Genomic DNA, 57,671 nt, shown 5'->3' with positions numbered 1-57,671 from the left:
CTTCTCAATTTTCATCACCTTTACCCCTTTCCCTTCACCAGGCGCCACTCCAAATGGATACACAGGGCTTTTCCATTGGGTGCGGAGGTTAATCGGTGTTAGGATGACGCGGTCACGTCGAAAAGGGCCATCTCCATTGGTATTTCTCGTTGTTGTGGAGTTAGCAATGTTATTGGAGATCACATCCATTCGGAGTCTTTGTGCAGAAAGACCTGTGGCAGAAATATTAATCGAATCAAACATACCCATCGTTTACTCCTTAATTGGTTCTCATCACAATGTTAAGCAAACGGTTGTTTTGGTTTAACCGATCAATCATGATATTATAACTCATTTGGTTTTGGTTGGACTCAACTACTTCCTTTTCGATGTCCACATTGTTTCCATCTGGCCTCATCGTGGTGAGGTAATCCAAATTGGTTTTTGGTTTGGCATCGCGGTAGTCGAGAGGTTTAAAAAATTCTATATGACGGTCGTTTGTGATTTTCGTTGGAACTGCTTTGTCTTTTTCAATTTTTTCAGATTCAATCGCACGTTTTAACATGGATTCAAACACAACTTCGGATCGTTTGAAATTAGGAACATCCGCATTGGCAATGTTATCGGAGATCACCTTTCGTCTTTGTGTCGCCGCGCCAAGCCCTCGTTCCAATAGGTCTTGAGTTTTCATGAAATGTGTTGCTTCAAACATATTTCTCTTCCTCTCTACTTTCCCTTTCGGACGGTTTTCCTTCCTCCTAAAGACATTTATGTCACGTTTCGATGATTTTTTTTGGGGCGGCCCCGATGATTTCTAAGAACCGAATTGAATCGTTTGCAGGGTCGGGCTCTCCCTGCAATCCTCCCGAAAGTTACCCTTGTAAAATTAAATCCTTACACTGATACCCGGGAGGGATTTCCGTTCGATCCCTGCCGCAGGCTTGGGGAGGGGAATCAAATATGATTTTATTTAAGAGACAACTAACCCTGATTCCGCTTTGATTTTCCCTTTCCTTTCTCTTTCACTCTGCTTTTTTTCCCTCTCAGCTACCACTTGTTCGAAGTACTCTTCGTAATAAGGAAAGTTGGTTCCCATCACTCGGTCCCATACATTGAAATACAATGAGTAATTTCCATGGAACTTTTGGTGGTGGAGGTTGTGGTGAGTGGAACTATTGATCCATTTTGTGATCGGGTGTGAGGCCCAACCTTTGGGAAAAAATTCATACCCAAGGTGCCACCAAATGTTGAGGATCATCGCATAAAAAGTGTGGAACAGAACTACATAAAAATGAACCGGCACAAACATCACAAAAGGGACAATATAAATTGCTTCTAAAAATGCTTCTGTTGCTTGGAACCTGTAAGCAGCCAAAGGAGATGGGTTCACAGATTGGTGGTGTTCCGAATGCACATGTGGGTATACTTTTTTCAAATGAGCAAATCTGTGCATCCAATAGAACCATGTCTCATGCCAAACCGTGATGAAGAAAAAACTGATAAAAAGATAACTGATTTCCCATACACCTGAAACCGATCCAAAGTACACTCCACTTGGAACTATTTTTGCTTTCATCAGTGTGATGTTTGTCACAGCCACCATGGTGAAGACAATGAGAGTGACAGCAGATTGGCGAAACTCTTTCCAAACTTTTTCTGCTTTTGGGTAAAGTTTTTGGATTCGATACGTTTCAAAAAAATCCTTTCGCCAAACATAGAATAGTAGAAAAGCCAATCCTGCAATGGGATAATAACGAATAAAATTTAAAATGCCCTGCATAAACCCAATTTTGGTTACACAATCAAGAACCAATTCACACTGAACGGGACCACCAAACATACTTTTCTCCTGACCTACTTTAGACTAAGACTAGCATACACTGTATTCTCCATGGAATCGACCGAATCGGTCAATTCGGAATGAAAAATGCTTCCGAATCGGTCCGTTCGTTTTTATTTTTTTAGATTCTTACGGTATTCACTCGGACTTTGCCCAATCTCACGTTTGAAGGCATCATAGAATGTTGATTTGGAAGGGAATCCTACTTCATATGCAATTGTGAGAATGTTCTTTTCTGGATGGTTTGCAAATAACGATTTTGCTTCGTTGATCCGGTAATGATTGACTAAGTGGAAAAAACTTTTTTTCACATAAGAATTTAGAAATTCGGAAAGTTGGTGTTCAGACAGACTCATATGTTTTGCCAATTTTTCCAAATTTATCGTTTCATCTAAATATACTTTTTTTGTTTCCATGAGGAAATTCAAACGATTGTGAAGGTCTTCTAAGTTAAAAGATCCCAATTGGGATGTTTGGTATTTTTTTTCTTCAATGACAATCCTTTGAACCTCACCCCAAAGTTCAGGACTTTTTTGTCGCAATAGGTAAATACTGATGATTAGGCAAGATAAGAAAAAAGACACGATTTCCAATCCATGTTTTGCATGGAAAAATAAAGTATAGACTCCAATTGCACTCACCAAAGCACCAAACCCAACAACGAGTCCCACCAAACGGAGATGAGCTGATTTTTTGAATGATTCCCAACGAACGTAATGAACCATATGGGAAAAAACATAGTAAGTAGAATAAAAAATAGGTAACACAGCAAGTAGGATGATCAGTTGGAATTTAAGAGGTACTCCATTTTGCAAATAAGAATTGTGAATTGTAATTTTAGTTTCAGCAGAAGAAAGGTAAAATGGAAACATCAGTATAAAAACAAAAATTGCAGGAGTCAATTCCCATAAGGAAAATCGGTTTTTATCTGGGTTCTCATTCCAAAGTTCCGAAAAATATTGTTTTAATAAGGAACCTATACTTGCAGTGAACGGTAAATGAACCAAATAAAAATGTGGATAGATTTGATACAGTTCGGTGCTTGCTAAATAGGTATGAGTTTGGAAAAAGGCGACAAATAAAAATAACAATCCTTGGACTTTGGTCTGCCGACTCGCATTTGTCCTAAGGAATTCGCCAATGGCAAATAGGAAGGATAAACCTGCTGAAAATGCAATCAGTTGGATCATAAAATTGCCCATAAATATAGAATGATCTAAAGAATGCTTTAGAATGTAAAATAAAATCACTTGCCTAGTGTTCGTTCCGAATTAGTTTTACGTTTGAAACGTGGAATCTAACCAAAGACAATCTTTATTTTTGTGGGAAGGAAATACCTTAGAAATTCACTTACCCGAAATCTTTAATACAAAAGAAGTTTCAAAAGATTGGGTTACTTTTTTAGACAGTATCACCAAAAACACTCCCAGAAATATCTCAATATTTGCTCAAAAATTAAAGGAATCTGACTCATCTGGGATATCATTTTTAAAATTAGTAAGAACAGAATGTGAATCTAAAAAAATTCAGTTCACCTTGCATGGGTTAGATGAAAAATTTCAATACCGACTCAACATCACGAATGATGATAGTAAAAAATACCAGGAACAATTTGCAATTGCCCTTCGCAAATCAGAACAAATTGGAAAACTTACCATCGATTCCTTATTGGAATTCAAATATTTAATCACATTTACTGGTGAACTTACTGTTTCCTTTTGGCGTTCTTTTTTACACCCGTCCAAAATCCGATGGAAAGATAGTTTCCGTGTAGCGGAATCCATGGGAGTCAATGCGTTTCCCATCATCGCAATGATTGGATTTTTATTGGGACTCATCATGTCTTTCCAATCTGCCATTCCGATGAGAAAATTTGGAGCTGAGATCTTTGTGGCAAACTTAGTGGGATTGTCTTTATTCCGTGAACTAGGCCCCCTCATGACCGCATTTATTCTATCGGGAAGGTCTGGATCTGCTTTTGCTGCAGAACTTGGAACAATGAAAGTATCAGAAGAGATTGATGCATTGACAACAATGGGTCTTCCCCCCGTACAATTTCTCATCATCCCACGTCTTGTTGCCTCTCTCATCGTCACACCTCTTCTTACCATTGTCTTTAATTTATTTGGTCTCATTGGTGGAGCAGTTGTGCTTGTGAGTTTTGGATTCCCTCTCATTACGTTTGTAAACCAAGTGAACATTGCTGTTGGGCTTTCCGATATTTTAGGAGGACTCTTAAAATCTTATTTTTTTGGAATGATCATCGCTTCCATCGGTTGTTACCGAGGGTTAAAAACAGCATCAGGAGCTGGAGCTGTCGGTGAATCCACCACATCAGCAGTGGTAGGTTCGATCATATTAGTTTCCATCTTAGATGGAATTTTTTCCGTCTTATATTTTTACTTACGCATATGAAAGAGAAACCAATCATTCGTGTCGAACACCTAACAACTGGATATGGCCACTCTGTGATCATGGAAGATATTTCTTTTGATGTTTATAAAGGGGAAATCTTTGGGATACTAGGTGGATCTGGTTGTGGAAAATCAACTGTGCTTAAGAACATGATTGGTTTAACCAAACCTTTTAGTGGAAGGATTTGGATCGATGAGGATGACATCGTTCTTGCAGAAGGCAAACAAAAAGTCGCAATCTGGAACCGAATCGGTGTGATGTACCAACAAAGTGCATTGTTTGGTTCCATGTCTCTATTAGAAAATGTGCGACTGCCATTGGAAGAATTTACAAACTTACCATTACCCATCATGAATGAGATTGTCATGACTAAATTGAAAATGGTAGGTTTGTTTCCATTTGCTCATTTGAGTCCGTCTGAATTATCAGGGGGAATGAAAAAACGAGCTGCCATTGCGAGGGCTATGGCGATGGATCCTGAAATTATTTTTTTAGACGAACCAAGTGCTGGCCTTGATCCCATTACCAGTGTCGAACTGGATTATTTAATCATCCGTTTGTCGAGATCCTTAGGAGTTACTTTTGTGATCGTTACACATGAATTACCATCAGTGTTTACAATGGCTGATCGTGTGATTGTGTTAGATAAATCTAAAAAAGGAATTATCGCCGAAGGAAAACCGAAAGACTTAAAAGAAAAATCAAAAGATCCTTTTGTAAGACAATTTTTCAATCGAATCCCACAGGAGAGTGCTCCCTTATGAACCAATCCAATAAAATCTATTTTAAAGTTGGAATTTTTGTTTTAGTTAGTTTTTTTACTCTAATCCTTTTTCTCATTGTATTCACTGCTGGGAATATTTTCCAAAGGTCAGTCAGTTTAGAAACTTACTTTGATGAGTCGGTCCAAGGTTTAGATATAGGATCTCCTGTGAAACACAGGGGTGTAAAGGTAGGAACCGTCCAAGAAATTACATTTGTACAAAATGAATATGCAGACAAACTAAACGAAGATACAGCTCTTCGTTATGGAAGGTATGTTCTCATTAAAATGTCAGTTCCTGATTTTGTGAAAGGTGTATATGGGAACGATTTAAAAAAGACTGTAGAGAGAATGATCCAAAGTGGCCTTCGTGTGCGACTCGCATCACAAGGGTTAACGGGCACTGCGTACTTAGAAGTCGATTATTTGAATCCTGAAAAAAATCCCCCTTTATCCATTGAGTGGGAACCAAAAACAGTTTATATTCCATCAGCTCCGAGCACCATCTCAAGATTTACAGCTTCTGTTGATAAGTTCTTTGATAAGGTAGAAAAAGCAGACGTAGACAAAATTCTAATGGGTGTTGGTGATTTGATCAAAAATTTAAACCAAACGATTTTGGATGCAAGGCTTGGTGACCTTTCCCGGGAAGCAACTTCCTTACTTGTGGACTTACGGAAAACAAATGGAGAAGTAAAAGCGCTTATTGCAAGCCCTGAAACTCAAAATCTTCCTAAAAAATTAGACCAATCTGTTTCACAATTACAAACAACACTTAAGCGTTTGGATACGTTACTTGCAGCAAACCAAGGTGATATTTCTACTTCCATTGAAAATTTACGAATTGCTTCAGAAGACTTAAAAGAAGTGACTTCAAATGCGAAAAAATACCCTTCCCAATTTTTATTTGGAGATGCTCCAAACAAGTCTAAACTTTGGAAATGATTTTCATGAAATTTTTGATCCGCATATTTACCGTTAGTTTATTTAGTATTCTATTTACCCAATGTTTTGGTGTGAGTAAAACGTTTCCAGAAAAAAGATTTTTTCTAATTGAGACAAATGATACAAAACAGTTGTTTTCTCCGCCCAAACCTAGAACATTTTTCGTGCGAAAAGTTTTTATCTCTCAAAGATTTGAAGGAAAAGAGTTTGTTTACCGTAGAGACAATGCCGTTTATGAATCTGATTTTTATAATGGATTTTTTATTCCTCCTTCGCATAACTTCAAAGAGGAATTTTCGAAATCTCTGATACGTTCAGGAAATTTTGAATGGGATGCAAATTTACACACAAGACTGAATGTAACTCATTACATTGAACTTAATTTATCTCAATTGTACGGAGATTTCCGTTCCAAAGAACCAAAGGCCGTTGTGGAATTTGAAGTTGTTGTTTATGAAGATATGAATAGTATTTCATCACCAGTGTTTCGAAAAACATACAAACAAAATATCACAATTGAAAAAAAGGATGCAGAAGCACTTGTCATTGGATGGAATTCAGCACTTAATAATGCATTCACAGAATTGAATATAGATTTGAGTAAACAATTAAGATAATTTCCATGTTCGTTATTGAGTTGGTATCCCATTCAATAACGAACGCGATCTTTGGGGATAAACGCAAAATTAAATTTTAGGCAAAATAGAAAATCCTAGGAAAGGTACTTGCTTTCATTTCTTCTTTCTTATCGATAGGTACATCGTTAAGGTAAGTTTATGAGACTGATTGAATCCATTGTTCCTTTTTATTTTTTACTCATGATCATCGAGATTGTTTATACTCGAATCAAAAAAAAGGATTTCTATTATTTCGAAGACTCACTTGCTGATTTGAGTTTAGGTGTTTTAAGTCGAATCTTTGATGGGTTGGTATTACTCGGTCTTGTGTTCGTTTATGATAAACTCTACCATTTATCCTTCGGTGTAGAGACACTTTCCAAATTCTATTTAGCGCCATCTTCCATTTTGCATTGGTTGGTTTTATTTGTACTATTGGATTTTTTGTTTTATCTTGCACACCGATATAGCCATGAGATTAAAATTTTGTGGGCATCTCACGTAGTTCACCATTCCAGTGAAGAGTTCAATTTGTCTGTAGCACTTAGGCAGTCCTTTATTAGAAATATCGGGATTGGTATGTTTTATTTGCCTCTTGCTCTCTTAGGTTTTCCTGTTGAATCCTATTTGATCATTGATGCACTCAATCGCACTTACCAATTTTGGGTTCATACTCGTGCGATTCATAAATTACCATATTGGTTTGAGGCAATATTTGTCACACCATCGCATCACAGGGTACACCATGCCATGAATCCAGAATACATTGATAAAAATTACGGTGGAGTTTTTATTATCTGGGATAAAATTTTTGGAACCTATTGTGAAGAGACGTTTGAGCCAAGATATGGACTCACAACACAATTACATAGTTATGATCCCATTAATGCCAATTTGCATGTATTAAAAGATTTATTCTCCGATCTGATCCATACTAAAAATAAATGGCAAGGGATTGTTTCCTTTTTTTCCTATCCATCTGTTCGCCCAGATGATTTGCAGACAGTGATGGACCGAGGTGTCAGAGATCCCAAACTGTGGTTGTCACACCATTATTTAGAATTAACAAACAAAGTGCATAACCCAGTGTATCACAAACCATCAGGGACTATCTTGTATCGAGTGTTTTTGTTTTTCCAATTCGTATTCCCTACGACTCTCACATTGTATTTCTTAAAACGTATGCAATTGTACAGTCTTTTGGAAGTATCATCTGTATTTGTTTTGTTAGTTTTTTCGTTCTATTCTCTTGGAAAATTATTAGAAGGGAAAAAAGAATGGCTTTCGGTTGAAATACCTAAGTATTTCTCTTGGCTATTTCTGCTCTTATATTTTTTTAAATCTTAGAAGCACAAAACTATGAAGTATTTACATACGATGATTCGTGTCCAAAATCTGGAGAAAGCTCTCCATTTTTTTGTGGATATATTGGGCCTGAAAGTTTCACGCCAGAAGGACTACCCAGAAGGTAAATTCACTCTTGTGTTTTTGTCTACAGGAGAAAAAGACAGTTCTGAAATCGAACTCACTTATAATTGGGACCAAACAGAACCATATTCAGTTGGTAGGAATTTTGGGCATCTAGCATATGAAGTAGAGAACATTTACGAAACATGTGAAAAAATCCAATCGATGGGAGTTATTATAAACAGACCACCTAGGGATGGTCGTATGGCATTTGTTAGATCGCCTGATCTCATTTCGATTGAGTTATTACAAAAAGGAAATTCCTTACCACCGAAAGAACCATGGGTTTCCATGCCAAATACGGGAGAGTGGTAAGGTTTGGGTAAAAAACCCAAAATTGCAATTATTGGCGCAGGTGCTTCTGGTTGTTTTGTCGCCAATCAATTGTTTGATGCTTTTTCTGGAGATGTTTCCATACAAATTTTTGAGAGGAGTAAAGAACCTCTCGCCAAACTTCGTGTATCTGGTGGTGGCAGGTGTAATGTAACACACCAGTTGTTTGAACCCGAACAATTGTCACTCCGTTATCCGCGTGGCCAAAAAGAATTACGATGGGCATTTGAAAGGTTCCAACCAAAGGACACTATCGATTGGTTTGCCAAAAGGGGTGTGACTCTGAAAGCAGAAGCCGATGGTAGGATGTTCCCAACTACAGATAAGTCAGAAACCATCATCGATTGTTTTTTAAATGAATTAAAAAAAAATAGAATTCCAATTCACTTCGAACAAGGATTAGTTGGGATTTATAAAACGGAAAAAGATTCCGAATCATTTCGATTATTATGGGAAGGTGGTAAAGAGGAATTTTTTGATGCCGTTGTCCTTGCAACAGGTTCAAATCGAAAAGTTTGGAGTATGATTGAAAAACTGGGGCATTCCATTGTAAACCCAGTGCCTTCTTTATTCACGCTCACTTTAGAAAATACAGATTTGATGGAATTAACTGGGTTGGTTGTACCCAATACAGAAATTAAAATTTTACCAAAAGGAAAACCTCAAAAAGGACCAATCCTCATTACCCATTGGGGTCTGAGTGGTCCATGTGCACTTCGGCTCTCGGCTTGGGAAGCAAGGACTTTATTTGAAGCCAATTACCATGTTGAATTATCTGTAAATTGGGTTGGTGGTGAATCCACTCAATTTGTTGAAGATTTGTTTTTGAAAAAAAAAGAAACAGTACCAAGTGATAAAATTGCGCAAGATCCTAGTTGGAAATTACCTTCTCGATTTTTTGATTGGATCTTAAAAGAATCCGGAATTCAGGCAAACAAACGTTATTCGGATTTGAGCAAATCAGAGATTAGAAATGTAACTTTAAACTTAACACAAAAAAAATTACAAATGGTTGCAAAAGGTGTTTTTAAAGAAGAGTTTGTGACAGCAGGTGGAGTGAACCGAAAAGAAATCCAATTCCAAACGATGGAAAGTAAAGTTTGTAAAGGATTGTATTTTGTGGGTGAAGTGATTGATGTGGATGGAATCACTGGTGGATTTAATTTTCAAAATGCTTGGACGACAAGTGTGATTGCCGCCCAAGGAATTCGTAAATCATTTGTTATTTGATTTTGTGAATCTGGATAAAATCAACTGTCTGTGCCACCGAACCTGGGGCACCTGACAAAATCACTACCGTATCTCCCGATTTTAGTTTTCCTTCTGATTTTAAAGTTTTACTCATAAAGGAAATCATATCAGGGAATTTATCCATCATTGGCATCACATAGGATTCAACACCCCAAAACAATTGCATCTTTCTTGCTGTCCCTAAGAAGGGAGTGAAAGAATAAATCGGATTGAGTGGGCGAAATTCAGATGATAATAAAGAGGAATAACCTGACCTAGTAAAATTGATAATGGCTTTCGCATGTATGGACCTGGAAATTGATTCTGCCGCACTTCCAAGAGCCGTACGTTCTACTTCAAATTCGGAACGGTCCATACTCCTTAAGTGTGACAAATAAATTTCAGATTCTTCTGCAGCTTGGATGATGCTTGTCATCGTTTTTACTGTTTCAACGGGATACTTTCCAGAAGCAGTTTCACCAGATAACATAACTGCATCGGTTCCATCCATCACAGCGTTTGCCACATCACTTGCTTCGGCCCTTGTTGGTCTTGGATTGTCGATCATTGTCTCTAACATTTGTGTGGCGGTGATCACTGGTTTCCCTCTTTGATTGAGTTTTGTGATCATTTCCTTTTGGATGATAGGTACATATTGAGTGTCAAGTTCTACACCTAAATCACCTCTTGCTATCATGATCCCATCACAATGGTCGATGATTTCTTCGATATTTTGAATGGCTTCAGGTCTTTCTATTTTTGCGATCAGTCCTGCGTAACTGTCTTTCATGAATTGACGTGCCATTTCCAAATCACTTGCGCGTCTAACAAATGATAGGGCAATATAGTCAACACCCAGTGAAAGTGCAAATTGTAAGTCTTCAATGTCTTTTTCAGAAAGAGCAGGTGCAGAAATGGGTGTACCTGGTAAATTGATTCCTTTATTGTCTTTTAAGACTCCTCCAATTACCGTTTCCAAGATGGCTCGTTCTTTTGTTTTCGATTTTACGACAAACGCAAGTTTCCCATCATCAATGAGAATTTTATGTCCAACATCGATATCGTTTAGAATGTATTGGTAGGTACATCCGATTTCCTCTTTGGTTCCTATAAAATCTGCTTTGTTATTAATGGCAATTTGGTCACCCGATTTTAATTCGATTGGTCCTGTGCCCAATTTACCTGTGCGTATTTTTGGCCCCTGTAAATCTGCTAAAATGCCAATTGATTTTCCCGATTCTTGCTCACATTCACGGATCAATTCGAAAATCTCTTTGTGGTAATCGTGAGTGGAATGGGAAAAGTTCATCCGAGCAAGGTCCATACCTGCATAAATTAAATTGAGAATGGTTTCCCGATTCGCAGAGGCAGGTCCAATGGTACATATAATTTTTGTGCGTTTTTGAGGGATTTTATCGTCTACGGGCATAGACCCAAAGCTTGGCTTTTTTGATTTTTCCTGCAAGTAAATTGTATGGATTGAATTGACTTGTGTCATTTTTCGCAGAAATATCAATTTAATGGCATCAAATGCACTCGCTCTCATTTACCATTCTTCGTACAACCTCGAATTACCTGGTCATGTTTTCCCTGCACATAAATACTCACATCTTTATAACCGTGTGAAAAGGGATCCTGTTTTTGCATCATGGGATATCCTCTTACCAAAAAAAGCAGATGATGCTGATTTAGAGTTAGTTCACACCAAAGAATACCTCGATGATCTATTTAGTTACGAACATACAACACGTACGATGTATTCTGAATTACCGTTAAATCGAAGTATTGTGGAAAGTTTTATGTATGGAGTGGGAGGGACAATGTATGCGAGTGTTCTTTCCGACAAACATCAGTTTGCTTTCAATATGGGAGGCGGATACCATCATAGTTTTCCAGATAGAGCTGAAGGGTTTTGTTATTTGAACGATGTTGCGATTGCCATTCGAAAACAAAAGGAATCCAAACCGAATCTAAATGCATTGATTATTGACTTAGATTTACACCAAGGGAATGGTAATTCGTATATTTTTCAATATGATGACAAAGTTTTCACATTTTCGATGCACCAAGGCAATCTTTACCCTAAGAAAGAAATATCTAACTTAGATGTGAATTTAGAAGCAAATATAAAAGACGATGAATATCTTTCCATTCTCAATACTTCCTTAAATCAAATCCGAAAGGATTTTGATGCAAATATCATTTATTATGTTGCAGGAGCTGATCCATATGAGGATGATTCTCTTGGAGAACTAAAAGTATCCATGAAAGGTTTAAAAGAAAGAGACTTGATGGTTAAAAAATTTGCCGAATCACTTAACATCCCTTGTGTTGTGACTTTAGCTGGTGGTTATGCAAGAGACTTTCGTGATACTGTTGAAATTCATTTTAATACAATCGCTGCATTTGGTGAAAAATAATGGGAGTTTTTTCTTCTACAGACAAAAAGAAAAACCAATCTGATTGGTTAAATTTAGATGATTTGTCTTTAGTAGATGTATCTAAAGAACTTAATACTTCCTTAAATATGGAACCCAAACTTTTTAATCGTTTCACTCACTATGAAGTGGAACAGTTGTTAGTAAGTTCTGGGATGATTTCTGCTGTCGAAAAACGTGGCTTTCTCAATCCCATCATTGAACTCGAAATTCTCAATGACTTTGACAATCGTATTTATATCAAAACAGAATCAAAAAAGATTCTAGTTCACACACGTCTCAAAGTTTCACAGTTCCAATTAAAAGGTGATGACGAACAGTTCCCAATGATCTATATAGATTGGTTACTCACTCAAAACTTAAATTTTGAACCTGGTGATATTAAAAAGGAATTGTACTTTGGACAGGAATACCCAGGACTCAATGTTCTGAATGAGTTTACAGATTTTATTCGTGTCCTTTCTAAACGACTTGGGACATCGGGTGCTTTTAATGTTCCTGAATATTTTCATGATGCTGTTTTGTTTTCTCGAAAATTTCGTTTCATCGATCCTGAAAAAGAGGGTACATTTCGTGCGCTCGTTAAAAATTTTCGAGGCACAAATCTTCGCAGTTTATCCTCCCAGATCCATCAAAACAGAGTTCAATATGAAAATGGTGAACCTTACGAATGGAAATATGGGGAAATGATTTCCTGTACGGACCCGTATCTTGAAAAAAAAGTTTTTCATGAATCCTATTTCCGTCGTGTGGATGAGGTAAAAGAAAAACTAAAATTCCGATTGGTCTCAAAATAGGGGGACCAAATTCCGATAATCATGGTAGATGTCCGAGTATTCTTTCAAACCTGAAATTCTCATCATAGATGATGATACCGAAATCTGTGAAACATTAGAATTAATTGTAAATGGTTTGGGTTACTTTGTTCGGTATTTCACAAATCCTTTACAAGGATTGGAATACTTTGAAAGGGAAAAAAATCCAATCGTATTCTTAGATGTCAATATGCCACAAACGTCTGGTTTGGAAGTATTACCTAAAATCAAAGCAATCGATTCCAAAACCCAAGTGTTAATGATGACAGGTGAACATGACATACAAACTGTTGTTTCCTCTTTGTATCACCGAGCATCTGATTTTATTTTAAAACCATTTCATACTAAATCAATTGAAGCAGCAATTTCAAGGGCATTCGAGTATTATAATTTTTTAAAAGATAAAGAATCAATGGACGAATCGATCAAACGTGATCTTAGGCTTGCAGCAAAAATTCAGTCCAAAACAATGAATTTACCTTTATTAAAACGTAAAATTTATTCTGAAATCAAACCTGTTAGTTTTGTATCTGGAGATTTTTTTCAAGTCATACCACTAGATGAAAACAGAACTTTAATCCTAATGGGAGACATTGAAGGTCATGGTGTGACATCTGGACTCATTGCGATCCTTATGACAACCATACATAAAGAACTCGCTCGAACGACAACGATTGCTCCCTCACAATTATTGTCTCGTTTGAATCGTGAATTGTGTAATGAAATTGGAACTCATAGTATGACAGCAATTAGTATTGTGGTCAATCATATTGAAAAAAGTATTACGTATGCAAGAGGTGGACATCCTTTCCCTATTGTTTTTCAAAAAGAAAGTCGAGCTCCTATGATCTTACAAGACCAATCAGGGCAGATACTAGGGATTTTAAAGGAAATGGAATTTGCGGAAAACAAAATCCAGGTTGAAGTAGGAGATATTTTATTTTTGTATTCGGATGGACTCCTTGCATCAAGCACTCACCCTCTTGTGCAGACACTTGTGCAACTGCCAGGTGGTGAAAACCGAATTGATGCAATGAAATCAGAAATTTCGAATTATATTCAATATTTGGAAACTTCTTCTAAAGCTTCGGATGACATATCTTATTTGCTTCTAGAGATTTGAGATACAATACATTCGTTTTGGTTGCTTCAGTTAGGAAATTATTTAATTTCTCTTTCGATTGAAATGTCCCTTTTAAAAAACCTTCTCTCCAATTTAATCTATGAACTTTCATCGATTGTACGAGGGATTCTTTTTCCTTAAAATCACATAACTGATTCGTAATGTATTCTCCCTTGAAAAATAAAAAATCTCCTTTTGCAAAAAACTTTTTCTCTTCCTTGGGTAAACCTTGGATGAAAGATTGATTTTCAATTGAATACTTTGTGATCGCTTTTTTTGTGATTTGCCAAACTAATTCATCTTTGGGATTCGTTTTTGAAAGTTCAAAAGCAGATACCATCACTAAAGTGACACAAAGTAAAAGCAGAGGAACCCACTCCACAGGTACTTCTTTTTCTGAGTTCCAATATAAAAATGCCAAAACTGTGATTGGCAACCAATAGAATCCCATTAAATCCCAATCCGCAGGGAATCCTAATTGTGGATTGTGTAAAAATCCATGTAGGATAAAGGCAAAGGTTGTAACGAGTAATAGTTTATGGTTTGGTTTTTGGATAAACTGATTCCATTTTTCTTTTTGAAAACTCCATTGGTAGATGAGATAAAAAGATGAAAAAGAAACATTCCAATAGATTACAGAGAAAATCTCTTTGATGTGATTAGTTGAAACCCAACGTTTGATGGGATAAAAAGGAGGATGGATGAGGTGTGTGCTATTTCGATCAACGGTTGGATCATGGAATAGACTAAAATAGACAAACCAAGGGAATAGAATGATGGATCCAAGCAAGGTACATATGACTAGGTGTTTGAGTTTTTTCTCTTTTGGCGAATGGAAAATCCATAAATAAACAAGGCATATCACCAAGTACCCCGACACCAAATGGAATAACATCGATAAGGCGACTATTGTTGTGCTTCCATATAATAATAGATCACTATCTTTGGGATCCTTTGCATATTGATTTAAGAATAGATAGAGAACTAAGTGTGTCGCTGTGACTAATGTATAGTTTTCAGCATACCCGAAGGTAAGTAAAATCCCACCTGAAGAAAGTAAAACTAAGATAGAAAGATCATTTTGTTTCTTTTTTCCTAACCATAAAAATCCTGAAAGAATCAATATCCCAGCTAGATAGGAAAGGATTTTGTAAGACAGGATCGGGTCTTCATCAAATTGAAAATACGAAAGAATACTTGTGAGTTTGCTATGTAGGATACTTTCTAAAATTTCATCTAAGGTGAATTGGAATCCAAAAAGTTTTGTTTCTAAAAGATTGGTTTCGAGTAGTAATAAACCATCCCCCCAATTTCGATTGCGAATTGGAAACCATAACATCAATAAAAAATAAAAACCAGCTATACTCCAGTTTGGTGGAACAAATCTTAAAAAACTATTTTGCTTAAAAATTTCCTTTCCTTTGAAAATTAGGACAATCGTTTGCAAGAAAATAAAAAATGATGATATGTATAGGTATGTGATTTGATCACTTGGCAAAAACCATGGTTTGGTGGGAAGAAACGAAGTGATGAAAAGGAATAAATACGGTATGTAGAGGAATAAATAGTTCATTTTGACTCGTTGTGGTAATATTCTTTTGGGATTTCTTCTGCTGCTATCAATGGAAAATGACCCTTACGGATATTAAAGAAAAAAAGTTCAGGTAGGCTATAAAAGATTGTTTCCGTTCCTTCAGAAAAATTTCGACCTTTATCAATTGGTGACTTGATGATACCGATTCCCGTATAACCCAAACCATAAACAATATTGGCAAAACCCAAAATAGGCCGACTCCAAATGGATTCTTCAGTAAAAAATAAAAACGAATGGTCCATAGGATTGGATCGGTATATTTTTGAAGTAGGGACAAATCGTTCTATAATGTATTTCTCTTCCCAATCTTTGAGATTGTTTCGTTTTAAATTGCGGTAAGATGGATATAATTTTATTTCCTTTGTATAATTGTCCGAACCCAATTTTTTTGCAGCTATTGATGGAATAAAATTGAGTCCAAAAATTGAATTTGATAAAGGATCCCAAAACGTTTCTCCTCCAATTTTTCCATCTGGAAACATTAAATTCAAATAATAAAATAATTCATTCGTGCAGTTCTGGAATACCAAATTGTATGAATACAATTGTCGGATCTTGTTAGTATAAATCTCTGCCTGGTTTTGAGATTCTGCAACCTTTAACTCAGATTTTTTATATTGAGTTTTATCTGTATCAATGGGGTACGGATTGTTTCCTACTAGGTTAAATTCGATACCTTCGGTGTATGTTTTACCATCCATAAAACTTTGGTAATGTGATAAAAAGGTTTCCCAATTATAAAATTGAATAGGATGGTAACCACTTAGAAAATCCTTTCGTTTTTCCATGAATAGAGTTGCATATTCGTTCTGTTTGGTGTTAATGACTGCACTCGGAAGTTCAGTGAATTCTAAATAAGAAAATCCGGTAAAATTCTTTTTAGGGAATACAATCAGTTTCCTATCAATAGATTTCTGTAGATACAAAACACGAAGTAATAAGGTTAACTCTTCCCAATCTTGGCATTCGTTGGAAAGGATGCAGGATTTTAATTCTTTGACGAGTTTGGATTGGTATCCTTTCCAAATAAGTATTTCTTCATTTGTCAGATTAAATTCTTTTCCTTCGAGTGTGACAAATGCTTGTTCATATAATAGAACTGGATTTTGTAAAAACATTCGAACAAAGAATTTACGTTCCCATTGGATCATTTGATTTGTACTCGTTTGGATGGTTGATACTAGACGAAGGGGAGAGGATGTATCTGGCAATACAATCGTCTCACTTGTGTGACCAGAGGTTTTATCTATAATATCGGATTTCAGTTGATCCAGTTGGGATTTGATTTTTTTGAGTTCTTCTCTTTGGAAGTGGAATTGTTTTGGGATAGGAGAGTTTGGGTCTTTGATATTCGTAAAGTATCCAAATCCAATTCTAGTATTTCGGAACTCGTTTTCTTTTTTTTGTGGTTCGTTTGATTCCCAATCTTCTTCTAATATTTTTTGGTTTTGGATATGTGTTTCTTGGACCAAATAAAGTTCATTCCATTTTTGGCGTAAGGTTTGTTTGGCGGACGGTGATAAGTTCCATTTATAAAATTCAATATTTCGATTTTCAATGACTCCGTATTGGAACCGAAAGTCATTCCAACTTTCTCTCACAATATGAAAGATTTGGTCTTCAAAAGAATACTGTAAATGGTAAACTCGGTCTCCTAAAAGGAGGGCAGAGTGGCCTCCACTGGATTGCCCAGAATTGGAATCAATGTATAAAAAGCCATATTCATTTGGTTGATTTGGTGTTGGTTTTGACGCAACAGAGAATGAAAGAGAGAAAATAATGCAGAGAAGGAAAAATGTTTTTGAAAGGGCGGAAAACTTCCGCCCAAAAGAGAAGTGAATTATAGGTTGTATCCTTTGGAAACTAGTTTAGCAACGGTTACATTTTGTTTGGAAATGTCTTCTGTTACCAATTTCATTTCAGATGGAGAAAGGTTTGCTTGTTTTAAACCTTGTCCAATCGCAATGTAAGTAGATGGATTGGATCTCCATGCAACTACACCATGTTTTTTAGCAATCAAAGAGAGTTGGTTTTCTAATTCTTGTTTTTGGTTTTCGTAGCGAATCTGTAATGCAACGCTTGCAATGATATCTTCTTTGTATTCGTTCATTGCTTTTTCTTTTTCACTTTCAGAAATAGAAGAAATACTTTTTGAAATCGATTTTACAAGTGCAGAAGTAGAATCAGAAACTGAAACTCCTAAACGGCTAACACTTCCTGAAGCGGAATCTAAAATAGAACAATTGTTAACTGAAACGAACAAAGCCATTGCAGATAACAACGTGAAAATTTTCATGGAACGCATAAAAAACCTCTTACGTCGAATTGCAAAGATTGTAAGTTGTTTCCAAAACACGTCAATGAATTTTCTTTCCTAAACAGAAACCACAACAGAACCAAAAGCTGGTAAAGTTGTTTCAAAACCGCCATCCACAGGTTGTAATTCCACACGAGTGCCAGTCCAAAAGTCAAGGAATGGAGCTTTCGTTTTGACTCCTGGTGGAAGGTTAATCCTGACTGTTTTTTCTTCTTCTGTTGGATTCCAAATGCCTAAATATCCGCCTGGGTTATAAAGTGCGAGAGGGAATTCGTTTTCAAAGATACCAATGGGAATAGGAGTGTATGCTTGGCATTCTCTGTTCAATTGGAAGGCTTTTTTTAAGAGGTCCAATCGATCGGTTTCTAGTTTTGTCAAATCATCCGAGACTAGTAACATACCACCTGACACTGCCATGACGGAAGCCATCAGTTTTGTCTGAGCCTCGTTCATCTTGTTCTTTTTCTTTCGGACAAGCAAACAATCTGGATCATTGAGCCACAAATGTCTATGCATGGATGATCTTGTGATATCGTTTATGAGAGCTTTTTTTGTACAAAGTGCATTTCGATCTTTTAAAAAGATTCGGATTCTCTCTGGATTCCAAAATGGAGCCACATCACAAGAAATTCGCATACCATCAAAAAATCCGATGGATGGTAACATTGGTGCACCACATCCCAATAGGAATGTATTTTTCCCCACAATTTTACGAATGAGTTCTAATGCATTTTGGTAACGTGCTTGAGGAGAAAGTGTTTTGTTGTACACGTCACCTGGAAGGAGTCCAGCATACAAAAAATCAAGTTTCAAGTATGGATAACCCCATTCCTTCACAATTGTAGTGAATACTTTTTCTATATAGGCAAGCGCAGTGGGATGAGTGATGTCGAGTGCGTATGTGTAACCGCGTCCCCAAAGTGGATTGTACAATGCGGGTACAGGTTTTCCATTTTGGTCTTTGAGGATGGCTTCCGGGTACTTACGAAAAAATTCTGACTTTTTTCTGACAAGGAATGGAGCAAGCCAGATCCCTGGTTTGAGTCCAACTCGTTTGATTTCGTCAGCAAGGATTCTCATACCACCTGGAAATTTTTCATTGGGTATGAGCCAATCTCCAATTTCTTTTTGGTAACCATCATCGATTTGGAAAAACTCAAATGGTAAATTGAGTTCTCTAACTTTTGTTAAGTTGTCCAAAATGGTTTTTTGGTCAATATTGGTATAATAGTAGTACCAAGAACACCATCCCGTAGGAACTTTTTTTGGTAAATTAGTTGGGCCTTCTTTTTTACCGAGTTCTTCGAAGTATTTTAATAACTTAGTTTCAGGTGATCCTTTAAAAAACAGAACTTTGATTTTAGAAATATTGAGTTTTGCGTTTGGACGTAAATCCGGTAAGCAATGGATATCATAAACTACTTTAACGGAAGTTACATTCCCTTCGTTTCCAAAGACCACTTCGAATTTCGTTCCAAATTCACCAGCTTCCAATGGTGCATATAAAACACCATTTTGGTTCTCTTGGTTATAAAGAAGAGTGAGGTATTCTGAGATAAATTTTCCCACTTTCGATTCATTTTTGGAATAAACGTTTTCTTGGGAGTAATGAAGGAAAGATAACAATGGTGGTCTGTCTGTATCCGTACTTTCCACTTTTCTTGCAATGGACCAGGACTGGTATCCATGTTGGAACATTTTGAATCCATTCCCAGTCGGAAGGTCAGTGAGTTCTAACTCGAGATGGTCGACAGAAAATCCAACCTCAGGCCTTGTACTCTCCCGCCAAATCAATTTGGGACTTAGGACAGTTCCCAGTTTTGAGTCTTTTGTCGTTGCGAGTAAAAGTTCGAATTTTTTACATTCGGATTGGAAAACACCTGCTTTCACAGGGAGGAAATTGGAAATGGTGACGGAATTATGAACTCTATATTGAATTTTCATCTTGGAAAAATCTATTTGATGATTTTGTTAGGGTGGTTTCCATAGTAAGCCATTATGACCCAAAAACGTTCAACTATAAAACCAGTCGTTTTACAAGGAGATCTGAACGAAGATTTTTTTGAAGCCTTTAAAAAGGATGACCGGTTAGCAGTCGATTGTGAGATGATGGGGCTCAATCCCAGAAGGGACAGGCTTTGTGTCGTTCAAATTTCCGATTCAAAAAATAAAGTCGCTTTAGTTCAAATCCTCCCTGGCCAAAAAGAAGCCCCTCATATCCAAAAATTATTCGAATCAAAAGACATTACCAAAATTTTCCATTTTGCTCGTATGGACATGACTTTCCTTCGTGCAAGGCTCGGTATCAAAGTACAAAATGTATTTTGTACCAAAATCGCAAGTAAATTGGCTCGCACTTATACCGATAAACACGGGTTAAAGGAACTGATCAGAGAGTTTTTTGAAGAAAACATCGACAAAAAAAACCAAAGTTCCGATTGGGGGAAAAAAATCCTCACTAAAGACCAAGTAGACTATGCTTCCACTGATGTCAGGTTTTTGATTTCCCTCGAATCTATTTTGACCGAAATGATGATCCGTGAAAACCGGTTTGCCATTGCAGAAAAATGTTTTGGTTTTTTAGAAACACAAGTGGAACTTGATTTACTCGAAGTGTACAATCTCTTTGAACACTGATGGCAAAAAAACAACTCCCACAATACCAATGTAAGGCTTGCGGAGATACATTTAGCAGGTGGGCAGGCAAATGTCCATCCTGTGGTGAATGGAACCAAATCGAGGAAATGACGAACACTTCCCAAGGAAGGTTTGATTCTCCCAATCTCACAAAACCAAGAGACAGAAAATACACAGAACCAAAGTCTATAGGTTCGATTGTAAGTGATGTCCACACAAGGACTCTCACTGGTTTTAGTGAACTTGATTTGGTGCTAGGTGGTGGGATTGTTCCAGGTAGTTTGGTTTTAGTTGGTGGTGAGCCGGGTGTGGGTAAGTCTACGCTAGTATTGGAGATTGCGAAAAACATTGCAAACCAAGGCACAGTTTTGTACATCTCGGGAGAAGAATCAGCATCACAAATTGGTCTTCGTGCCAAACGGATGGGAGTAGATTCTAAAAATATCCTTCTCTCATCGGAAGTGTATGCAGAGAACATTTCGCAGATGATTACGGATTTACAACCAAAAGTTGTTTTTATCGATTCCATCCAAACTATTTTAAAAGAAAGTCTTGTGAACCAAGCAGGAACCATTACACAACTCCGTGAGTCTTCCCAAGTTTTTTTAGAAACCGCCAAACGTACTTCAGTTCCCATTTTTCTCATTGGTCATATTACAAAAGAAGGCCAAATTGCGGGTCCAAAAGTTTTAGAACATTTGGTGGATACTGTCTTGTACTTTGAAGGTGACCGATTTAATTATTATCGAATTTTAAGGGCTGTCAAAAATCGATTTGGAGCAGTGGGGGACACTGCGATTTTTGAAATGGTGTTAGGTGGGCTCAAACAAGTCCTCGACCGTCACCGATTATTCATCTCACCTGAAACAGAAGAAAGGTCAGGAAGTGTTTTATCTTCTGTGATGGAAGGATCCCGAGCCATCAGTGTCGAAGTACAAGCACTTGTCACCAAATCAGCGTTTGGCCAAGCGAGGCGTATGGCAGAAGGGCTGGATAACCGCCGAGTGATTTTACTTTCTGCGGTAATTGAAAAGTATTTGGGACTTCCACTTTCAGAGTCAGATATCTTTAGTAATTTGGCAGGTGGGCTCAGTGTTGACGAACCAAGTTTAGACCTTGCGATCACAGCTTCGATTGTTTCTTCATTCCGAGACAAACCAATCTCACGAGAAACAGGTTATTTAGGGGAAGTAGGACTCTCAGGTGAAGTGAGAAGTGTTGGCCAAATCAGTTTGCGCATCAAAGAACTCGCTGGAATTGGGATCAGTCATATTTATATCCCTCATGGCAATTGGAAAGAAGTGGAAGGTATGTTTCCTTCCATCCAACTTTCTCCCATCAAACATTTGCAAGAACTAGGTTTATAAACCAATTCTATCTTTTGTCTATGAGACAATGGAAGATTTGTTTTCAGAAATTATCAGTTTAAGGGCAAACACTCACTTCTTGGATGCGTAAATCATCATTATAAATAGAGCCAGAACTTAAAGTAGGAGAGGCATACAATCCAAAATGTGCTTGTTCCAATACTCCACATCCCCCCGAAACATTTGCAGTTGATACTAAGGTTGTGTCCACCCATACCTTTGCCATTCCACCTTGTGGAGAAAAATCCAAACAAGTTGTTAGTTTTTTCCATTGCCTTCTTGGAAAACTTAGATTTGTGACTTGGTATGTATGCACATTTTGGTTATGCACTGGAACATGCATGAGGTATACATAATCACTCGCATCAATATTCACAAGAACCACCCTCCGCCATAAATCAGTAGGATCTGCCGAATACGTGGCAAAACTAAACCAATCTTGGTTACTCGTTAAATCCATATCTAAATAGACATACAATTCAATTAAAACTGGAGTTTTAAATCCACCTGACGCTAGTTTGTTTAGTTGGATCGTGGGGTAACCTCTATGGTTACAATTTTGCGGATAAAAACAAGTGGGTCCAAGTCCTGAAATGTTTGCTTTGTGTGAATAGGTTCCGGTTCTTTTTTGTTCCGTACTTTGTCCATGGGTTGCCACTGATTGGTAGGGAGAAGGAACACTATAAAAATTTGAGAACTCACTTGTGGATTCAAAACTAGTTTGGAAAATCCTTCCATTTTGCGTTTTATTCAATTGTTCGCTTGTGCAGATGATTGATGTGGAAGCTTGGTAGGCTAACGCTGTGCCAGCTAACAGATTTAAGGTCTCCTTATCATTTTGTTTTTGGCATTGGAAAAAACTGAGACCAAAAAGGATGCATAGTTTCACTACGTGTTGGAAACGATCAGTGTACGTAAAAGTTTTCATGTTCGTTCTCTCATTCGACATAGACGGATCGAATCCATCCATTCCAACAAACTTGGGGATTCCCTCCAGGCATTTCCCGTGAATGTGTCCTAAATCTGTCAAAAATGATAGTATAAGTACTTAATATGTCATAAAATAATAAAATGACCCAAATTTAACACAATTAACTTGACTTTTTTCCTACAACTGGAATACATCTGTAGATTGTTCAGAGGTGATTTATGAACTCTAAAAAGAAAAATCTTGTTTGCCTCCTCGCTCTTTTGTTGTTCACAACAGGGGTACATGCAGGCGCAAGAAAAACGGTATATCCAGTTGTGTTCGCACATGGATTGTCTGGCTTCGACAACTTACTCGGATACTACTACTTTGGTAACGACTACGGTACTTTCGTGGGTGATCCATGTGACGAGTTTTTGGAAACATCGTGTAACGGTAGCATAAGCTCAAGTCAAAAAGCGTTAGCAGCAAGTGTGGCTCCCTTCCAATCTTCGGAAGTTAGAGGTACACAACTAGCAGATCGCATTCAAAACTATATGACCTCCACGGGAGCAACCAAAGTGAATATCATTGGTCACTCACAAGGTGGAATAGATGCAAGAAAAGCAGCTGCTGTATTAAGAGCACGTTATGGAAGACAAGTTGTCCATGCTCTTATCTCCGTATCAAGTCCGCATAGAGGATCTCCTACTGCAAAGTACATTCTTGATTTAGGCCCAGGTGTGACATCAGTTATCGATGCACTTGCTAAATTATTCGGAAATACGATTTACGGTTCTGGAAATGATGGAGTTGCTGCAGCAAAACAATTGGTTTATAATGACTATTCCTCTACCGATGGGATCACCACTGGAATGAAAGCATTTAACACGAATTATAATGTGAATACAAGCAATGCAGCTTATTGGGGATCGATCATCACAGCACAAGATAGTCTCAACACAAACCCAGCGTTGTACCTTCTCAAAGAAGGATTTTACAACATTGATGGCGATGGATACTGTGTAGATGATTGTGATAATGATGGTGCAGCTGGAAAAGGTGATGGCACTCGTGGTAACAATGACGACGACGGACTTGTTGGGATCAATTCACAACAAATGGGTGATCGTTTGCAATACAACGAATGTGCACTTTGTTTCGACTCGATCACAGTGAATACAAGCCTCGGTTATGTAAGTAACTTAAATGCTCCAACTTCTGCACAAATGACTTCTAAGTCTTCTGTGGTGAGCCAAGACCATTTAGATGTGGTTGGTGTTCCACCAGATACATTTGATGAAGAAGAATTTTATGCTTCTATTTTAGAATTCATCGTCTCTAAAGGCGGTTAACAACCTCTTTGGCAGTAAGAACAAACTTACTGCCAATTTCCTTTTTGTCCCAACAAATCAAATTTCAAATTCCATTCCTTCATTTAGAGTATGTTTCAAAACAAAAAAATTTTATACACAGTCCTCACTTCTCTCATCCTTCTCTTTATCGGTATTTTGATTTTACGTCCAGGAAAGGACAAAAACCAAAAGGACTTTGAAAAAATCCTGAGTGAAGGAAAAGTCGCCGAATCCATCGAACTTCCCAATTTACCAGAAGACTATGCGGATCATAAACTCATGGAGTATTCGATTGAAGAAATCGCAAGGATCCTCCAAGAGAAGTATGGCAAAAATATCGATAACCCTGCCGCCCAAATTGCCATGATAGAAGAGTTGATGAAAGACCTTCCGAAATTGTATCCAAATGATTGGGTGAAAGTTCTCAATCAAATTTTGGGTTACGCTTTCCCTAACAAAGCATTGGAACTACTTCGTATGTCGGAGAGTCTTTATAATTACAATCGATTCAGGGAATCAAACATGAGTAAGGTGGGGCTCATGTCCGATGACGCACGCCGGGCTATGATGTGGAAGGAAAGGTATCGTCTCTTTGGGGACAAAGCCGATCAGATCTGGGCGATGGAAAAAAAGATGACGGTGATAGGAGACACACTCAAACGCATCAAAGAAAGCCCTGCAGGGAATTTGGATGCCAAACTCAGCAATTATGCACAAACCCTTAAAGAACAGTTTGGCAAAGAATACCCACGTCTCATGGAAAACAAACGCCAACAACTCACAGAAGGTTTTATGGTTTCTGTCCAAAAAGACCTAAAGGTGATGTCCTATGGCGAGAGAAAATCGGCTCTCCGCGAAATCCGCCAAACGATGGGAATGGACCAAGCCGCTCTTAACCGTTGGGACGCTCTAGAAGAAGAAAGGGAAAAAAACTGGCAAAACCAACAGAAGTATGCCGAAAAACGAAGTCAACTTTCTACTAAAAAAGGCGGAATGACGGCAGAAGATGAAAAACAGTTGGATGCACTTAGGAAACAACTCTTCGGGGAAGAGGCTGACATTATCAAAAATGAGGAAGCAAGTGGGTATTACCGCGCCTCAGACGAACGCACCTATGGTGTGAATTAGGACCTTTTAGGAACACTGTTCCGAAACATTTGCCATATTTGTGCCATAAAGTATTGACTTATGGCATTGGTATGGGTTAATTTAGCCAAAAACATAGAAAGTTCAGGTGAAATATGAAAAAGAAAATCGTAATCGGGTTTTTAGCAACCCTTCTCTCCTTCCCCACATCAGGTCTGTTTGCTGGTCCTTTGGATGGCCAATGCATCGCACTTGTTCACGGGATTTTAGGATTTGACGACACACAAGGACTCGCTGGTGGTCTCGTTAAGTATTGGGGAGGCCTTGATGGTTACCTCCGTAGCCAAGGTGCGAAAGTCACAACACCTGGAAGTTCTGCGACAAATTCCATTCCTGTTCGTGCAAGCCAAATCCAATCTGCTGTTTCGACTTGGATGACAGCAAACGGTTGTTCGAAGGTTCATTTGATGGGACACAGTCAAGGTGGACTTGTGATCCGTTATATGGTATCTAACCTTGGATTTGCTGGAAAAACACAAACTGTTACCACAATTAACTCCCTTCACCAAGGGGCACCGATGGCTGACATCGTTCTTGCAGCGATTCCAAGTTGGTTACAACCTTTTGCAAATTCTGCACTTGGTTTACTTGCAAAACTGGTGTACCGTGACGGTCGTCCTCAAGATGCGATCGCAATGGGAAAATCTCTTACTGTGAGTTATGTAAAAACATTCAACGCAAATTCACCTAACAATTCTGGAATTAAATACTATTCTTACGGAAGCCAAATGGCATGGGCAGACCTCATCCAACACCCAATCATGGCACTCACTCATCCAATCACTTGGGCAGGTGGATTGTTCTACGGTTTAGGTGGAGCAAATGACGGAGTGGTTCCATTGAATTCTCAAAAATGGGGAACTTGGAAAGGAACACCTTCTTCTTATTGGTTTGCAACTGGAATTGACCACCTGCAAGCAACTAACTTAGCATGGAGTGGACAAAACTACTATGATGTGCAAGGACATTACTTAAACATCGCTAAAAACGCAAAAGCTGGATTATAATTATATCCACTCAAAGGAAAGGCCGATGGTTCTACCGTCGGCTTTTTTATTGTACGCAAAATTCCAATCTTCTATTCTTCTTAAATTTTTAAATGTTCCCCAAAGGTTTTTTCGATACTACAAATGGATTTTAAAAAAATATTACTCGTTGTTATCCTCTTTCTCATTCTTTTTGTCGGTTTACTTTTTTTTCTAAAACAATCAGATGGTGGTGGGATTTCCAAAGAATCCATATCGCCAGAAGAACAAATGGCTTCTGACCGTATTTCCCCAATGGGAAATGGAGAAGGGTTTTGGGATGAGGCGATCTCTCCTTTTCGAGAAGATCGAACCAAACCTTATTTAGAGTTACTTGATGATCTTAAATCAGGTAAGATCAATTTTGTTTGGGAAGTGTGGGCCTTAAGACGCAAATGCAAACCTGATTTTACACCTGATCAGTGTAATGCGACGATTCTTGCCTATATTGATGCTGAATATGAATCCCCAGACAAAGAAAAAGTAAAAGACTTATTTGTTTCCTACTTCCGATATGAGGAAGAATACCGAAAGTGGGAACAACCTACGGACCTTCCATTTTTGGAGTTGTATGAAAAAATTAAATCCAAACGTAGAGAAGTGCTTTCTGATAAAGCAGACTTAATATTTGGGATGGAAGAATCACAAGTTAGCTTTTTGGAAGGTACAAATAATTTTATTAAACAATCGGCAAACCTTCCTGCTGATCTTCGTGTAAAACAATTTGAAGAATTTAAGAAAAAAACCTATGGAAACTATTATGATTCTTTAGTATCGAGAGAAGATAAGTTTGATCATTACCAGATGGAAATGTCTCTTCGTGATAAAGAGTTTTCCACACTTACGGATCCAAAAGAAAAAGAAAAATACCTATTTAAAATCGAATCCAAATACTTTGGAAAAGAAAAGGCAGAAAGTTTGGCGAATGAACGTAAAAAAGAAGCTAAATTTTCAGAATCAATTTCTTCCTACGAATCCAAAGAAAGAGAATTTTTAAGAGAAAATGCCAATCTTTCGCAAGCAGAGAAAGAGAAAAAACTGAAAGAACTTCGCATCCAAATGTTAGGTTCAGAAGAAGAAGCTGATGCCTATTCAAGGAGAAAAAATATAGAGGAAGCAGGGAAATAATCCCACTTCCTTTTATTACACCTTTGTAAATTTGCTTCAGAATTCCTAGTGAAGTATATCTCCAAAAATGAAGTTATTCTTCGTTTTTGGAAACTTTTGTGCTGTTAGGTGTTGGTTCCTTTTTGTATTTTTCATATGCATTCATGGTTTCTAAGTATTCATTCCCGGCATTCCAAACGATAAATCCATGTCCTGCAGAATCTCTTGCACCTTGCATCTGCACTTTGATGTAATCAATATAACTCAATTTACTTGGACCAACCATCATTTTGAATCCTTGGACCCAAGCAATGGCTTTTGTTCCTTGTTTGGCTCTTTTGACTGTTAGATCAAGTCCATCCTTGATGGTTCCATAAGGATCTGAAACTCGTTTGGTCAAACCATAAAAATGGGATGGGTATAACATTGGATATAGTCCATTCAGTTCCTCACTAAACGGTTCTACTTTTTGACCTATGACATCATTTTCAATGAAAGGAACCCTTCCAAAAATATCAGCAGACCACTTTGTATCACTAGGACAACTGTCTTTGGTTTTTTCTTTATGGTCTTTGATGATTCCTAAAATTGATTCGTATCGTTTTTCATAACTCATACTAAAGTTAGTGCCACCATCAGCATATCGAATGTAATCCAATTGAATTTCAGGGAATCCTAATTCACAAGCCTTACGAATTGATTTTTGGATGGAAGAAACAAGGTTTGCGTTAGGTGTTTTTTCTAGTAAACCACCTTCGAAGTTTACAACTCTTGCCACCATATAAATACCAAGTGCTTTTGCTTCAGCAACTTGTTCTGGTGAAGGTGGGTACGGTTGCATATCGACAACAGCGGTATTCATACCCGCATCTTTCATGACTTGGAAAAGTAAACTCCAACGTTTTTTATCCCGTATCGTTTTGGTATTAATATAGAGTCCTTCTATAAATTCAGGTGATTCCTGGATAGAACCCGATTTTTGTTGGCTTTTGGTGGAGGAGACCGACTGGCAGGAGACAAAAACAAATAAGAGTAGGAATGTGAATAATGGTTTCATGGTCTTTATGACAAGTTTTTCTCACATGAAAGAAATTTCAAATCGAATCGATTGACGAAATTCCCTTACTCTCCCAAAATTTGGGCATGATTGAAATCACAAATGACTTCCAGATCAAATCCTATGGTCGTTTCCCAGAAGTTTTATCAGAACAAACTCAATTTAAAGACCGAATGGTGGAAGTCTCAAAACTTTATAAATCGATGGGGGAGTCCTATCTCCAACATTTGGGTGATGATGCAAAAATCAGCGGAACTGAAAAAAAAGATTTAATTGAATATTTAGAAAACATTCTGATCGTACTTGTGATGTTGCGAAAACTTGATTTTGCACAATCTGATGAAGAAGTGTACATCCGAAAGGATAGAGGTTTGTTTGAATTACGATTACGTTTTGGTGAAGGTGGGATTTGGGAACTCACTGGAAACATCCGACCTGAATACAAAATGAAACAACGAGTGTTTAAGGATTGGTTTAACTCAGACTTCTCAAATGATATCAAAACATTTTATGCTGTTTATGGAAATGCAGGTTTGGACAAAACAATTTCACCTGACGAAAAAATTCAAATTACAAAACAAATTGATCGGATTATCGCTGAGATCATTGAGATGATTGTTTATATCGAAAGGTTTATGTTATTCCAATGAAAACGGGTATCTCATTCCATTCCTCATTTTTGGATCACAAAACTGGTCCAGGTCATCCAGAAACCCATGTACGTTTAGAATCAATTTTAGACAAAATTTCTGACTTACCTTCTCAATCTTTTGAATGGATAAAATCGTTTAAGGAAGCTCCTTTGTCATTGATTTCGATGATTCACGATCCAAATTACGTTCGTTTGGTGGGAAAAGTTTGTGAAGAAAAAGGATCTGGGTATTTAGATGGAGATACTGTTTTTTCGCCAAATTCGTTTCAGGCGGCAAGTTTTGCGGTAGGGGCAGGTGTGACTCTTGCACAAGACATTTTAGATGGTAAATTAAAAAACGGTATGGCTCTTGTTCGGCCTCCAGGCCATCATGCGGAAGTAGATCATGCGATGGGATTTTGTTTATTCAACAATATTGCAATCACTGCCAAATACCTTCAGACACAAGGGATCAAACGAATTTTGATATTGGATTGGGACGTGCATCATGGGAATGGCACCCAACACCAGTTTTACGAAGATGACTCTATATATTTTGTATCTCTCCACCAATACCCTTTTTACCCAGGGACTGGTTCCTCACAAGAACGAGGCAAAGGGAAAGGCACAGGTTTCACACTCAATTTGCCTATGGCAAGAGGTGCCGAAGAAAAAGAGTATTTAGACCAATTTCTAAAGGTGCATAAAGAGATGGAAACTTTCCAACCTGAGTTTGTATTGGTTTCAGCTGGGTTTGATGCACACACAAAAGACCCGTTAGCTGGTATGAATTTGAATACCTCTTCTTATGAAAAACTGACTGAAGAAGTGAAAAAAATTGCAAACACGTACTCTGCAGGCAAACTTTTATCGTTTTTGGAAGGTGGGTATGATTTCCATGCACTTTCGGAATCTGTAAAAGTGCATTTGGAGGCATTGGCAATTTAAACTTTTGGTGCCACACCAAATACTTCCTTCACCCAATGGATGAGGCGACGGGAGCTGATGATGGAAAAATGGTTTTGTTTTTTTAATTCCAATGTACGAAGTGCAGGATTTGGTTTTTTATCGAACACTTTGTCCGTTAAATAGGTTAGGCTTTTTTTCTCAACGATTCCATCACCTAAAAAATTCTGTAGTGGATTCTCAGGGCCCTCCATAAGAGCATATGCTTGGTACACATCCAAATCATCCAATTCGCCAAAATAAGTCTCTGCAAAGTATCCAGAAATTGTTTCCTTCCAACCTTTTTCCTCTTTTCGGATGAGACCAAATGATAAATCTTTGATGGCATCACTTCTCAAATTTCCGATCATTCCAATGATCTTTAAGGCAATGTTTGGACTCTTTTCAAATAAAAAACCCAACCAAAAACCAATTTTTTCTAAATATGAACCTTTGTTAGGTGCTGCAACGAGTGTGATTTTCCCAAGTCTTGTAATCCAAGGTTTGTTTTCTAATTTTGCATGGTACATACAGGATCGAAAAATCAAACAACCCAAGCTATAACAGATGATGTCTGGATGGATTTCTTTGTTTTCTTCAAAAAATACATCTAGTAAGTGCATGAGTTTTTTTCCATTTTCATGGATGGGTAGACCATGGTTGTATCTGAGATAAAAAGAGAAGTATCCGCATTCTGCAAGTTCCGTAGCAAGGCCTGGAGACGTAATTTTCCTGTCCTTGTATTCGACAGTTTGTTCTTGCCAAACCGTTTCGTCCGTAAAAAGCCCCGGTAAAAATAAGACAGATTTTGTTTTGCCTGAGTTTAGGTATTCTGTGATGGTTTCTTTTGCCGTGATGTCTTTTCCAAAAGTTCGAAAACTCATATCAATTTTTGTGAGTTTGAATTTTTGGTTATGAGAACTTCCTAATATACTTGAGACCATACGGTTATCAAACACCATATCATCACTTTTTTTTGCTGTGAGTTCTACTTTGAAGAGTGCTTTGTCAAAGGCTTGGTTTGTGAGTTCGATTGTTTTTTGGAACTCTTCATTGGATCGGATACCTTTGTCCTTCACTTGTACGCCGAGTTTTTGGAGGGCATCTCTCCATTCAGGTTTATAAAAAAAAGCATTGGAGAGTAAATCCAATCCATCGCCCGTAGAAGAGAGACTTCCTTTGACTAGGAATTGAACCCCTTTTAACAGGGAGTCTGTTGTTTTTTGGGTGAGGGATACGGTTTTGCCAGCAAGAGAATTGATAAGGATTTGGATCACGGTGGGAAATTGTAATGGAATTTTTGAAGAAAGCGAGAAGAAAATACCTGGTTGGATTTGTTTTTAAAACACGAATTTGTTTTGTTTTAGGATGATCCAAAGATTCATCCACAGGATTTGGTGGAAATGTTTGGGATTATTGTTCGACACAGAGTAAGTAATAAAAGGTATCGCAACTCCTTCCACTCCCCGATCGAAAAGCAGTGTAGTCGGTTGTATTAGATGCTCCGACCCTTCCGCCTTCACTTGCAGTGGCTGTGTTAGCATTACTTGTCCAGTCATTACAGCTATTGGAAGATTGGGCGGTTGCCTCCTGCCAATAATTCGATACAGCAAAACCAGTCCAAAAATACTTGGTTGTGCCAGAAGCAAAACTTTGGCTTAGCATATTGGCAGCGGGAGCATTTATGATTCCAGATGCATTCGCAGTAAAAAGAGACGCTGCATCACTTGCGCGTATGTAGATTCTACCAGATTGAAAGACCCAATCTATGTTCTCTCCTGCACCACCACCACAATTATCAGTGGAACATGCATTCCGATTCGTTCCATCTGTGAGCATAGCTTTGTATGTTCCAGTACCTGGTGTGTTCGCATCAGAATTACATTTGAGATCGGCACCTGCAGGTCCGTTTGCTGCGGCTCCTTGCAGATTTCCATCATAGGATGATGCAGTAATAAAAATGCGATAAACGGTTGGTGTGATGCGAATGGTTATATTTTCGGTATCTGTATTGGTTCCATCGGTGGCAGTGACTGTGTAAGTCGTTCCTGCTTGTGAGTCTGTAGGAGTTCCTGAAATCACACAAGTACTTGTGTTCAATGATAATCCATTTGGAAGGGCAGGGGCAACCGAACAATTTGTTATCGGGAATCCGAGGATTGGATTCAGTGTAGGTGCTGAATCGTCTTCCTTAAAAATAAATGAACTACCGGTATAAACGATATTTACATTTCTATGGTTAATGGTAATGGATCCAGAAACACCTGAATAATTTGTATCTACACTTGTTGCCGATACACTCAGTGAAGATGACTCCATGAGTTGTGTGTTAGATGTAAGTGTAATGGTTTGAATTGTACTATAATTGGCTGGAGTAAAGGTTAAGTTCCCAATTGCATTGAGTTTAGAATTTGTGAAAGCAAGGGTTACATTTGCAGTTGGTGGTGATACCAGTGAAAAACCAAATAATTGTGGGGTTCCATAATACAGAATCACACTAGCGCTTGTTACATTGATCTTGGAAGAAGTCCCAATCGTGAATGCCGTAGTTACGGTGGTAGTTGTCAAACCATTGACAAGAGATAAGAGATACTCGTCACGCCCTTTGACTGGATTACAGGAAAGGAATCCCAAGGCAACAAGGAAGGAAATCATTCGAACAATCTGTTTGTACATTTTCCTCCCTCTTTCCCTATTTAAACAAATTAGGGATTCCCCTTTCTCAATGATCGGAGAAAACTGAAGGACTTACAAGTGAAATTCTTCTGTGAGGTAACGGGAACTTTTTGTCTTCAGTACTTCTCCTAGAAGATTACGTCCCCTTTCCGTGTCCTTTAGGCTCACCACTGTTCGTAAGGAAAATACACGTAGGGCATCGGAAACAGAAAGGGTTCCGTCTGCAGAATCCTTCCTTCCTGAAAACGGAAACACATCGGGTCCACGTTGGCATTGTGCATTCCAATTCACACGAGCCACTTGGTTCACCAAGGTATCAATGAGTTTTCCAATCGTTTTTGGGTCTTCTCCAAACACACTTGCTTGTTGGCCCATATTCGAATTGATGATGTATTCCATTGGTTCTTCAATGTGTGTAAATGGGACAATCGGAACAAGTGGTCCAAATTGTTCTTCGTGATACAGACGAGCGTTAGGTGAGACTGGTGAAAGGATGGCAGGAGTCATAAAGGATTCTGTAATTTCCCCACCACCTTGGTTTAAGATCTTTGCCCCATGTTGTATTGCATCATCCAAAAGTTCTTTGAGCCATTTGGTTTTTCCTTCTTCAGGGAGTGGAGTAAAGTTAATATCTTTGTCCCAAGGCATCCCTGCTTTCCATTTGGAAAATTCTTCCAAATACAATTTGGTAAACTCATCTAAGATATCTTTGTGGACAAAAAGGATTTTGAGTGCCGTACACCTTTGTCCATTGTATGACAAGGATCCCGATACAATTTCAGGAACCATTGTTTTTAAATCGGTATCGGGAAGTATGATTGCAGGGTTTTTGGCATTGAGTCCGAGAACAGACCTTAGGCGGTTGAGTTTGGGGTGTTTTTTTGTGATGAGATTTGCGGTTTGGCTCGAACCAATAAAAGCAAACACATCAATTTTACCTGATTCCATAATGGGTGAAATGACTTTGGCTCCATCACCATAAACAGTGTTGATGACACCAGGTGGAAAGGCTTTTTGGAAACATTCGAGGAGTGGTTCTAACAGTAAAACACCATACTTTGCTGGTTTGAAAACAACCGTATTTCCCATAAGGATTGCAGGGATTAAGGTACAAAAAGTTTCGTTTAACGGGTAGTTAAATGGCCCCATACACAAAACCACTCCATAAGGGGAACGTTTGATTTGGGCAATGAGTCCACTTTCTTGTATGTATTTAGAAGAATTGGATTCCAGTTCTCGGAGTGCATCGACTGTGTCTTCTAAGTATTCGATGGTGCGATCAAATTCTTTTGTGGCATCCTTTTCTGTTTTGCCAATTTCCCACATCAGAAGTAAAATGATTTGGTTCCGTTTTTCTTTCATGAGGGAGACAAAATGGTTCACTGCCAAAATCCTTTCCTCTGGTGTGGAAGTGGGCCAAACACCTGTTCCGTGGTCGTAAGCTTTCACTGCGGCATCGAGTGCTTTTAGACTTTGTGTTTCATCGAAACTTGGGTAAGAACCGAGAACCACTTGTTCCAATTTGCCATTCCGTTTAAGAAAAATTGGAGACTTGACGATTTGTGTTTCTCCCTTCCACTCCAGAATTTCGCCACCGTGAAGGTATTTGGTTTGGTGGATGGGTGAGATGCGGTAAGCAGCGGGAATGGAATCTTCTGTCGGAAAAACAAAGCTCATGATCCATGAATCGAATGCGCGCGGGACTAAAAAAGCAACATTTTACAGAAAAGATCCGCCGATAGATAAATTATGGAACCATGGATGGCAGAGAACCAGGAAGAGTGGGAGGCTTTGACCTTACGCCTCTTTCGCCGAGTGGAAGAATTGGAATTACTGATGCAAGAAGTGCGCAGTGATTTGACAAGGTACCGCGCGGTTCGGGAAGAATGGTATCTTTGGCACAGCGCTTGGAAGGAGGAATACGCCAAACGAGCGACCGGATGAGCTGGAAAAATCGTTTTCTGTAGGACCTCTCTTGGAAAATTAGTCCTATCCCATTCGAAAAAGGAATTCCCATGGTCGAAAAATCAGTGTCTCCCTTTGGTGAGTTAGCTCCCAAAACCCCTGCCTCTCTCTCAGACATCAAGAAGAACATCTACGGACGATACCTCGAAGAATTCAATGTCGGTGATATTTACGTTCACCCTCGCCAATTCACAGTCGACAGAAGTTTTGCCCAAGAATTTGCCACTGTGTTTATGGATGCCAATCCACTTTACTTATCCAGTGAATATGCAAAGGCACACGGGTTCCAAGACCTACTTGTCCACCCACTCATGGTGTTTAACCTAGCACTTTCCATTGGTGTTCAGAATAACAGTGAAAAGGCGCTTGCAAACCTTGGTTATTACAACGCACAATTTTTAATGCCAGTGTATCCTAGTGATACCTTGTCTTCTCGCACAAAAATTTTGGCAGTGGATGACAAAGGACCTGATAAACCAGGAATCGTAAGTGTGAGAACCCTTTGCCTCAACCAAAAAAACGAAGTGGTGTTACAGTACGAACGTAAGATCATGATTTACCAGTCCAATGGAAAACCGAAAGGAAATCCAAAACCTGGTGATGCTTCTGCTTTTTTTCCTGAGTCCAAAACTCCTGCACTCAAACTTCCAAATCTCAAATTCCCAACTGAGATGAAAGATGTCACTTGGGGGCATACTTACTTTGAAAACTTCAAACCAGGTCAAATTTATGTGCACCAAAATGGTAGAACGATCACAGACGAACACTACCAATGGACCTACCGAGTAGGAAACACACACCCACTTCATTATGATAAATTGTATTCTGCAGGAATCTCAGGCCCAATGGGTGGAGAACCAGTGGTGTATGGTGGACTCGTATTTGGTTGGTTAGCTGGTATGGCATCTCGTGATATTTCCGAAAACGCAATTTGGGAACTTGGTTTCACTGAAGGATACCATACACAACCTGCATTCTCTGGAGACACTGTAACTTGTATTTCCCGAATCCTCACAACAGAAGACAAAGGAACGGAATACGGAATCCCTGCAGGAGAAGTACAAATCCAGTTTATTGGACTTAAAAACATCAAAGCAAATGATGCATTGGATAAATTTGGTGCTGATCTTTTCCTCAAAGAGAACGACAAAAAGAAATTGGGAAAAGAAAAAATCCCAGAAAAAATCTTCGAAATCGAAAGAAGATTGATCATCAAAAAACAACCATAAGGTGAAACTTTGAAAGTAACCATCCCTAATCGAATTCCTGAGATGGAGGACATTGGGGATGGTATCTTCAAAATTGTTCTGCCCCAACCTTTTTACGCACCAAATAACATCTATTTGTATGAAGGAAACGATGGACTCACCCTGATTGATTCAGGTTACATCGAATCCATTCCGATGTTACAAGCATCCCTAAAAACCAAGGGATTTTCTTTCAAAGACATCCGTCATATCATCTACACACACAACCACCTGGATCATATATCATCAGCCTTAGTTCTCAAGTCCTATGCCAAAAATGTAACCTATTATGGATACCGTGCCATGGCAGATGGAGTTGGGAATTATTTGGAATCAATGTTACTCTTTGAAGAAGCCACAGAAGATTTATTCCACAAAGCTTTTGGTGACAAAGAAGAACTCGATCGCATTTTGGCTGAATCTAGAAAAGGTTGGCGTCAGTTTTTTAGTAAGTTTGGAGAAACCAAAAAAGGGGATCCAATTTTACGCATAGATGTGGCAATTGATCATAATGACAGTTTAGAGTTAGGCGGAAAGCTATTCCGGTTTTTACACACACCAGGTCATAATTTATACCATATCACTCCCGTTGATCCAAAGGCAGGGGTATACTTTTCGGGAGACCTCATCATCGCCAATCTCACGGCAATTTATTCGGAGATGGATGGGAACTTAGGGGATTATTATTTTACCCTATCTAAGTTGTTGGAAGAACCCATTAAACGAATGTTACCTGCTCATGGGAGCGAAATCGAAGATCCCAAAAAAACAATCACTCTTGTGAAAAAAACACTCAGTATCCTAGAGAAAGGAGTGTTACGTAGGTTACGAGAAGGGGAATCCGACTTAAAAGTATTAATGGAAGCGGCGATTGGGAAAAAAGTGCATAATGGTGGTCACTTGCCAACAGCACTTGGACTTGTGTATAGCATCATCCAAAAACTGGTGTTAGAAGGGCAAATCCGTATCGAAAAAAGAGACAATGGATACGAAGTCTTTCATATTGTTTCGTAAATGTTTCCAATTGATAACATACACGAATAAAATGGGTTATCTACTTCCTCTCTAGATTCTTTTGATTTCATAGATTGTGTGTTCTGCGAAACCCAAGTTTCGGATGGAAGATGGACTTCCGATTTTACTTCGAGAGTGCCCAAACCTCTATTTGTTTTCCTTGCCATATTTTCTGATGGTTTAGTGGTTTTGAGTTAACAAAGGTATCGAGAATGCGTTGTTTCGGCCAAAGAATCGTGTCTGTAAACTCTGGTGCCAATACCACATAACAAAGAGTTATTTGATCGCATATTTCCTTATGGTTGGTTAACTTTTCTAGTGGATAGAGTTTCACCTGATCATTGATAAAAAAGGAAAGATTGTATTGGGAAAATACTATTTGTTCTATTGCTTGATTGGTTCTGTTACTTGAAACTTTACCCGCCTCAGATTGTAAGATTCCATTTGCATGTGGCAAGTCTTCGGTGACTTCTGATTGCACTTTAGGGTCATACCATTTTTGATTCGATTGTGCTTCCAGTGGGAAATTTTGGTCCATCGAGTTTTTCCAGAACAAACAAGCTAAGATCAGATAAACAATCGGAAGGGAAATTTGTTTTTTGGACTTAAGCCATAAAATCCCGCTATAAAGTAAAAAAGGAAGGAGTGAATAACTATAATAAGAATACACTTCATGGTGCCATGGCCTTGTGGAGACCACATGGGTTAGGTAAATCAAACTGATGCCAAGGAGTTCGGGGACAAGTTGTACAATGCCAAGTCCCATGCTCATCAGAAGTTCCAAATAAATTTGGATGGATTTTGAAACACCTGTTACTTGTTTGAAGGAAGAGTGATACTCTTGTCTCAAAACTTGAGACCAACCAAAAATCGAATGGGAATCATTTAGGATCGGGAAAAGGAAAAAAACAAAACCTAAAAACAAAACGGTTACGAGTAAAATTCCAAAGAGAGAGAACAATTTCCGTTGGACCGCACTTCTCACAAAGCTATCTTCACTATTGGTGTGGTAAATCTGATAAAGGGAAGTGAGAAAAACCGGGAGAAAAAACAAACAAAGGTAAAAACCAATGTCTTCTTTTTGCAAGAGGAATAAGATCAGAAATAATCCTAGCAAAAAGAATTGTTTGGTGAAATTGATTCCACCTTCTAAAACTACAGTTTTGTATTTTTCCCATTGGTAAAAAAAGAAACAACCAAAGAGAATGACTAGGATTTCGAAATGATAGCTGGAACCAATCCGATATAAATACAATTGATTGGTAAGAACCACCCAAATCACTAAAAACTTCAAATCGATAGATTGTTTGTTTTTTTGGGATACTAGATATGCCCAATATAACCATAATATCGTTGTCAGTTGGTAAGATAAAAATACACCAACAGCAAGCCCATAACGATTGGGAATCATCTTCACAAAAGCTGAAAGGAAAACCATCCCGGGCGCAAAGTGGTGGTTTAAGTAACTACCATTTACGGTTTCACTATAATAATGGCTTTCATATCCGCATCCTTTTGCGAACGAAAGTAATACATCGGAGATTCCAATGTAGTCAGCATCATGGAATAAAAATGAGTTCGCTAAAAATTGGGTGAGCTCGTAGGCATGGAAAGAACTTGTAATGAGAAAAAAGAATGCGCTCACCCCAACCAGATAAGGAAGGACTTTGGTTTGGTTTATCCAAGCCATTCCATAGTGGCTAGAACAACCTGGCTGAAACTCTTTTTTCCTTTTCCAATAATGGTATAGGAATAGAAGGATTAAAAAAAGAGATACCCCCTTTTGAAAGGGGGCATGTAAGTGTTTAGGAGAAACAAAAAGAAAGGAGGTAACTAAACTAAAAAGAAAAAATAAATAAACCACTTATCGAATGAAGTACAAGACTTTTCTTTCTCCGATTCTTTCTCTGTTGATTTCAACTCGATTACGGTAATAGTATCCTTTTTCAGGGAAAGTTTTTGAGAAAAATTCGAATAAGTCCATTTCAAATACTAACATACATTCAGCGATATCAGCTGCCCCAATTTTCATCGCTTCTTTTGTATCCACCATGATGTGTCTCGAATTGATGAAATCAGGTTGGATCTCATTTGCAATGAGTTCAAAATTAGTTTTGGTGATTGTCCCACCTACCGAAGTTTTTTTCCCACGGCTTTTTGCTTCAGAGATGATTTTTTTTGCAACACGTGTCACTTCTTTATCATCTGGTTTTTTGTCCATGGATGCACTTAAGTCAGATCTAGCGGCTGTTACTTGCTCTAGTTCCTGGAAAGAAGGAGAATCAAAGATATCCATAAGATTGCGGTAACCTGTGATGGTTTCCATATTGATGGATTTGTTATAAGATTCAAATTCAGAAGGAGTGAGGAGGTTTTTCATCGTTTGGATGAAATTTTTTAACGCATATTCAGATTCCACCATAGGCGCAGAAATTCCTGAAACCCCAATCCTTTGGCAAATGCGGATATCATTCCTTGCTTCTGGCCCACCAATTTTCACATAAAGAGGTAAAATCCCTGAAGTGATTGTTTTTAAGAGCGCAATTTCTTCCGCTCCCATATCTTCTGTTTCGGTTCCCGTTTTTACACAGACAAAAGAATAGTTTTCCTTCATCTCAAGTAGGGTATTACGTAATCCACGGATTGATGTTTCCATAAGCAGAAGATCTCCATGTATGGTATCGTCGATTCCCGAAAATAGTACAAGTCTTTTGCGCTTTTTTTCCCCCTTTCTTGACAGAAAATTCCAATTCCATAGCTTCGAACTATGGGATTATTCTCTTCTATCTTCAAGTCTTCGCCAAAACCAGAATCCAAAGAACCAGAAAAGGAAGGGGCAGCAGCCTCTGGAATTTCCTTTGGAATCATTGTTGTCCTCGTTTTTGCATTTAAATCCTCCATATTAGATGCAAATAATATCCCATCAGGATCGATGATCCCTACCTTAAAAATTGGGGACTTTTTATTTGTGAATAAAATGCGTTATTCCTTTCGCATGCCATTTACAGAAAAAGAACTCTTCCGTATTGATGACCCAAAACGAGGAGACATTGTCACCTTTATCCCACCAGCAACTGCTCTTGGACAAGAAGAGTCTCGTTCTGGAATTTTTGCCAAACGATTTGTCAAACGTGTTGTTGGGTTACCAGGTGATACCATCCGTATCACAAGAAAATTCATCGAAACAAAAGACAGAGGTAGAGTACACTTTGCACTCATTGAGTACAAAGAAAAGGGTGCTACTGAATTTAAATCCTATGAACCAAAAGAAGTTCCAATCGGAAAAGAACTTTCCGATTTAGATAATTTGGAAGCTACACAAAGAGCACTTTTTAAGGAAGTCAAACCTGGATTTGAACATTACATCTTAGAAGGATTTGAGGACGATAGAAGAGCTCATATCTTTGAGTATTGTGATTTTTTACATGGTTGTGAAATTCCAGAAGGCCAGTATATGGTGATGGGAGATAACCGTGATGATTCTCATGACTCTCGTGCTTGGGGGTTTGTGAAACGAGAAGATATTTTAGGTAAAGCTCTTATCATTTATTTTTCCATCGATTGGAAAGATGCTACATGTGAATACAAAGATGGACAAGAATTAGCAGAAAAAGGTCCTGAAGTCGCAGAACGATATGATGGTGATGCACTTGAAAGACGTTGCCATTACTCCGAAGTGTTTTCTTCACATAATGCCCGTTATTTAGGTGATGAATCTCGATTTGGTTGGATCGAAAGAACACTACGTTATCGACTTTGGAGACTAAGTGTAAGGTTTGATCGTATTGGTCGTATCCTACAGTGACAAACGAACCCCAAAAAACTCCCCCAGGTAAAAGAGATAAATCTCCTTTGGCCATGGCAGGGGCAGGTTTTGAATTTGTATCCTCGATTGTTTTTTTTGTGATCGGGGGGTATTACTTAGATGGGTATTTACAATCAGAACCACTTTGGTTACTTGTTGGATTTTTTTTGGGTTTTGCCTTTGCTTTTTATTCTCTCATCAAACGAGCCAAAGAAAATGAGTGAATCCTCTACCAATTAAATTCTTGACTAAATTAACATTGAATCAATAAAAGAGTTAGAATATGGAAACGATGGCATCAACAAACTTAATTGGAAACAGTTCCAGTTTTGAAGTGGGAATGCCTTCTTATGTACTCACAACCCTCGTTCTAGTCGTCGTCCTCTCCCCATACATACCTAGCTTTCTGTCATAATCTCCCTTTGTTTCCTCGGTCGACAGAAAGCAAAAGTCGACGGGGAAACTACTAGAGGAGTCTGTTATGTGGGAAAAAATCACAGTAAGTCAATATATCATTCAATTTTTAGAATCAAAGGGCATCCGATGGGTTTCGGGTGTTCCTGGCGGCACTATCTTGCCATTATACGAAAGTTTGGCGGAATCAAACATGAAACATGTCCTTGCAAGGCATGAGCAGGGAGCTGGATTTATCGCACAAGGGATGGCAAGAAGCACAGGCGAGGTGAGTGCCGTATTTGTTTCCTCAGGCCCAGGTGTTGCCAATCTCATCACAGCAGTTGCTGATGCTCATCGAGATTCTGTTCCCATGTTAGTGTTTTCTGGCCAAGTACCCACTCACTTAAAAGGAACCGATGCATTCCAAGAATTGGATACAGAACGTATCGTTTCCTCGATTGTAAAAAAAGTTTATTCTGTTGGAGATCCTAATTTGATCCCAAATGTTTTAGAAGAGGCTTACTTCTTTGCATCCGAAGGGAAAAAAGGTCCTGTTTGGATTGATTTACCTAAGGATATCCAAACCAAAATGATCATAAGGAATGAGGATCAATTGAATGAAAATCTTTCGAATGAAGTCGAACTTACTAAGAGTTTTTTCACAAAAAACCAAATTCCATTCGAAAACAACCATACGAGATCTTTAGATTCATTTTTAAATGAATGGAAAGAGTATTTATCAAAAGCAAAATTCCCTTTGTTTTACATTGGAGGAGGAGCCAAAAAAGAATACAAACGATTACGAGAATTAGTTCAGTTCTACCAAATCCCAGTGGTAACAACTCTTATGGGACTTGGTATCTTTGAAAAAAATGATCCTTTGTTTTTGGGTATGATGGGAATGCATGGAACTGTTGCGGCTAATGAAGCATTGGGTGTTTGTGATTTACTCATCGCCATTGGTGTTCGTTTTGATGACCGTGCGATTGGAAACAAAGAAACCTTTTGTCCTGATGCAAAGATCATTCATATTGATATTGACTCAAGTGAGATTGGGAAAATTAGAAAACCAAATTTGAGTTTTCAATCAAATATTTCAGATATTCTTGATTCTTTATTCCTAGATCCATTTGAAAATTCCAAAGCAATAGACGATGAAACCATAGAGAAGTTAAGTGGTAAACAAATTGAGGATTGGAAAAAATATCCAGAAATCCATCCTGCGAAAGAATTAATTTACTCCCTAGCCTCCTTCATTCCAAACGAAGAACATTTTGTTATAACAGATGTTGGACAACACCAGATGTGGGTAGCGCAGTATTATCCATTTCCGAATCCAAATACTTGGATCACTTCTGGTGGGCAAGGAACAATGGGCTTTGGGTTACCAACCTCCATAGGTGTATCTTTGGCGAACCCAAATAACACTGTTTATTGTTTCACTGGTGATGGATCCATAATGATGAATTTACAAGAGTTGGCGACACTCAGAGAAGAAAGTTTAAATGTAAAAATCATTTTGATGAATAATGGACATCTAGGGTTAGTGAAACAACAACAAGATTTGTTTTATGGAAATGTTTATTCTGGTTCTAAATTCCATTATCACCCCGACTTCGCTATGTTAAGTGAATCGTTTGGAATTCCTTACATGATTTGGGAAAAAGATCAAAATGATTCTGAACTAGAACTGTTCTTAAGTAATGATGGACCTGCATTTGTAGAAATCAAAATTCCATCTGATTGGGGAGTGTATCCTTTTGTGCCAGGTGGAAAGTCCAACCAAGAATACATTTTGGATTTAGTAAAAACATAATCCAGGACTCCCATAGAATTGGATTCTTTTCTATGGGAGTTACAATTGAAATTAGATGGCTTTATTCCCTCGTTCGCCACTTCGGATGCGAATCACTTCTTCTAAAGGCATCACGAAAATTTTACCATCTCCAATTTTACCTTCCGGTCCAGTTTTAGCTGCTTTTAATATCGCATCAACCGTTGGTTTTACAAATTCATCATTCACTGCAATTTCCAAACGAACTTTTCTGAGTAGATTCACTTGGTATTCGTGTCCGCGAAATACTTCTGTTTTCCCTTTTTGTTGGCCATATCCTTGCACATCACTTACTGTTAAACGATATATTTCGTTTTTAGTTAGTTCGTTTTTAACTTCTTCTAATTTGTGTGGTTGTATAATTGCTATTACTAATTTCATATAGATTACCTTATATCATATCCTTTTTCACCATGAATCTCTTGGTCGAGACCTGTGATTTCTTTATCTTCCTCGATTCTAAATCCTATTGTTTTCTCAATAACAACTGCAATGATGTATGAGACGACAAAAGAATAAAAACCTGTAGCAATCACACTGATAATTTGAGCCATCATTTGGCTTTCGAATGTCATGCCTTCTGCTAATTCTAATGCGAAAATTCCAGTTAATATGGCACCAAATGCTCCACCAGCACCATGGATACCAAATGCATCTAATGTATCATCATATTTTAGTTTACCTTTTAATAGGATCGCCAAATAACAAATAGGTGAAACGAGTAAACCCATGATTAGAGCTCCTTTGACTCCTACAAAACCAGAAGCCGGTGTAATAACAACTAGACCTGCAACAATTCCAGATGCTGCACCAAGTGCTGTCGCTTTTTTTGTATGGTACCATTCGATGAGTAACCAACTTGCACCGGCCGCTGCAGGAGCAATTAAAGTTACTAAAAAAGCACGTGCTGCAAGTCCATTAACAGCAAGGCCAGATCCAGCATTAAAACCAAACCAACCAAACCATAATAAACCAGAGCCAAGTAATGTATAAGTCATGTTATTTGGATGGGTGAGTAGACCTGCATCACCTTTTCGTTTTCCAATCACGATTGCAGCGGAAAGTCCAGCGATACCAGAAATTAAATGTACAACTGTACCACCTGCAAAATCTAAGGCATTCATTTTTAATAGCCAACCAGAATCTGCCCATACCCAATGTGCAACTGGATCATAAACTAACGTTGACCAAACGAGTATAAATACTATATATGCAGAGAGTTTGATTCTTTCTGCGATTGCACCGGAAATTAAAGCTGGCGTAATCAATGCAAACATACCTTGGAACAAAAAATGTACGTAAGTTGGAATTGTGCCTTTCGTAGAATCAATGTTAATTCCATCCAAAAATGCTAAATCAAAATTTCCTACATATGGATTCTCACCCGAAAAAGCAAAACTATAACCAAAAATTGTCCACTGTAATGTCATTACAATCATTGCAACAAAACTATGCATCATTGTGGATAAAACGTTTTTGGATCTGACAATTCCTCCGTAAAACAAAGAAAGTCCAGGGATCATAAAGAAAACCAATGCAGAAGAAATCAACATCCAAGTGGTATCGGATTTGTCGATTAGGATTGGTGTCGCTGTTTCTGCATCTGCCATAAGGAGAGAGGGCAGAAAAAAGAGAAAACAAAGGAATACAGGTCTTAAGACCAGTGGTAAATTCATAAATAACTCCAAAGTTACTAGATTCAATTTCCGAAATAAAATTCGTATTATTTGGAATGTCTGGAGTATGAAAGCGAGTAAAAATCTCATTAAGATGAACTTTTTTTAAGAAAAATCGAACAAGTAGTGAACAGGTTTGCCGGTTGGTTTGGTTTGTGATAAGTGGATGGTATTGGGAGGCGGGTCTAGTTCCTCACCCAAATAAGGGCGGGGATACTAAATTCGCGCGGTATTGGAAAAAATCCTTATAAATATTCGAAATTTTACATAAAAAGATTGAACAAAATTAAATTGTGCACAATCTAATGTCTGAGCGAGGGCAAAAAATGGCAGAAGAATTTTACAAAATTAAAGTGAAACGAGGATCCGAAGAGATCCCGATGGAACAATTTAAAGATAAAGTATTGTTAATTGTGAATACGGCAAGCCAGTGTGGCTTCACTCCTCAATACAAAGGTCTACAAGAAACGTATGATCGTTGGAAAGGAAAAGGGTTGGAGATTTTGGCATTCCCATGTAACCAATTTGGAGAACAAGAGCCTGGTTCTGATGCAGAGATCAAACTTTTTTGTGAGAAGACATTCTCAACTACATTTCCAATCTTTTCCAAACTTGAAGTGAATGGACCGAATACCGATCCTCTTTATTCCCACTTAAAGAAGAATGCTCCTGGTATTTTTGGGTCTTTGGATATTAAATGGAACTTCACAAAATTTTTAGTTGATAAAAATGGAAACGTTGTTAAACGATATGCTCCCATTACGAAACCAGAAGCAATCGAAAAGGATATTGAGAAACTTGTCCAAGGTTAAGACCTCTAAAGAAGAGGTTCTTTTGTTAAAGAATCAAATTTGTTTTTCGATGTATTCATCTATGCATCGATTGATGAAACTCTATCGTCCGCTTCTTGCGGACATAGGGCTAACTTATTCGCAATACATAGTAATGCTTGTTATGTGGGAAGAAAAAGAAATTACAGTCACTAAACTTGGAGAAAGGTTACAATTGGATTCAGGCACATTGACTCCACTTCTAAAAAGATTAGAAAAAAGTGGTCAAATAAAAAGGACAAGAAGTGTAGAAGATGAGCGGGTTGTTATTTTGACACTTACAAAAAATGGAAAACTTCTCCGTGAAAAGGCAAAATCCATTCCAGAGCAAATTTTTTGTTTATCCGGAATCGAAGAAAGCCAAGCGATCCAATTAAAAACTATTTTGGATGAGTTTGGTAAAGATTATAAATAACTCATTTTGAATGAGTTAACTGAAAATGAGTTGTAAAAGGAGAAAGTTAGGACAATTAATCCATCTACTCTCACTTCAATCCTCAAGTTTTTGGAATTAAAAACAATTACTTTGAAAATTTAATAGATTCTAAATTGAAATCGTTCTTTATCCTAATCAATATCACGGGAGACACTTGATTGTCATACGAAACGTGAACTTTTTGGAATTAAAAAATTGGAAGCATCGATTCCTGCGTTACAAACCAGCGAACGTATGATATATGGAAGCCATTGGGTGGCGGGTGGATAACCCCACCCAGTTCAATACGGGCGGGGAACTATACCTTCCAATCCCCTCCAAACCGACTTGCCCCCAAAACCCTCCCAATACAATCTGAAAGAATGGATCTAAACTCAATCAATCTCAGACGGTTCCATTTTCATTATTTTACGTATCTGTTTCTTTTATTCATTCTAAGTCTCCCACTAACAGCTAGTTTGGTGGAAGATGGGTTTCGAATTCTATTTTATCTGGGAGGTGCCATTTCCTTTTCTGTGCAAATGGCCATCTTACAATTAAGATTTTTACCACGCAAAATCCCTGCTTTATCAGAGAGTGGCTTCCCACTTTTCACTGTATTCCTCTCGTTTTTTCTAAATCTAGGCATTTTGACAACTTTCCAGGTGTTAGAGTACCCTTTTGAGGCAACTTCTGGATTTTTAATTGCCTATTTCGTCCACCTTCTTTTCCTTGTATTTGCGAGCTATTTCAGTGGAAAATAAGTCTAAATATCGGTTTTTTTTATCATTTTTATTAGTTTTTTCCCTTAGTTTTACGAATGTTTTTGCAAACGATTCGGAAGGGCACAGCTCTGATGAGGGCTTCGATTTCAGCGAAGTGATGGCGCACCACTTAGGTGACGCACCTATCTTCCCATTGAACTTTGGTGGCACAATCGTTACAGAAGGCCAACCTGGTTTTGATGCTGAAAATCATGATGTTTTCGTAAACCATGACGGTATCAAATACCACTATCTTGGTGGTATCGACCTTCACATCACAAAACGAGTGACCATGATGTGGATCGCTTGTTTTTTTATGTTCATCATCTTTATCCCGGCAGCAAACCTCATCTCTAAAAACCCGAAAAAAGTGCATAACAAATTCACATCGGGAGTAGAGGCTTTTGTAAGTTACTTAAAAGAAAATGTTGTGGATTCCTCTCTGGATCACCACGGCCATTCTTACTACCACTACATCTTCTCTTTGTTTTTCTTTATCCTATTCTGTAACTTGTTTGGTCTGATCCCATCGATTGGGGAGTTGACTGTTGCTGCTTCTGACGGACTAGTCGCACTTGGCGTTTTCGAACACACACCACATTCACTTCATACATTCGGAGAAATCTGGTCAGGGATTACTCCAACGGGTGATATCAGTGTGACTCTTTCTCTTGCATCTATCACCTTACTTACGATATACGGAACAGCATTTACTTACCAAGGGATCTCCTTCGTAGCTCATGCAGTTCCTAAGGGAGTTCCTCTCCCACTCTGGCCACTGATGTGGGTTCTAGAGTTTATTGTCACTCATATCGCACGTTCATTTGCTTTAACCATGAGGTTACTTGCCAACATGACAGCAGGACACGTTATGATCCTTGCGTTGCTTGGGTTTATCTTTATGAGTGAAAGTTGGATGATTGCACCTGTATCTGTTCTCAGTTCAGTGCTCATCTACTTTTTAGAACTTCTTGTAGCATTTCTACAAGCGTTCATTTTCTCACTGCTCACAACCGTGTTCATCGGAACTGTGATGCATAGACATTAACATTGGTTTTATTTATATTATAAAACACACAGGAGTGAAACGAAAACAATGGAATTCGGTTTAGGATACATCGCAGTAGGACTCGCAGCAGGACTTGCATTACTTGGTGCAGGAATCGGTATTGGTAGAATTGGTGGATCAGTGGCAGAAAGCATTAGCCGCCAACCAGAAGCAGCGGGAAAGATCCAACTCGTTCTTTACGTAGCAGCAGGTATGATTGAAGGTGCAGCACTTTTCGCAGTGGTAATCGCTCTTCTTATCGCGCTCAAACTCAATGGCTCAATTGACAAAACAATTGGTGCTGGTGCCACTAAAGTAGAACAAGGACAATAGTCTTGGTACTCCTCGCGGCTTCCGGCTTCAATTTGCTGAAAGTCAATCCGGGTCTGGTCATCTGGACCCTGGTCACTTTCTCAGTTGTTGTCTTCGTTCTTAAAAAATTTGCATGGGACAAGATCCTTCATGCTCTCGAAGAACGTGCTTCCGGCATCCAAGGTGATATCAACAAAGCGGAATCTCTTCGTGTTGAAGCAGAAAAGTCTTTAAAAGAATATAAAGACCAACTCTTCAAAGCAACAGAAGAAGCACACAGAATTGTCGATGAAGCTAAGAAAGATGCAGTTGCTCTCCGCACTAAATTGACGGAAGAAGCACACAATGAAGTAAAGGGAATCAAAGACAATGCTGTTCGAGAAATCGAATTGGCAAAAGGCAGAGCCTTGTCTGAGTTACAAAACCAAATTGTGGAAATGTCCGTTCTCATCGCGAGTGAGATCTTGGAGAAACAATTGAAGAAGGAAGACTATGCTTCCTTTGTCGAAAAAGAGATCGCAAAACTCGATAAACTTAAAATAAAATGAGTCTGAACCAAATTTCAAAGGTTTACGCAACGGCACTTTTGGAGTTAGCTCAGGAAGCTAACTCACTTGAGTCAACGGAAGAGGAATTATCAAGTTTAGTTGATGTTTTCTTTTCCGATGATTCGATTCGCCATTATTTTCTTTCTCCGTTAGTTGATCCTTCTGAGAAAGAACAAACTGCCGCAAAGTCAGTTCAAGGGAAGGCATCAGAGTTTGTTGCCAACTTCATTACACTTGTGGTTCGTAAAAACAGGTTCCTTTACTTAAAGGATATTTTGGAAGATTACCGTGCAGGTGTGGACCGACTTAAAAATCGTAGTTCCCTTCGTATCGTTTCCAAAGAATCATTAGGTAAAGAAGCAGTAGATCGAATCACGAAGTCCATCGCTTCCAAGTTCGGACGTGAAATTCGTGTCACTGAACAAGTGGATCCAACCCTCATTGGTGGATTCAAAATTTATATAGACGACTTTTTAATCGATGCCTCAATCCGCGCAAAACTTGCCGGAACAAGAGAGGCTCTCCTCCAAAAGAAAATCCCAGTCGGAGCATTTGAATGAAAATTAAAACAGACGAAGTAACGTCGGTACTAAAACAAGAAATTAAAAACTTCAAGAAAGACCTTCAAGTTGAAGAAGTCGGAACAGTTCTCGAAGTCGGGGACGGGATTGCGAGAGTTTACGGACTCACAAACGTAATGTCAGGAGAGCTCGTTGAATTCCAAAACGGAGTTCGAGGCCAAGCCTTCAACTTAGAAGAAAATTCAGTTGGGGTTGTTATCTTTGGTGATTATATTAAAATCGAAGAAGGTTTCACAGTTAAACGTGTGGGAAAAATCTTCGAAGTTCCAGTAGGACCAGAACTTCTTGGTCGAGTGCTTAACCCTCTTGGGGAAGTGATCGATGGAAAAGGACCACTCAACGCGAAAAAAACAAGACCAGTTGAGTCTCCAGCTCCTGGAATCGCGATGAGAAAATCGGTTCATGAACCAATGCAAACAGGTATCAAAGCGATTGATGCGATGATCCCAATTGGACGTGGACAGAGAGAGCTCATCATTGGTGACCGTGGAACAGGAAAAACTTCCATCGCAATCGACACCATCATCAACCAAAAAGGGAAAGGTGTGATTTGCGTTTACGTAGCGATTGGACAAAAAGCATCTACTGTTGCTTCCACCATCGAAATGTTACGCGAAAAAGGTGCTCTTGAATACACGATCATCGTATCTGCTAACGCATCTGAACCAGCTCCTATGTTATACATTGCGCCTTACTCTGGTGCGACAATGGCTGAATACTTTATGTATGAAGAAGGAAAAGCAACTCTCGTTGTTTATGATGACCTTTCCAAACAGGCCGTTGCTTACCGACAAATGTCACTTTTACTTCGCCGCCCACCAGGTCGTGAAGCATACCCTGGGGACGTATTCTACCTTCACTCTCGTTTGCTTGAAAGAGCAGCGAAACTAGATGATAAATTTGGTGGTGGGTCAATGACTGCACTTCCGATCATCGAAACACAAGAAGGGGAAGTTTCGGCATACATTCCTACCAACGTAATTTCCATCACTGATGGTCAGATTTACCTCCAATCCAACCTTTTCGCATCGGGTCTTCGCCCTGCGGTGGATGTGGGAATTTCTGTATCACGGGTTGGATCTGCTGCGCAAATCAAAGCGATGAAAAAAGTAGCGGGAACACTCAAGTCAGATTTGGCTCAGTTCCGTGACTTAGAAGCGTTTGCACAGTTAGGAACAGAACTTGATCCAGTGACACAAGCTCAGCTTGATCGTGGTTACCGAGTTCTTGAAATTCTCAAACAACCAAATAACTCACCAACTCCGGTAGAAGAACAAGTGATTTCCATCTTCGCTGTAACAAAAGGATTCATGGATACAATTCCTACTGCAAAAGTAAGAGAATTCGAAGCCTTTCTTTTGAAAACAATGAGAGAGCAACACGCAGAAATTTTGGAAGAAATCAGAACTGCAAAAGAAGTAAAACAAGAAGCAGCTCTGCAAAAAACAATCAAATCGATTGTAGAACATTTTTTAGCAAAGAATAACTAAGGGGAAAGATCTTGGCGACACCGCGTGAGATAAAAAAGAGGATTAACTCGGTTAAAAATACGAGAAAAATCACTCGAACCATGGAGATGGTCTCCACGGCTAAGGCAAAAAAAGCCACTAACAAAGTAAATGCGGCGAAACCATACGCTGACTTAACACGTGAGTTAGTATCTTCTTTGTCTAGCCTTGCAGGGATCATTCACAGCCCTTACTTAAGGAAGCCGGATAAAATCCGTAAGGTCGCTATCCTTGCTATCGCCGCAAACCGTGGGTTATGCGGTGGTTTTAACTCCAATCTCCTTCGTATGGTCAAAAACCGTATCGAAGAGTTGAAGGCAAAAGGTGTGGAAGTAGAAGTCCATGCTGCAGGGAAAAAGGCGATCTCTTTCTTTAAATTTGCTAAAGTTGAATTGGTAACTTCATACACCAACATCGATGACAAAGCCGGAAGTAAAGAAGCGAATGACCTTGCTTCTTATTTTATGGAACGTTTTGCCAACGAATCGGTGGACTCTGTTGAAATCATTTCCACTCATTATTATTCAGCAGCAACTCAAAAGCCTGAGATAACTTCCGTTCTTCCGCTCCAAATGGAAGAAACGGGATCAAAAGGTTCGTCTGGTCCAGAAGTATTATATGAACCAGATCCAAAAACCATCTTAGAAAACTTACTACCAATGGTGATTAAAACTACATTTGTAAAAATCATATTGGAGTCTGTTGCTTCCGAACACATTGCACGTAGAGTTGCAATGAAAGCAGCTACAGATGCCGCTGGTGAGATGATCAAACTTCTGACACGTGGATACAACCGAGTTCGTCAGGCAAAAATTACGCAGGAAATTTCAGAAATCGTAGGGGGAGCGGAAGCCATCTCCTAACAAAGGTCTTTCGGAGTATATATGAATAAAGGTAAAATTAAACAAATCATCGGTTCGGTTTTGGACATCAGTTTTGATTCCGGCAATATGCCTGAGATCTACAATGCCGTAGAGATTAAATCAAAAGTTAACGGCAAAGATGTTACCATCACTGCAGAAGTGCAACAACACATTGGAGACAATACAGTTCGTGCGATCTCCCTTCAATCGACAGACGGTTTAAAACGTGGATTGGAAGTAGTGGATACTGGTGCTCCGATTTCTGTTCCAGTGGGAACAAAAACTTTAGGTCGTATCTTTAACGTGCTTGGAGAAGTCATCGATGAAATGGGTGATCTTCCAAAAGACGTTCAAACTCGTCCAATCCATAGAAATGCACCTTCTTATGAAGAAATTAAACCTAAAACTGAGATCTTTGAAACAGGGATTAAGGTAATCGACCTTCTCGCTCCTTATATTAAAGGGGGAAAAACAGGACTCTTCGGTGGTGCTGGGGTAGGTAAAACGGTTCTTATCCAAGAGCTTATCAATAACATCGCAAAACAACACGGTGGTTACTCTGTGTTCGCTGGTGTGGGTGAAAGAACTCGTGAAGGAAACGACCTTTGGCATGAAATGAAAGACTCTGGTGTAATCGACAAAACAGTTCTTTGTTTTGGTCAGATGAACGAACCACCAGGTGCACGTCTTCGTGTGGCTCTTTCTGCCTTGACAATGGCAGAAAACTTCCGTGACGAATCTGGATCTGATATCCTTCTATTCGTAGATAATATCTTCCGTTTCTCCCAAGCAGGTTCTGAAGTATCGGCCCTTCTTGGTCGTATGCCATCTGCGGTAGGTTACCAACCAACTCTTTCCACTGAGATGGGGGGACTACAAGAACGAATCACTTCCACAACAAGAGGTTCCATTACTTCTGTGCAAGCGATCTACGTTCCTGCCGACGACTTAACTGACCCGGCTCCTGCAACAGCGTTTACGCACTTAGATGCAACTACAGTTCTTTCTCGTGCGATTTCTGAAAAAGGGATTTACCCTGCTGTGGATCCACTCGATTCCACATCACGAATTATGAACCCACAAATCGTAGGGGAAGAACATTATAACACGGCACGTGAAGTACAAAGAATCCTTCAAAGATATAAAGACCTTCAAGATATCATTGCGATCCTTGGTATGGACGAACTTTCTGAGGATGACAAAATCCTTGTGGCTCGAGCTCGTCGTTTGGAGAAATTCCTCTCCCAACCATTCCACGTGGCAGAACAGTTCACTGGTCGACCTGGTAAGTATGTGAAGTTAGAAGACACAATCCGTTCCTTCAAAGGAATCATTGAAGGAAAGTATGACTCTCTTCCAGAACAAGCATTCTACATGGTCGGATCGATTGACGAAGTGATCGAAGCGGCGAAACAACTCAAAGGTTAATTCGGATGAGTAAAGAACTGACTTTAACAGTCATCTCGCCGGACAAAATCCTTTACCAAGGCAAGGCAGAATCAGTGATTCTGCCAGGTTCAGTGGGTTATTTTGGAATTCTCCCTGGGCATGCAACTCTTGTGTCACAACTCGATTTTGGCCTCATTAAGTTGCATACAGCAGGAAAAGAATTCCGAATCGCCATTGATGGTGGATTTTGTGAAGTGAGAAATGACCAAATCCGAGTGCTCACGGAAGGTGGGGATTCTGAAGACGATTTGACTCATGACCACGCCATCGAGCTCTTACAAGAAGCAGAATCTCTCCCAACCTCGAAAGAGAAAGAAAATCTCCTAAAGAAAGCAAAAGTTCGCATTTTACTGCACGAACGTTAATTTTTTTCCCCCCTTCTTGCCGAAAATAAACCAGAGGGGGATTTCCTTTGAATCCAATCTGGCTCAGACGAATGGTATTCTTGATTGTAATATTGTCTGGATTGGTGATCTTAAAGGAAAACCCTGATTTGCGAAAAAGAATCTATTCGGAAGCACCAATCCGTGTTAAAATTGAGGGACCCGTAGTGAACCCCGGAATTTATACACTTGATGCCGGTTCTAATGGAAACGATTTAATTGGGATCGCTGGTGGAACATTACCAGGGGCGCAAATCAAACTGGAGGACAGTATCTTGGAACAACCGTTAGAGGATGGCCAGATACTAAAATTGGGAAAACGGTAATCGAGGCGAATGGCGGATCAAGAACAGAATCAAAACGAAGATCTAGAAAACATCGAACCTATACTCGATGAAGACTCGTTTTCATTAGATTTGGATGATTTTGATATTGGTGAAGATGATTTAGATGTATCACCAGGAATTGAAGCACCAAACTTAGATGACATTTCCGCTTTTGACGATGAAGATGAATCAATTTCTGATTTAGTTGCTTCATCAGATGATTATGATGATATACTTGATATTGATTTAGACTCTGACTTAAATTTACTAGGGGAAGAAGATCCAATTTTGCATGATGAAGACATACATGCAGATTTTTCAGATTACGAAGAAGAATCCGAAAAAGACCATCATCCTAAACAGCCAACAAATTCACAAAACAAACAATCCATTGATTTGGATGATGAAGATTTAGAATTAGAATTTGATGATGATTTAATTGATCTCGATAAAGAGATTGAATCTATTTTAAATGGTGAAGATGGAATTTTAACTTCCAAAAAACAATCTACATCACCTGACGAAGAAGAAGATGGTCCAATATCTCTTTCATTAGAAGAATTGGAAAACATCACAGGTTCTCTACCAGAAGAAGAACATTCTGGATTACCAAATCGTGATCAAAATTTCCAAGACAATTTTGACGCAGAAAATACACTCATTGATGAACATTCTGATTTAGATCTTGATTTAGATGATTCAGAGATAGATACAACACTTGCTTTTGACGAAGAAGGCAAACCACAATTTGATTTAACAGACTACGACAATGAAGAAACCTTTGTCCCTCAAGATGATTTGGGACCCGGTGGAGACGAAGAAACTAGTTTCACATCATTAGTTGACCCAGAAGAAGAAGAATTATTCGGCCATAACAAAGAAGATGAAAATCTTACACTTTCAGATGAAGAGCTAGGCAGCATACTCGGTGCTGGTGGCGAAGCAAGTTTAGAAGAAACATTAGCTTCCGAAGAAGAGTTTTTAGCTACTGATGATCACGAAGATTTACCAAGTTTTACAGATGAAGATAGTAGTTTTGATCTGTTAGGTGGTGAGTTTGAGCCTGCTACCGATGATGAAACCACTTCAGAAGAAGAGGAGGAAGGTCCACTTACTCTTTCTTTAGAAGAATTGGAAAATATCTCTGGTGAAGTGAGCGCCGATGGTATGGACGATACAAGTTCTGATCTGCTCAGTGAAGAAATTGAAGATGAATCCATCACGCTAAGTGCAGACGAACTTGGTAGTATTATCGCCAATGATCCAATTGAAGAAGATGAAACTGAAGAAGAACATCATGAATTGGATACAGATCTAGGTGATGATTTTGGATTTGATTTTGGTGAACCTGAATCTGATGTTTCCGAACCTACAGAAGGATTGGAAGGTGAAATGGAAGGATTTGAATCTTCTTCAGAGGAAGAAGAGGAAGGACCAATTGCACTTTCTTTAGAAGAACTAGATTCCATTGCAGCCGAAGCTGAAGAAGTTTCAGATGAAGAATTAGTAGATAGTTTAGACCGCGCACCACTTCCATACGAAGAAGACTTAACACCAAAATCTGACCTATTGGCTGAAGAGGAAGAAGACGAATCCATTGCACTTTCAATGGAAGAGTTAGAGAACATTACCGCAACCGAAGAAGAAGATGATTCCTCGGAACATGGTGGAATGCCTGATCTTGAAGCAGAAATTGAACAAGAAGATGTCACACTTTCACCAGAAAGTTTAGATGCAATTTTAGGTGAAGAACTTCCAGGGGAAGGATTGGAAGACATTGCCAATTTACCTGAAGAAGAAGAGTTTACTCTTTCTGAACAGATTGATGAAGAACCGATTGCTGATTTCAATTTAGAACCAACAGAAGAAATATCCACTTCTGAATTTGACTTAGAGCCGATGGAAGACATCGACTTGGTGGAACATGAAGGAGAATCTGATTTTGGTGATTTATCCTCAGATGTTACAATCGATGATAGTTTTGACCTAACTCATGATCTTTCCCACGAAATAAGAACTCCTACTCTTGCTTCAGATGATTCGGAAGAATTTGAAGTTGATTTAGATGAGTATGCAATGGAGGGAAAACTTTCTCCACTGGAAGAATTACGTAAATCTGACGTATCAGCTCCTGCAACCAACAAAGAATCAGAAGATGCATTTGCGGAAGCAGGTGGTGACCATCTATCAGTTGGTGATCGTAAAAAAGTTCTCAGTTATCTTGATAACTTACTTGGCAATCTTCCAGATGAAGTCATTCGAGAATTCTCTAAGTCTCAATACTTTGAGTTATACAAAAAAATGATGAAAGAACTGGAGTTATAAAGTGGGACTTCTTGATCGTGCCGAAGAGATTAAAAAAACATCGGAAACAAAAGTATCCCAAACTCCATCTGCAAAAAAAGACACTCCATCCTTACTAAAAAAAGCGGAACATTTTCGGGATGAAGATCCTTCCCCTGGCCAAAATATTACCGAATCCATACCTGTTTCTGACACCGACTCAGATTGGTTAGATGAAGCAATCTCAGATTCACTTGCGACTGAAATTGGTGATTTACCAAGTCCAGATGGGGAAGAAGAATTTGACTTAAGTGATATTCCTGAACTTACAGATTCAGACTTTGGCGATTTAAGTGAAAGTCACGAGGATTGGAAAGAAAATCCAATTTCAAATTTAGAAGATGAATTGGATTCATTACATGAAGAATCAAATCCATATGAACCAGTTGCCTCAGATTCAGATTCTGAAGAAGAACCTGAGTTAGGTGACGATTTGATTGATCGTGATTATCACGATGATTTAAATGAAGCCGATGCACCTCTACCCGAAGTAAATCTTTTTGATGAATGGGAAAATGAGGCAAAAAAAGAAGCCGCAAAACAACCATTACGACCAGCAAAAGAAGATCCAGCACCCATCGGTGAAGAAGTATTATTCGATGATGAATCTGATTTTGGAACGGCACCAATGGCATATCATTTGGCTTCCAAAAAACGAATTGAGAATTACCAAGCAATCTTCGAGATCACAAAAGAAATTGCTTCTTCAAAAGAATTTTCAGATTTTTTTGATAACTTGGTTTATAGTTTAATTGGACAAGTAGGTTGTCACTCCGTTGTCATCTTAACATCAACAAATCCTAAAAATACAAAATGGGAAGCTGTCGCTGCACAAGGGATCACTTCAAAAGATGCTTGGTATCTCTCTCCTGGTGATGAAATTTATGCGAGGATTTCTGACTCTGAAACTGTTATTTATGCAGGCGAATTTAAATCTTCAAGATTACCAAATCGAGAATTAAACTTATTAAATGAGATGGGTTCAGAGATTCTTGTTCCAATTCGACATGGTGAAAAATGTTTCGGAGTATTATCGCTTGGAAAACTCATTAATGGTGAAGAATATATCACAGATGATTTAGAATTTGCGAAAATTGTAGGTGATATTGCAGGTTCAGTATTTGAGAGGGTATCCGAATTTGAATCGATTAATGATGATTTAGTACATGCAAAAGAAGTGATAGAAATCAATGAATCAGTTCTTCAATTTGCGCGTGATTTTTCGAAAGTGCGCAAAATGGACGAAGCTTATGATTTTTTAATCGATAACATTAAAAACAAATTGGGTGTTAAACAATTCTCTTTCTTGGTTCTTGATTCCGAAACAAGATCTGACTATATAGTTTTTGGATCGAATTTTATTTTGCCTGAAAGGACAAAAGATTTCAGACTCAGTAAGGACTCTGATATTGTTGGTATGGTATCTAATGTATCAGGAGTTTACAAACTTGAAAATTTTCGAGAAGATGCCGAACTCAAATCAATTTTTACAAATGACGAATTGGGAATCATGAGTGAATTTACAATTCTTCCAATCATCAACTTGAATTGGTTAGTTGGAATGGTCATCATTCACTCTACTGGATCTGCTTGGACTGACACAACTCGTGATGTTGCAGTTTCTATGCTTGAAAC

At 38.6% G+C, this 57,671-nt stretch carries 55 protein-coding genes (2 of these 55 running past the window's edge); 37 read left to right on the top strand and 18 right to left on the bottom strand.

The window, feature by feature from the left end:
* From flgC to ND855_RS12810, 4 genes are all read right to left on the bottom strand, one after another.
* Nucleotides 1-249, bottom strand: partial view of a flagellar basal body rod protein FlgC gene (flgC, locus tag ND855_RS12825; protein ID WP_012387770.1) — the 5' portion only. It extends 213 nt beyond the left edge of the window; 249 of the gene's 462 nt are visible here — the first part of the coding sequence; its start codon is at nucleotides 247-249; its stop codon lies off the left edge, out of view.
* Between the two features lie 10 nt (nucleotides 250-259).
* Nucleotides 260-691, bottom strand: coding sequence for a flagellar basal body rod protein FlgB (flgB, locus tag ND855_RS12820; protein ID WP_100718381.1), 432 nt, complete (start codon nucleotides 689-691; stop codon nucleotides 260-262).
* A 258-nt stretch (nucleotides 692-949) separates the two neighbouring features.
* A complete protein-coding gene (locus ND855_RS12815) occupies nucleotides 950-1,819 on the bottom strand; it encodes a sterol desaturase family protein (protein WP_265358649.1) in 870 nt (289 codons plus the stop codon).
* 113 nt (nucleotides 1,820-1,932) lie between these two features.
* Nucleotides 1,933-3,009, bottom strand: coding sequence for a helix-turn-helix domain-containing protein (locus ND855_RS12810; RefSeq protein WP_265358648.1), 1,077 nt, complete (start codon nucleotides 3,007-3,009; stop codon nucleotides 1,933-1,935).
* Nucleotides 3,010-3,109: 100 nt separating this feature from the next.
* Here ND855_RS12810 and ND855_RS12805 point away from each other — a divergent pair, with 100 nt between their 5' ends.
* From ND855_RS12805 to ND855_RS12775, 7 genes are all read left to right on the top strand, one after another.
* Nucleotides 3,110-4,234 (top strand): MlaE family ABC transporter permease, encoded by a 1,125-nt coding sequence (locus ND855_RS12805; protein WP_265358647.1) that lies wholly within the window; start codon nucleotides 3,110-3,112, stop codon nucleotides 4,232-4,234.
* Nucleotides 4,231-4,998 (top strand): ABC transporter ATP-binding protein, encoded by a 768-nt coding sequence (locus tag ND855_RS12800; RefSeq protein WP_265358646.1) that lies wholly within the window; start codon nucleotides 4,231-4,233, stop codon nucleotides 4,996-4,998. Before ND855_RS12805 ends, ND855_RS12800 begins: the two co-directional genes overlap by 4 nt.
* The gene (locus ND855_RS12795; RefSeq protein ID WP_108959773.1) at nucleotides 4,995-5,942 is read left to right on the top strand and encodes an MlaD family protein; all 948 of its coding nucleotides are present in this window, start codon (nucleotides 4,995-4,997) and stop codon (nucleotides 5,940-5,942) included. Before ND855_RS12800 ends, ND855_RS12795 begins: the two co-directional genes overlap by 4 nt.
* A 5-nt stretch (nucleotides 5,943-5,947) precedes the next feature.
* The gene (locus ND855_RS12790) at nucleotides 5,948-6,559 is read left to right on the top strand and encodes an ABC-type transport auxiliary lipoprotein, LBF_0736 family (RefSeq protein ID WP_265358645.1); all 612 of its coding nucleotides are present in this window, start codon (nucleotides 5,948-5,950) and stop codon (nucleotides 6,557-6,559) included.
* A 159-nt stretch (nucleotides 6,560-6,718) separates the two neighbouring features.
* On the top strand, nucleotides 6,719-7,906 hold the full coding sequence (locus tag ND855_RS12785; RefSeq protein WP_265358644.1) for a sterol desaturase family protein: 1,188 nt from the start codon (nucleotides 6,719-6,721) through the stop codon (nucleotides 7,904-7,906).
* A gap of 12 nt (nucleotides 7,907-7,918) precedes the next feature.
* Nucleotides 7,919-8,341, top strand: a complete 423-nt coding sequence (locus ND855_RS12780) for a VOC family protein (RefSeq protein ID WP_265358643.1) — start codon at nucleotides 7,919-7,921, stop codon at nucleotides 8,339-8,341.
* Nucleotides 8,342-8,344: 3 nt separating this feature from the next.
* The gene (locus ND855_RS12775; protein WP_265358642.1) at nucleotides 8,345-9,589 is read left to right on the top strand and encodes a BaiN/RdsA family NAD(P)/FAD-dependent oxidoreductase; all 1,245 of its coding nucleotides are present in this window, start codon (nucleotides 8,345-8,347) and stop codon (nucleotides 9,587-9,589) included.
* Here ND855_RS12775 and pyk read toward each other — a convergent pair.
* On the bottom strand, nucleotides 9,582-11,018 hold the full coding sequence (pyk, locus tag ND855_RS12770; protein WP_265359401.1) for a pyruvate kinase: 1,437 nt from the start codon (nucleotides 11,016-11,018) through the stop codon (nucleotides 9,582-9,584). The genes ND855_RS12775 and pyk overlap by 8 nt on opposite strands.
* 91 nt (nucleotides 11,019-11,109) lie before the next feature.
* On the opposite strand from pyk, the gene ND855_RS12765 reads away from it, so the two are divergent.
* Genes ND855_RS12765 through ND855_RS12755 form a run of 3 tightly spaced genes read left to right on the top strand, consistent with a single transcriptional unit; the run spans nucleotide 11,110 to nucleotide 13,965 of the window.
* Entirely contained in the window at nucleotides 11,110-12,009 is a 900-nt protein-coding gene (locus tag ND855_RS12765; RefSeq protein ID WP_265358641.1) for a histone deacetylase family protein, read from the top strand.
* On the top strand, nucleotides 12,009-12,824 hold the full coding sequence (locus tag ND855_RS12760) for a hypothetical protein (protein ID WP_265358640.1): 816 nt from the start codon (nucleotides 12,009-12,011) through the stop codon (nucleotides 12,822-12,824). Before ND855_RS12765 ends, ND855_RS12760 begins: the two co-directional genes overlap by 1 nt.
* Before the next feature lie 28 nt (nucleotides 12,825-12,852).
* Complete coding sequence (locus ND855_RS12755) at nucleotides 12,853-13,965, top strand: SpoIIE family protein phosphatase (protein WP_265358639.1); 1,113 nt, start codon at nucleotides 12,853-12,855, stop codon at nucleotides 13,963-13,965.
* Here ND855_RS12755 and ND855_RS12750 read toward each other — a convergent pair.
* The 4 genes from ND855_RS12750 to ND855_RS12735 form a co-directional block, all read right to left on the bottom strand.
* The gene (locus tag ND855_RS12750; protein WP_265358638.1) at nucleotides 13,922-15,538 is read right to left on the bottom strand and encodes a dolichyl-phosphate-mannose--protein mannosyltransferase; all 1,617 of its coding nucleotides are present in this window, start codon (nucleotides 15,536-15,538) and stop codon (nucleotides 13,922-13,924) included. The two genes, ND855_RS12755 and ND855_RS12750, sit on opposite strands and share 44 nt — an antisense overlap.
* On the bottom strand, nucleotides 15,535-17,163 hold the full coding sequence (locus tag ND855_RS12745) for a hypothetical protein (RefSeq protein WP_407658754.1): 1,629 nt from the start codon (nucleotides 17,161-17,163) through the stop codon (nucleotides 15,535-15,537). Before ND855_RS12745 ends, ND855_RS12750 begins: the two co-directional genes overlap by 4 nt.
* Nucleotides 17,164-17,399: 236 nt before the next feature.
* Entirely contained in the window at nucleotides 17,400-17,855 is a 456-nt protein-coding gene (locus ND855_RS12740; RefSeq protein WP_265358636.1) for a putative lipoprotein, read from the bottom strand.
* 78 nt (nucleotides 17,856-17,933) lie between these two features.
* The gene (locus tag ND855_RS12735; protein ID WP_265358635.1) at nucleotides 17,934-19,820 is read right to left on the bottom strand and encodes a glycoside hydrolase family 36 protein; all 1,887 of its coding nucleotides are present in this window, start codon (nucleotides 19,818-19,820) and stop codon (nucleotides 17,934-17,936) included.
* A gap of 54 nt (nucleotides 19,821-19,874) precedes the next feature.
* Between ND855_RS12735 and ND855_RS12730 the strand changes: the two genes are divergently transcribed.
* Both ND855_RS12730 and radA read left to right on the top strand, forming a co-directional pair.
* Nucleotides 19,875-20,513 carry a ribonuclease D gene (locus tag ND855_RS12730; protein WP_100718397.1) on the top strand — a complete coding sequence of 213 codons (639 nt, stop codon included), beginning with the start codon at nucleotides 19,875-19,877 and terminating at the stop codon, nucleotides 20,511-20,513.
* Entirely contained in the window at nucleotides 20,513-21,880 is a 1,368-nt protein-coding gene (radA, locus tag ND855_RS12725) for a DNA repair protein RadA (protein ID WP_265358634.1), read from the top strand. Before ND855_RS12730 ends, radA begins: the two co-directional genes overlap by 1 nt.
* Before the next feature lie 58 nt (nucleotides 21,881-21,938).
* Here radA and ND855_RS12720 read toward each other — a convergent pair whose 3' ends face one another.
* Nucleotides 21,939-22,808 carry a polysaccharide lyase gene (locus tag ND855_RS12720; RefSeq protein ID WP_265358633.1) on the bottom strand — a complete coding sequence of 290 codons (870 nt, stop codon included), beginning with the start codon at nucleotides 22,806-22,808 and terminating at the stop codon, nucleotides 21,939-21,941.
* A 221-nt stretch (nucleotides 22,809-23,029) separates the two neighbouring features.
* On the opposite strand from ND855_RS12720, the gene ND855_RS12715 reads away from it, so the two are divergent.
* From ND855_RS12715 to ND855_RS12700, 4 genes are all read left to right on the top strand, one after another.
* Nucleotides 23,030-24,142 carry a lipase family alpha/beta hydrolase gene (locus tag ND855_RS12715; protein ID WP_265358632.1) on the top strand — a complete coding sequence of 371 codons (1,113 nt, stop codon included), beginning with the start codon at nucleotides 23,030-23,032 and terminating at the stop codon, nucleotides 24,140-24,142.
* A gap of 90 nt (nucleotides 24,143-24,232) precedes the next feature.
* On the top strand, nucleotides 24,233-25,270 hold the full coding sequence (locus tag ND855_RS12710; RefSeq protein ID WP_265358631.1) for a hypothetical protein: 1,038 nt from the start codon (nucleotides 24,233-24,235) through the stop codon (nucleotides 25,268-25,270).
* Between the two features lie 113 nt (nucleotides 25,271-25,383).
* On the top strand, nucleotides 25,384-26,295 hold the full coding sequence (locus ND855_RS12705; RefSeq protein WP_265358630.1) for a lipase family alpha/beta hydrolase: 912 nt from the start codon (nucleotides 25,384-25,386) through the stop codon (nucleotides 26,293-26,295).
* Between the two features lie 123 nt (nucleotides 26,296-26,418).
* Entirely contained in the window at nucleotides 26,419-27,441 is a 1,023-nt protein-coding gene (locus tag ND855_RS12700) for a lipase secretion chaperone (protein ID WP_265358629.1), read from the top strand.
* Nucleotides 27,442-27,514: 73 nt separating this feature from the next.
* Here the strand turns inward: ND855_RS12700 and ND855_RS12695 are convergent, their stop codons facing one another.
* Entirely contained in the window at nucleotides 27,515-28,477 is a 963-nt protein-coding gene (locus tag ND855_RS12695) for a putative glycoside hydrolase (protein ID WP_265358628.1), read from the bottom strand.
* 86 nt (nucleotides 28,478-28,563) lie between these two features.
* On the opposite strand from ND855_RS12695, the gene ND855_RS12690 reads away from it, so the two are divergent.
* Both ND855_RS12690 and ND855_RS12685 read left to right on the top strand, forming a co-directional pair.
* Nucleotides 28,564-29,127, top strand: a complete 564-nt coding sequence (locus ND855_RS12690; protein WP_265358627.1) for a hypothetical protein — start codon at nucleotides 28,564-28,566, stop codon at nucleotides 29,125-29,127.
* On the top strand, nucleotides 29,124-30,056 hold the full coding sequence (locus tag ND855_RS12685) for a histone deacetylase family protein (protein WP_265358626.1): 933 nt from the start codon (nucleotides 29,124-29,126) through the stop codon (nucleotides 30,054-30,056). Before ND855_RS12690 ends, ND855_RS12685 begins: the two co-directional genes overlap by 4 nt.
* Here the strand turns inward: ND855_RS12685 and ND855_RS12680 are convergent.
* The 3 genes from ND855_RS12680 to ND855_RS12670 form a co-directional block, all read right to left on the bottom strand.
* The gene (locus ND855_RS12680) at nucleotides 30,053-31,330 is read right to left on the bottom strand and encodes an esterase/lipase family protein (RefSeq protein WP_265358625.1); all 1,278 of its coding nucleotides are present in this window, start codon (nucleotides 31,328-31,330) and stop codon (nucleotides 30,053-30,055) included. The two genes, ND855_RS12685 and ND855_RS12680, sit on opposite strands and share 4 nt — an antisense overlap.
* 136 nt (nucleotides 31,331-31,466) lie before the next feature.
* Nucleotides 31,467-32,729, bottom strand: coding sequence for a DUF1554 domain-containing protein (locus ND855_RS12675; RefSeq protein ID WP_265358624.1), 1,263 nt, complete (start codon nucleotides 32,727-32,729; stop codon nucleotides 31,467-31,469).
* A 72-nt stretch (nucleotides 32,730-32,801) separates the two neighbouring features.
* On the bottom strand, nucleotides 32,802-34,406 hold the full coding sequence (locus ND855_RS12670) for an NADP-dependent glyceraldehyde-3-phosphate dehydrogenase (protein WP_265358623.1): 1,605 nt from the start codon (nucleotides 34,404-34,406) through the stop codon (nucleotides 32,802-32,804).
* Between the two features lie 338 nt (nucleotides 34,407-34,744).
* On the opposite strand from ND855_RS12670, the gene ND855_RS12665 reads away from it, so the two are divergent.
* Both ND855_RS12665 and ND855_RS12660 read left to right on the top strand, forming a co-directional pair.
* Complete coding sequence (locus tag ND855_RS12665) at nucleotides 34,745-35,923, top strand: MaoC family dehydratase (protein WP_265358622.1); 1,179 nt, start codon at nucleotides 34,745-34,747, stop codon at nucleotides 35,921-35,923.
* A gap of 9 nt (nucleotides 35,924-35,932) precedes the next feature.
* Nucleotides 35,933-36,955, top strand: a complete 1,023-nt coding sequence (locus ND855_RS12660; protein WP_265358621.1) for an MBL fold metallo-hydrolase — start codon at nucleotides 35,933-35,935, stop codon at nucleotides 36,953-36,955.
* A 124-nt stretch (nucleotides 36,956-37,079) separates the two neighbouring features.
* On the opposite strand, the gene ND855_RS12655 is transcribed toward ND855_RS12660, so the two are convergent.
* Nucleotides 37,080-38,645 carry a DUF2079 domain-containing protein gene (locus tag ND855_RS12655; protein WP_322113540.1) on the bottom strand — a complete coding sequence of 522 codons (1,566 nt, stop codon included), beginning with the start codon at nucleotides 38,643-38,645 and terminating at the stop codon, nucleotides 37,080-37,082.
* 174 nt (nucleotides 38,646-38,819) lie between these two features.
* On the bottom strand, nucleotides 38,820-39,611 hold the full coding sequence (locus ND855_RS12650; RefSeq protein WP_265358619.1) for an aldolase: 792 nt from the start codon (nucleotides 39,609-39,611) through the stop codon (nucleotides 38,820-38,822).
* Nucleotides 39,612-39,722: 111 nt separating this feature from the next.
* Here ND855_RS12650 and lepB point away from each other — a divergent pair, with 111 nt between their 5' ends.
* From lepB to ilvB, 3 genes are all read left to right on the top strand, one after another.
* On the top strand, nucleotides 39,723-40,760 hold the full coding sequence (gene lepB, locus ND855_RS12645; protein ID WP_100718413.1) for a signal peptidase I: 1,038 nt from the start codon (nucleotides 39,723-39,725) through the stop codon (nucleotides 40,758-40,760).
* Nucleotides 40,757-40,984 (top strand): AtpZ/AtpI family protein, encoded by a 228-nt coding sequence (locus tag ND855_RS12640; protein WP_265358618.1) that lies wholly within the window; start codon nucleotides 40,757-40,759, stop codon nucleotides 40,982-40,984. Before lepB ends, ND855_RS12640 begins: the two co-directional genes overlap by 4 nt.
* A 257-nt stretch (nucleotides 40,985-41,241) precedes the next feature.
* Nucleotides 41,242-42,972 (top strand): biosynthetic-type acetolactate synthase large subunit, encoded by a 1,731-nt coding sequence (gene ilvB / locus ND855_RS12635; RefSeq protein WP_265358617.1) that lies wholly within the window; start codon nucleotides 41,242-41,244, stop codon nucleotides 42,970-42,972.
* 51 nt (nucleotides 42,973-43,023) lie between these two features.
* Here ilvB and ND855_RS12630 read toward each other — a convergent pair whose 3' ends face one another.
* The gene (locus ND855_RS12630) at nucleotides 43,024-43,371 is read right to left on the bottom strand and encodes a P-II family nitrogen regulator (RefSeq protein ID WP_002975072.1); all 348 of its coding nucleotides are present in this window, start codon (nucleotides 43,369-43,371) and stop codon (nucleotides 43,024-43,026) included.
* 5 nt (nucleotides 43,372-43,376) lie between these two features.
* Nucleotides 43,377-44,600 (bottom strand): ammonium transporter, encoded by a 1,224-nt coding sequence (locus ND855_RS12625; RefSeq protein WP_265359400.1) that lies wholly within the window; start codon nucleotides 44,598-44,600, stop codon nucleotides 43,377-43,379.
* 392 nt (nucleotides 44,601-44,992) lie between these two features.
* On the opposite strand from ND855_RS12625, the gene ND855_RS12620 reads away from it, so the two are divergent.
* The 14 genes from ND855_RS12620 to ND855_RS12555 form a co-directional block, all read left to right on the top strand.
* A complete protein-coding gene (locus ND855_RS12620) occupies nucleotides 44,993-45,478 on the top strand; it encodes a glutathione peroxidase (protein WP_100718416.1) in 486 nt (161 codons plus the stop codon).
* Nucleotides 45,465-45,911: a MarR family winged helix-turn-helix transcriptional regulator gene (locus ND855_RS12615; protein ID WP_265358616.1), complete on the top strand. Its 447-nt coding sequence runs from the start codon at nucleotides 45,465-45,467 to the stop codon at nucleotides 45,909-45,911. Before ND855_RS12620 ends, ND855_RS12615 begins: the two co-directional genes overlap by 14 nt.
* A gap of 383 nt (nucleotides 45,912-46,294) precedes the next feature.
* The gene (locus ND855_RS12610) at nucleotides 46,295-46,675 is read left to right on the top strand and encodes a hypothetical protein (RefSeq protein ID WP_265358615.1); all 381 of its coding nucleotides are present in this window, start codon (nucleotides 46,295-46,297) and stop codon (nucleotides 46,673-46,675) included.
* Nucleotides 46,644-47,723 (top strand): F0F1 ATP synthase subunit A, encoded by a 1,080-nt coding sequence (atpB, locus tag ND855_RS12605; protein WP_407658753.1) that lies wholly within the window; start codon nucleotides 46,644-46,646, stop codon nucleotides 47,721-47,723. The genes ND855_RS12610 and atpB overlap by 32 nt, the downstream gene beginning before the upstream one ends.
* Before the next feature lie 48 nt (nucleotides 47,724-47,771).
* Nucleotides 47,772-48,056 (top strand): ATP synthase F0 subunit C, encoded by a 285-nt coding sequence (atpE, locus tag ND855_RS12600; RefSeq protein WP_002975055.1) that lies wholly within the window; start codon nucleotides 47,772-47,774, stop codon nucleotides 48,054-48,056.
* A gap of 2 nt (nucleotides 48,057-48,058) precedes the next feature.
* Complete coding sequence (locus tag ND855_RS12595; RefSeq protein ID WP_015677608.1) at nucleotides 48,059-48,583, top strand: F0F1 ATP synthase subunit B; 525 nt, start codon at nucleotides 48,059-48,061, stop codon at nucleotides 48,581-48,583.
* Nucleotides 48,580-49,143: an ATP synthase F1 subunit delta gene (atpH, locus tag ND855_RS12590; RefSeq protein WP_265358613.1), complete on the top strand. Its 564-nt coding sequence runs from the start codon at nucleotides 48,580-48,582 to the stop codon at nucleotides 49,141-49,143. Before ND855_RS12595 ends, atpH begins: the two co-directional genes overlap by 4 nt.
* Nucleotides 49,140-50,654, top strand: coding sequence for a F0F1 ATP synthase subunit alpha (gene atpA, locus ND855_RS12585; RefSeq protein ID WP_100726263.1), 1,515 nt, complete (start codon nucleotides 49,140-49,142; stop codon nucleotides 50,652-50,654). The genes atpH and atpA overlap by 4 nt, the downstream gene beginning before the upstream one ends.
* A gap of 11 nt (nucleotides 50,655-50,665) precedes the next feature.
* A complete protein-coding gene (atpG, locus tag ND855_RS12580; RefSeq protein ID WP_265358612.1) occupies nucleotides 50,666-51,535 on the top strand; it encodes an ATP synthase F1 subunit gamma in 870 nt (289 codons plus the stop codon).
* Between the two features lie 21 nt (nucleotides 51,536-51,556).
* On the top strand, nucleotides 51,557-52,963 hold the full coding sequence (atpD, locus tag ND855_RS12575; protein WP_135687766.1) for a F0F1 ATP synthase subunit beta: 1,407 nt from the start codon (nucleotides 51,557-51,559) through the stop codon (nucleotides 52,961-52,963).
* A 5-nt stretch (nucleotides 52,964-52,968) separates the two neighbouring features.
* A complete protein-coding gene (gene atpC, locus ND855_RS12570; protein ID WP_135593863.1) occupies nucleotides 52,969-53,349 on the top strand; it encodes an ATP synthase F1 subunit epsilon in 381 nt (126 codons plus the stop codon).
* 47 nt (nucleotides 53,350-53,396) lie between these two features.
* Nucleotides 53,397-53,693 carry a polysaccharide biosynthesis/export family protein gene (locus ND855_RS12565; protein ID WP_265358611.1) on the top strand — a complete coding sequence of 99 codons (297 nt, stop codon included), beginning with the start codon at nucleotides 53,397-53,399 and terminating at the stop codon, nucleotides 53,691-53,693.
* Nucleotides 53,694-53,702: 9 nt separating this feature from the next.
* Nucleotides 53,703-56,018, top strand: a complete 2,316-nt coding sequence (locus ND855_RS12560; protein ID WP_265358610.1) for a hypothetical protein — start codon at nucleotides 53,703-53,705, stop codon at nucleotides 56,016-56,018.
* A 1-nt stretch (nucleotide 56,019) separates the two neighbouring features.
* Nucleotides 56,020-57,671: the 5' portion of a GAF domain-containing protein gene (locus tag ND855_RS12555; RefSeq protein ID WP_265358609.1), read on the top strand. It continues 472 nt past the right edge of the window; 1,652 of the gene's 2,124 nt are visible here — the first part of the coding sequence; the start codon lies at nucleotides 56,020-56,022; the stop codon falls past the right edge of the window.

Source organism: Leptospira paudalimensis (genome assembly GCF_026151345.1).
In the GTDB taxonomy this organism is placed as follows: Bacteria; Spirochaetota; Leptospiria; order Leptospirales; family Leptospiraceae; genus Leptospira_A; species Leptospira_A paudalimensis.
The sequence above is the reverse complement of the archived record's forward strand: the minus strand, read 5'-3'. Positions and strand labels throughout refer to the sequence as shown.

Bases quoted from the DNA above. Each gene is read 5' to 3' on its own strand.
- flgB (WP_100718381.1), bottom strand. From the start codon at position 691: ATGTTTGAAGCAACACATTTCATGAAAACTCAAGACCTATTGGAACGA.
- ND855_RS12815 (WP_265358649.1), bottom strand. From the start codon at position 1,819: ATGTTTGGTGGTCCCGTTCAGTGTGAATTGGTTCTTGATTGTGTAACC.
- ND855_RS12810 (WP_265358648.1), bottom strand. From the start codon at position 3,009: ATGATCCAACTGATTGCATTTTCAGCAGGTTTATCCTTCCTATTTGCC.
- ND855_RS12800 (WP_265358646.1), top strand. From the start codon at position 4,231: ATGAAAGAGAAACCAATCATTCGTGTCGAACACCTAACAACTGGATAT.
- ND855_RS12795 (WP_108959773.1), top strand. From the start codon at position 4,995: ATGAACCAATCCAATAAAATCTATTTTAAAGTTGGAATTTTTGTTTTA.
- ND855_RS12790 (WP_265358645.1), top strand. From the start codon at position 5,948: ATGAAATTTTTGATCCGCATATTTACCGTTAGTTTATTTAGTATTCTA.
- ND855_RS12785 (WP_265358644.1), top strand. From the start codon at position 6,719: ATGAGACTGATTGAATCCATTGTTCCTTTTTATTTTTTACTCATGATC.
- ND855_RS12780 (WP_265358643.1), top strand. From the start codon at position 7,919: ATGAAGTATTTACATACGATGATTCGTGTCCAAAATCTGGAGAAAGCT.
- pyk (WP_265359401.1), bottom strand. From the start codon at position 11,018: ATGCCCGTAGACGATAAAATCCCTCAAAAACGCACAAAAATTATATGT.
- ND855_RS12765 (WP_265358641.1), top strand. From the start codon at position 11,110: ATGGCATCAAATGCACTCGCTCTCATTTACCATTCTTCGTACAACCTC.
- ND855_RS12760 (WP_265358640.1), top strand. From the start codon at position 12,009: ATGGGAGTTTTTTCTTCTACAGACAAAAAGAAAAACCAATCTGATTGG.
- ND855_RS12755 (WP_265358639.1), top strand. From the start codon at position 12,853: ATGTCCGAGTATTCTTTCAAACCTGAAATTCTCATCATAGATGATGAT.
- ND855_RS12750 (WP_265358638.1), bottom strand. From the start codon at position 15,538: ATGAACTATTTATTCCTCTACATACCGTATTTATTCCTTTTCATCACT.
- ND855_RS12740 (WP_265358636.1), bottom strand. From the start codon at position 17,855: ATGAAAATTTTCACGTTGTTATCTGCAATGGCTTTGTTCGTTTCAGTT.
- ND855_RS12735 (WP_265358635.1), bottom strand. From the start codon at position 19,820: ATGAAAATTCAATATAGAGTTCATAATTCCGTCACCATTTCCAATTTC.
- ND855_RS12730 (WP_100718397.1), top strand. From the start codon at position 19,875: ATGACCCAAAAACGTTCAACTATAAAACCAGTCGTTTTACAAGGAGAT.
- radA (WP_265358634.1), top strand. From the start codon at position 20,513: ATGGCAAAAAAACAACTCCCACAATACCAATGTAAGGCTTGCGGAGAT.
- ND855_RS12720 (WP_265358633.1), bottom strand. From the start codon at position 22,808: ATGAAAACTTTTACGTACACTGATCGTTTCCAACACGTAGTGAAACTA.
- ND855_RS12715 (WP_265358632.1), top strand. From the start codon at position 23,030: ATGAACTCTAAAAAGAAAAATCTTGTTTGCCTCCTCGCTCTTTTGTTG.
- ND855_RS12710 (WP_265358631.1), top strand. From the start codon at position 24,233: ATGTTTCAAAACAAAAAAATTTTATACACAGTCCTCACTTCTCTCATC.
- ND855_RS12705 (WP_265358630.1), top strand. From the start codon at position 25,384: ATGAAAAAGAAAATCGTAATCGGGTTTTTAGCAACCCTTCTCTCCTTC.
- ND855_RS12700 (WP_265358629.1), top strand. From the start codon at position 26,419: ATGGATTTTAAAAAAATATTACTCGTTGTTATCCTCTTTCTCATTCTT.
- ND855_RS12695 (WP_265358628.1), bottom strand. From the start codon at position 28,477: ATGAAACCATTATTCACATTCCTACTCTTATTTGTTTTTGTCTCCTGC.
- ND855_RS12690 (WP_265358627.1), top strand. From the start codon at position 28,564: ATGATTGAAATCACAAATGACTTCCAGATCAAATCCTATGGTCGTTTC.
- ND855_RS12685 (WP_265358626.1), top strand. From the start codon at position 29,124: ATGAAAACGGGTATCTCATTCCATTCCTCATTTTTGGATCACAAAACT.
- ND855_RS12675 (WP_265358624.1), bottom strand. From the start codon at position 32,729: ATGTACAAACAGATTGTTCGAATGATTTCCTTCCTTGTTGCCTTGGGA.
- ND855_RS12670 (WP_265358623.1), bottom strand. From the start codon at position 34,406: ATGAGCTTTGTTTTTCCGACAGAAGATTCCATTCCCGCTGCTTACCGC.
- ND855_RS12665 (WP_265358622.1), top strand. From the start codon at position 34,745: ATGGTCGAAAAATCAGTGTCTCCCTTTGGTGAGTTAGCTCCCAAAACC.
- ND855_RS12655 (WP_322113540.1), bottom strand. From the start codon at position 38,645: ATGGCTTGGATAAACCAAACCAAAGTCCTTCCTTATCTGGTTGGGGTG.
- ND855_RS12650 (WP_265358619.1), bottom strand. From the start codon at position 39,611: ATGGAAACATCAATCCGTGGATTACGTAATACCCTACTTGAGATGAAG.
- lepB (WP_100718413.1), top strand. From the start codon at position 39,723: ATGGGATTATTCTCTTCTATCTTCAAGTCTTCGCCAAAACCAGAATCC.
- ilvB (WP_265358617.1), top strand. From the start codon at position 41,242: ATGTGGGAAAAAATCACAGTAAGTCAATATATCATTCAATTTTTAGAA.
- ND855_RS12630 (WP_002975072.1), bottom strand. From the start codon at position 43,371: ATGAAATTAGTAATAGCAATTATACAACCACACAAATTAGAAGAAGTT.
- ND855_RS12625 (WP_265359400.1), bottom strand. From the start codon at position 44,600: ATGGCAGATGCAGAAACAGCGACACCAATCCTAATCGACAAATCCGAT.
- ND855_RS12620 (WP_100718416.1), top strand. From the start codon at position 44,993: ATGGCAGAAGAATTTTACAAAATTAAAGTGAAACGAGGATCCGAAGAG.
- ND855_RS12610 (WP_265358615.1), top strand. From the start codon at position 46,295: ATGGATCTAAACTCAATCAATCTCAGACGGTTCCATTTTCATTATTTT.
- atpE (WP_002975055.1), top strand. From the start codon at position 47,772: ATGGAATTCGGTTTAGGATACATCGCAGTAGGACTCGCAGCAGGACTT.
- atpH (WP_265358613.1), top strand. From the start codon at position 48,580: ATGAGTCTGAACCAAATTTCAAAGGTTTACGCAACGGCACTTTTGGAG.
- atpA (WP_100726263.1), top strand. From the start codon at position 49,140: ATGAAAATTAAAACAGACGAAGTAACGTCGGTACTAAAACAAGAAATT.
- atpD (WP_135687766.1), top strand. From the start codon at position 51,557: ATGAATAAAGGTAAAATTAAACAAATCATCGGTTCGGTTTTGGACATC.
- atpC (WP_135593863.1), top strand. From the start codon at position 52,969: ATGAGTAAAGAACTGACTTTAACAGTCATCTCGCCGGACAAAATCCTT.
- ND855_RS12560 (WP_265358610.1), top strand. From the start codon at position 53,703: ATGGCGGATCAAGAACAGAATCAAAACGAAGATCTAGAAAACATCGAA.